General features: G+C 72.7%; 58 protein-coding genes (1 of these 58 only partly in view). 27 read left to right on the top strand and 31 right to left on the bottom strand.

The genetic code is table 11. From position 1 onward, the window contains the following. Positions 1–89: 89 nt before the first annotated feature. Together ABL310_RS03320 and ABL310_RS03315 are read left to right on the top strand one after the other, a co-directional pair. Complete coding sequence (locus tag ABL310_RS03320) at positions 90–635, top strand: biotin transporter BioY (RefSeq protein WP_349370296.1); 546 nt, start codon at positions 90–92, stop codon at positions 633–635. A gap of 100 nt (positions 636–735) precedes the next feature. Beyond that, a complete protein-coding gene (locus tag ABL310_RS03315) occupies positions 736–933 on the top strand; it encodes a hypothetical protein (protein ID WP_349370295.1) in 198 nt (65 codons plus the stop codon). A 17-nt stretch (positions 934–950) separates the two neighbouring features. Here ABL310_RS03315 and ABL310_RS03310 read toward each other — a convergent pair whose 3' ends face one another. After that, positions 951–1,859: a LysR family transcriptional regulator gene (locus tag ABL310_RS03310; protein WP_349370294.1), complete on the bottom strand. Its 909-nt coding sequence runs from the start codon at positions 1,857–1,859 to the stop codon at positions 951–953. Between the two features lie 139 nt (positions 1,860–1,998). Between ABL310_RS03310 and ABL310_RS03305 the strand changes: the two genes are divergently transcribed. Then, on the top strand, positions 1,999–2,616 hold the full coding sequence (locus tag ABL310_RS03305; RefSeq protein ID WP_349370293.1) for a LysE family translocator: 618 nt from the start codon (positions 1,999–2,001) through the stop codon (positions 2,614–2,616). A gap of 99 nt (positions 2,617–2,715) precedes the next feature. On the opposite strand, the gene ABL310_RS03300 is transcribed toward ABL310_RS03305, so the two are convergent. Genes ABL310_RS03300 through ABL310_RS03290 form a run of 3 tightly spaced genes read right to left on the bottom strand, consistent with a single transcriptional unit; the run spans position 2,716 to position 3,970 of the window. Continuing rightward, complete coding sequence (locus ABL310_RS03300; protein ID WP_349370292.1) at positions 2,716–3,423, bottom strand: LrgB family protein; 708 nt, start codon at positions 3,421–3,423, stop codon at positions 2,716–2,718. 27 nt (positions 3,424–3,450) lie between these two features. Further along, positions 3,451–3,606, bottom strand: coding sequence for a hypothetical protein (locus ABL310_RS03295; protein WP_349370291.1), 156 nt, complete (start codon positions 3,604–3,606; stop codon positions 3,451–3,453). A 16-nt stretch (positions 3,607–3,622) separates the two neighbouring features. Beyond that, the gene (locus ABL310_RS03290) at positions 3,623–3,970 is read right to left on the bottom strand and encodes a DUF1294 domain-containing protein (protein ID WP_349370290.1); all 348 of its coding nucleotides are present in this window, start codon (positions 3,968–3,970) and stop codon (positions 3,623–3,625) included. A gap of 296 nt (positions 3,971–4,266) precedes the next feature. On the opposite strand from ABL310_RS03290, the gene ABL310_RS03285 reads away from it, so the two are divergent. Next, complete coding sequence (locus ABL310_RS03285; RefSeq protein ID WP_349368221.1) at positions 4,267–5,622, top strand: IS1182 family transposase; 1,356 nt, start codon at positions 4,267–4,269, stop codon at positions 5,620–5,622. 67 nt (positions 5,623–5,689) lie between these two features. On the opposite strand, the gene ABL310_RS03280 is transcribed toward ABL310_RS03285, so the two are convergent. Continuing rightward, positions 5,690–8,752, bottom strand: a complete 3,063-nt coding sequence (locus ABL310_RS03280) for an ATP-binding protein (RefSeq protein ID WP_349370289.1) — start codon at positions 8,750–8,752, stop codon at positions 5,690–5,692. A 258-nt stretch (positions 8,753–9,010) separates the two neighbouring features. On the opposite strand from ABL310_RS03280, the gene ABL310_RS03275 reads away from it, so the two are divergent. Together ABL310_RS03275 and ABL310_RS03270 are read left to right on the top strand one after the other, a co-directional pair. Then, positions 9,011–9,451 (top strand): phasin family protein, encoded by a 441-nt coding sequence (locus tag ABL310_RS03275; protein ID WP_349370288.1) that lies wholly within the window; start codon positions 9,011–9,013, stop codon positions 9,449–9,451. 79 nt (positions 9,452–9,530) lie between these two features. Then, a complete protein-coding gene (locus ABL310_RS03270) occupies positions 9,531–10,415 on the top strand; it encodes a phasin family protein (protein ID WP_349370287.1) in 885 nt (294 codons plus the stop codon). Between the two features lie 50 nt (positions 10,416–10,465). Here the strand turns inward: ABL310_RS03270 and ABL310_RS03265 are convergent, their stop codons facing one another. Beyond that, positions 10,466–11,632 (bottom strand): acetyl-CoA acetyltransferase, encoded by a 1,167-nt coding sequence (locus tag ABL310_RS03265; RefSeq protein ID WP_349370286.1) that lies wholly within the window; start codon positions 11,630–11,632, stop codon positions 10,466–10,468. A 162-nt stretch (positions 11,633–11,794) separates the two neighbouring features. Here ABL310_RS03265 and ABL310_RS03260 point away from each other — a divergent pair, with 162 nt between their 5' ends. The 4 genes from ABL310_RS03260 (at position 11,795) to ABL310_RS03245 (ending at position 13,931) form a co-directional block, all read left to right on the top strand. After that, positions 11,795–12,718 carry a DMT family transporter gene (locus ABL310_RS03260; RefSeq protein WP_349370285.1) on the top strand — a complete coding sequence of 308 codons (924 nt, stop codon included), beginning with the start codon at positions 11,795–11,797 and terminating at the stop codon, positions 12,716–12,718. Between the two features lie 279 nt (positions 12,719–12,997). Continuing rightward, positions 12,998–13,243 (top strand): hypothetical protein, encoded by a 246-nt coding sequence (locus ABL310_RS03255; protein ID WP_349370284.1) that lies wholly within the window; start codon positions 12,998–13,000, stop codon positions 13,241–13,243. An 11-nt stretch (positions 13,244–13,254) separates the two neighbouring features. Beyond that, a complete protein-coding gene (locus ABL310_RS03250; RefSeq protein ID WP_349370283.1) occupies positions 13,255–13,749 on the top strand; it encodes a hypothetical protein in 495 nt (164 codons plus the stop codon). A 41-nt stretch (positions 13,750–13,790) separates the two neighbouring features. Further along, entirely contained in the window at positions 13,791–13,931 is a 141-nt protein-coding gene (locus ABL310_RS03245; RefSeq protein WP_349370282.1) for a hypothetical protein, read from the top strand. 12 nt (positions 13,932–13,943) lie between these two features. Here the strand turns inward: ABL310_RS03245 and ABL310_RS03240 are convergent, their stop codons facing one another. Further along, positions 13,944–14,366, bottom strand: a complete 423-nt coding sequence (locus ABL310_RS03240; RefSeq protein WP_349370281.1) for a hypothetical protein — start codon at positions 14,364–14,366, stop codon at positions 13,944–13,946. 181 nt (positions 14,367–14,547) lie between these two features. Here ABL310_RS03240 and ABL310_RS03235 point away from each other — a divergent pair, with 181 nt between their 5' ends. From ABL310_RS03235 to ABL310_RS03225, 3 genes are all read left to right on the top strand, one after another. After that, entirely contained in the window at positions 14,548–15,732 is a 1,185-nt protein-coding gene (locus ABL310_RS03235; RefSeq protein ID WP_349370280.1) for a homoserine O-acetyltransferase, read from the top strand. A gap of 1 nt (position 15,733) precedes the next feature. Then, positions 15,734–16,381, top strand: a complete 648-nt coding sequence (metW, locus tag ABL310_RS03230) for a methionine biosynthesis protein MetW (RefSeq protein ID WP_349370279.1) — start codon at positions 15,734–15,736, stop codon at positions 16,379–16,381. 82 nt (positions 16,382–16,463) lie between these two features. Continuing rightward, positions 16,464–17,201: a hypothetical protein gene (locus ABL310_RS03225; RefSeq protein WP_349370278.1), complete on the top strand. Its 738-nt coding sequence runs from the start codon at positions 16,464–16,466 to the stop codon at positions 17,199–17,201. 25 nt (positions 17,202–17,226) lie between these two features. Here ABL310_RS03225 and ABL310_RS03220 read toward each other — a convergent pair whose 3' ends face one another. Next, positions 17,227–17,955, bottom strand: a complete 729-nt coding sequence (locus ABL310_RS03220; RefSeq protein WP_349370277.1) for a ribonuclease HII — start codon at positions 17,953–17,955, stop codon at positions 17,227–17,229. Between the two features lie 236 nt (positions 17,956–18,191). On the opposite strand from ABL310_RS03220, the gene ABL310_RS03215 reads away from it, so the two are divergent. From ABL310_RS03215 to recN, 7 genes are all read left to right on the top strand, one after another. Then, complete coding sequence (locus ABL310_RS03215; protein WP_349371985.1) at positions 18,192–19,115, top strand: D-alanine--D-alanine ligase; 924 nt, start codon at positions 18,192–18,194, stop codon at positions 19,113–19,115. Further along, positions 19,082–20,053: a cell division protein FtsQ/DivIB gene (locus tag ABL310_RS03210; protein WP_374730362.1), complete on the top strand. Its 972-nt coding sequence runs from the start codon at positions 19,082–19,084 to the stop codon at positions 20,051–20,053. The genes ABL310_RS03215 and ABL310_RS03210 overlap by 34 nt, the downstream gene beginning before the upstream one ends. After that, on the top strand, positions 20,050–21,366 hold the full coding sequence (gene ftsA / locus ABL310_RS03205; RefSeq protein ID WP_349370275.1) for a cell division protein FtsA: 1,317 nt from the start codon (positions 20,050–20,052) through the stop codon (positions 21,364–21,366). Before ABL310_RS03210 ends, ftsA begins: the two co-directional genes overlap by 4 nt. A 105-nt stretch (positions 21,367–21,471) precedes the next feature. Continuing rightward, on the top strand, positions 21,472–23,319 hold the full coding sequence (ftsZ, locus tag ABL310_RS03200; protein WP_349370274.1) for a cell division protein FtsZ: 1,848 nt from the start codon (positions 21,472–21,474) through the stop codon (positions 23,317–23,319). Between the two features lie 318 nt (positions 23,320–23,637). Then, on the top strand, positions 23,638–24,579 hold the full coding sequence (gene lpxC, locus ABL310_RS03195) for a UDP-3-O-acyl-N-acetylglucosamine deacetylase (RefSeq protein WP_349370273.1): 942 nt from the start codon (positions 23,638–23,640) through the stop codon (positions 24,577–24,579). Positions 24,580–24,728: 149 nt separating this feature from the next. Further along, positions 24,729–25,628, top strand: a complete 900-nt coding sequence (locus ABL310_RS03190) for an outer membrane protein assembly factor BamD (protein WP_349370272.1) — start codon at positions 24,729–24,731, stop codon at positions 25,626–25,628. Positions 25,629–25,641: 13 nt separating this feature from the next. Then, positions 25,642–27,315 carry a DNA repair protein RecN gene (gene recN / locus ABL310_RS03185; protein ID WP_349370271.1) on the top strand — a complete coding sequence of 558 codons (1,674 nt, stop codon included), beginning with the start codon at positions 25,642–25,644 and terminating at the stop codon, positions 27,313–27,315. Between the two features lie 44 nt (positions 27,316–27,359). Here recN and ABL310_RS03180 read toward each other — a convergent pair whose 3' ends face one another. The 11 genes from ABL310_RS03180 to phnG all read right to left on the bottom strand — a co-directional run bounded on the left by ABL310_RS03180 (position 27,360) and on the right by phnG (position 35,916). Then, the gene (locus ABL310_RS03180) at positions 27,360–28,037 is read right to left on the bottom strand and encodes a hypothetical protein (RefSeq protein ID WP_349370270.1); all 678 of its coding nucleotides are present in this window, start codon (positions 28,035–28,037) and stop codon (positions 27,360–27,362) included. An 89-nt stretch (positions 28,038–28,126) separates the two neighbouring features. Beyond that, on the bottom strand, positions 28,127–28,867 hold the full coding sequence (locus tag ABL310_RS03175) for a LuxR family transcriptional regulator (protein ID WP_349370269.1): 741 nt from the start codon (positions 28,865–28,867) through the stop codon (positions 28,127–28,129). Between the two features lie 66 nt (positions 28,868–28,933). Then, positions 28,934–29,497 carry a phosphonate metabolism protein/1,5-bisphosphokinase (PRPP-forming) PhnN gene (gene phnN, locus ABL310_RS03170; RefSeq protein ID WP_349370268.1) on the bottom strand — a complete coding sequence of 188 codons (564 nt, stop codon included), beginning with the start codon at positions 29,495–29,497 and terminating at the stop codon, positions 28,934–28,936. Next, positions 29,494–30,669, bottom strand: coding sequence for an alpha-D-ribose 1-methylphosphonate 5-triphosphate diphosphatase (locus tag ABL310_RS03165; RefSeq protein WP_349370267.1), 1,176 nt, complete (start codon positions 30,667–30,669; stop codon positions 29,494–29,496). The genes phnN and ABL310_RS03165 overlap by 4 nt, the downstream gene beginning before the upstream one ends. A 23-nt stretch (positions 30,670–30,692) precedes the next feature. Further along, positions 30,693–31,403, bottom strand: a complete 711-nt coding sequence (phnL, locus tag ABL310_RS03160; RefSeq protein ID WP_349370266.1) for a phosphonate C-P lyase system protein PhnL — start codon at positions 31,401–31,403, stop codon at positions 30,693–30,695. A gap of 231 nt (positions 31,404–31,634) precedes the next feature. Beyond that, positions 31,635–32,411: a phosphonate C-P lyase system protein PhnK gene (gene phnK / locus ABL310_RS03155; protein WP_349370265.1), complete on the bottom strand. Its 777-nt coding sequence runs from the start codon at positions 32,409–32,411 to the stop codon at positions 31,635–31,637. Continuing rightward, positions 32,404–33,306 carry an alpha-D-ribose 1-methylphosphonate 5-phosphate C-P-lyase PhnJ gene (locus ABL310_RS03150; RefSeq protein WP_349370264.1) on the bottom strand — a complete coding sequence of 301 codons (903 nt, stop codon included), beginning with the start codon at positions 33,304–33,306 and terminating at the stop codon, positions 32,404–32,406. Before ABL310_RS03150 ends, phnK begins: the two co-directional genes overlap by 8 nt. Continuing rightward, positions 33,303–33,725 carry a FosX/FosE/FosI family fosfomycin resistance hydrolase gene (fosX, locus tag ABL310_RS03145; protein ID WP_349370263.1) on the bottom strand — a complete coding sequence of 141 codons (423 nt, stop codon included), beginning with the start codon at positions 33,723–33,725 and terminating at the stop codon, positions 33,303–33,305. The genes ABL310_RS03150 and fosX overlap by 4 nt, the downstream gene beginning before the upstream one ends. Beyond that, positions 33,722–34,843: a carbon-phosphorus lyase complex subunit PhnI gene (locus ABL310_RS03140; protein ID WP_349370262.1), complete on the bottom strand. Its 1,122-nt coding sequence runs from the start codon at positions 34,841–34,843 to the stop codon at positions 33,722–33,724. The genes fosX and ABL310_RS03140 overlap by 4 nt, the downstream gene beginning before the upstream one ends. 4 nt (positions 34,844–34,847) lie before the next feature. Then, positions 34,848–35,456, bottom strand: coding sequence for a phosphonate C-P lyase system protein PhnH (phnH, locus tag ABL310_RS03135; RefSeq protein WP_349370261.1), 609 nt, complete (start codon positions 35,454–35,456; stop codon positions 34,848–34,850). Between the two features lies 1 nt (position 35,457). Further along, the gene (phnG, locus tag ABL310_RS03130; RefSeq protein WP_349370260.1) at positions 35,458–35,916 is read right to left on the bottom strand and encodes a phosphonate C-P lyase system protein PhnG; all 459 of its coding nucleotides are present in this window, start codon (positions 35,914–35,916) and stop codon (positions 35,458–35,460) included. A gap of 82 nt (positions 35,917–35,998) precedes the next feature. Between phnG and phnF the strand changes: the two genes are divergently transcribed. Beyond that, entirely contained in the window at positions 35,999–36,772 is a 774-nt protein-coding gene (phnF, locus tag ABL310_RS03125) for a phosphonate metabolism transcriptional regulator PhnF (RefSeq protein WP_349370259.1), read from the top strand. 7 nt (positions 36,773–36,779) lie between these two features. On the opposite strand, the gene ABL310_RS03120 is transcribed toward phnF, so the two are convergent. Further along, positions 36,780–37,397, bottom strand: a complete 618-nt coding sequence (locus ABL310_RS03120) for a chloramphenicol acetyltransferase (protein ID WP_349370258.1) — start codon at positions 37,395–37,397, stop codon at positions 36,780–36,782. A gap of 134 nt (positions 37,398–37,531) precedes the next feature. On the opposite strand from ABL310_RS03120, the gene ABL310_RS03115 reads away from it, so the two are divergent. Both ABL310_RS03115 and ABL310_RS03110 read left to right on the top strand, forming a co-directional pair. After that, complete coding sequence (locus tag ABL310_RS03115) at positions 37,532–37,975, top strand: NUDIX hydrolase (protein WP_349370257.1); 444 nt, start codon at positions 37,532–37,534, stop codon at positions 37,973–37,975. Beyond that, positions 37,972–38,370, top strand: coding sequence for a TIGR02301 family protein (locus ABL310_RS03110; RefSeq protein ID WP_349370256.1), 399 nt, complete (start codon positions 37,972–37,974; stop codon positions 38,368–38,370). Before ABL310_RS03115 ends, ABL310_RS03110 begins: the two co-directional genes overlap by 4 nt. 7 nt (positions 38,371–38,377) lie before the next feature. Here ABL310_RS03110 and ABL310_RS03105 read toward each other — a convergent pair whose 3' ends face one another. Next, the gene (locus ABL310_RS03105; protein WP_349370255.1) at positions 38,378–38,959 is read right to left on the bottom strand and encodes a hypothetical protein; all 582 of its coding nucleotides are present in this window, start codon (positions 38,957–38,959) and stop codon (positions 38,378–38,380) included. A gap of 247 nt (positions 38,960–39,206) precedes the next feature. Between ABL310_RS03105 and ABL310_RS03100 the strand changes: the two genes are divergently transcribed. Continuing rightward, positions 39,207–39,881, top strand: coding sequence for a hypothetical protein (locus tag ABL310_RS03100; protein WP_349370254.1), 675 nt, complete (start codon positions 39,207–39,209; stop codon positions 39,879–39,881). Positions 39,882–39,951: 70 nt separating this feature from the next. Here ABL310_RS03100 and rpsD read toward each other — a convergent pair whose 3' ends face one another. Continuing rightward, positions 39,952–40,569: a 30S ribosomal protein S4 gene (gene rpsD, locus ABL310_RS03095; RefSeq protein WP_349370253.1), complete on the bottom strand. Its 618-nt coding sequence runs from the start codon at positions 40,567–40,569 to the stop codon at positions 39,952–39,954. 270 nt (positions 40,570–40,839) lie between these two features. Between rpsD and ABL310_RS03090 the strand changes: the two genes are divergently transcribed. Then, positions 40,840–41,292 (top strand): DUF1489 domain-containing protein, encoded by a 453-nt coding sequence (locus ABL310_RS03090; protein WP_349371984.1) that lies wholly within the window; start codon positions 40,840–40,842, stop codon positions 41,290–41,292. Between the two features lie 6 nt (positions 41,293–41,298). On the opposite strand, the gene ABL310_RS03085 is transcribed toward ABL310_RS03090, so the two are convergent. The 9 genes from ABL310_RS03085 to mutM form a co-directional block, all read right to left on the bottom strand. Beyond that, on the bottom strand, positions 41,299–41,745 hold the full coding sequence (locus ABL310_RS03085) for a PPC domain-containing DNA-binding protein (protein WP_349370252.1): 447 nt from the start codon (positions 41,743–41,745) through the stop codon (positions 41,299–41,301). Between the two features lie 90 nt (positions 41,746–41,835). Next, on the bottom strand, positions 41,836–42,615 hold the full coding sequence (locus ABL310_RS03080) for a type II CAAX prenyl endopeptidase Rce1 family protein (RefSeq protein ID WP_349370251.1): 780 nt from the start codon (positions 42,613–42,615) through the stop codon (positions 41,836–41,838). Between the two features lie 43 nt (positions 42,616–42,658). After that, positions 42,659–43,807, bottom strand: coding sequence for a DNA replication/repair protein RecF (recF, locus tag ABL310_RS03075; RefSeq protein WP_349370250.1), 1,149 nt, complete (start codon positions 43,805–43,807; stop codon positions 42,659–42,661). A 52-nt stretch (positions 43,808–43,859) separates the two neighbouring features. Next, entirely contained in the window at positions 43,860–44,978 is a 1,119-nt protein-coding gene (gene dnaN, locus ABL310_RS03070) for a DNA polymerase III subunit beta (protein WP_349370249.1), read from the bottom strand. Positions 44,979–45,132: 154 nt separating this feature from the next. Further along, on the bottom strand, positions 45,133–46,641 hold the full coding sequence (gene dnaA, locus ABL310_RS03065) for a chromosomal replication initiator protein DnaA (RefSeq protein WP_349370248.1): 1,509 nt from the start codon (positions 46,639–46,641) through the stop codon (positions 45,133–45,135). An 868-nt stretch (positions 46,642–47,509) separates the two neighbouring features. Beyond that, entirely contained in the window at positions 47,510–47,785 is a 276-nt protein-coding gene (gene rpsT / locus ABL310_RS03060; RefSeq protein ID WP_349370247.1) for a 30S ribosomal protein S20, read from the bottom strand. Between the two features lie 179 nt (positions 47,786–47,964). After that, the gene (locus ABL310_RS03055) at positions 47,965–48,948 is read right to left on the bottom strand and encodes a threo-3-hydroxy-L-aspartate ammonia-lyase (RefSeq protein ID WP_349370246.1); all 984 of its coding nucleotides are present in this window, start codon (positions 48,946–48,948) and stop codon (positions 47,965–47,967) included. An 8-nt stretch (positions 48,949–48,956) separates the two neighbouring features. Next, on the bottom strand, positions 48,957–49,730 hold the full coding sequence (locus ABL310_RS03050) for an enoyl-CoA hydratase (RefSeq protein WP_349370245.1): 774 nt from the start codon (positions 49,728–49,730) through the stop codon (positions 48,957–48,959). A 305-nt stretch (positions 49,731–50,035) separates the two neighbouring features. Next, complete coding sequence (mutM, locus tag ABL310_RS03045; RefSeq protein ID WP_349370244.1) at positions 50,036–50,920, bottom strand: bifunctional DNA-formamidopyrimidine glycosylase/DNA-(apurinic or apyrimidinic site) lyase; 885 nt, start codon at positions 50,918–50,920, stop codon at positions 50,036–50,038. A gap of 142 nt (positions 50,921–51,062) precedes the next feature. On the opposite strand from mutM, the gene ubiE reads away from it, so the two are divergent. Together ubiE and ubiB are read left to right on the top strand one after the other, a co-directional pair. Continuing rightward, positions 51,063–51,824 (top strand): bifunctional demethylmenaquinone methyltransferase/2-methoxy-6-polyprenyl-1,4-benzoquinol methylase UbiE, encoded by a 762-nt coding sequence (gene ubiE / locus ABL310_RS03040; protein WP_349370243.1) that lies wholly within the window; start codon positions 51,063–51,065, stop codon positions 51,822–51,824. A 13-nt stretch (positions 51,825–51,837) separates the two neighbouring features. Beyond that, a protein-coding gene (ubiB, locus tag ABL310_RS03035) for a 2-polyprenylphenol 6-hydroxylase (protein ID WP_349370242.1) crosses the window boundary here: on the top strand, positions 51,838–52,921 show its 5' portion. Its footprint extends 482 nt past the window's final position; only the first 1,084 of its 1,566 coding nucleotides appear in the window; its start codon is at positions 51,838–51,840; the stop codon falls past the right edge of the window.

The raw sequence follows: 52,921 nt of genomic DNA, 5'->3' as shown, positions 1-52,921 counted from the left end.
ACGCACGGGACCCCTCCGGCTACGCGACCGGCCTTGCGCCGAGAGCGGCCGCGCTCGGCGGCCGGAGGCGCCACGCGTCGAGGACCCGCATGGCCACCAAGGACATCGCCTACATCGCCCTGTTCGCCGCGTTGACGGCGGCGCTCGCCCTGTTCCCCCCGATCACCGTACCCCTCATCAACGTGCCGATCACCGCCCAGACTCTGGGCGTCATGCTGGCGGGCTCGATCCTCGGCGCCCGGCGCGGCGGGCTGGCGCTCGTGCTCTTCCTCGGCCTCGTGGCGATCGGGCTTCCCGTTCTCGCCGGCGGGCGCGGCGGGCTCTCGGTCTTCGCCGGCCCCACCGCCGGTTTCCTCGTCGCCTGGCCGCTCGGCGCCTTCGTCGTCGGCCTCCTCGTCGAGCGCGTCTGGCCGCGGCTCAACCTCGCCACCGCCTTCGTCGCCAATCTCGTGGGCGGCATCGGCGTGATCTACGTGTTCGGCATCGCCTGGCTGGTCGTCGGCTTCGGCGTCGACCCGGTGGCGGCGGTCACGGGCTCCGCCGCCTTCGTGCCGGGCGACCTGATCAAGGCCGGCATCGCAGCCACCGTGGCGGTGACGGTGAAGCGCGCCTATCCGCTGATCGCGCGGGCGTGACGCGCGGGCCGGCGCCGGAGGTCCCGACGATCGGGACCTTTGCGCCGGCTCACGGCATTACCTCCCGCTGGATTTCGCGAGGCGGGAGGAGGGCCGAGCCATGCCGCGCTTTCGGGTGATCTTCTACAAGACCGTGTCCGACGACACCGGCCACGAGCACCGCTCCGCGCAGAAGGAGTTCACCGTGCTCGCCGAGGACGAGGCGGCCGCGCGCGCCGAGGCCGCGCGGCTCTACGCGCTCGCCGAGGGCTGCGACTGGCGGCTGCGCGCCGACGCCATGGAGGCGGAGGAGGCGTGAGGGCGGGGCCGACCGGGTCAGCCGGTCACGCGGGCTCGACCGGGAGCGGCATGGTCGCAGGCGATCGCCCTCAAGCGCGCATGCACGCGCCCGACGAGCGCCTCCAGCGCCGGATCGGCGTTCAGCGGAACGCGTGACAGGGCGAGGTAGCGCGATCCGTCGGGCGTGAACCCGAAGGGCGCGGCGAGCCGCCCGTCCGCGAGCTCGTCCGCGATCATGAAGGGCGAGAGCATCGCGACGCCCTGGCCGGCGCAGGCGGCCTGGATGGCGAGCAGATGATTGTCGTAGACCGCGTCCCGTCGTGCGGGGTTCGGAAGGCCCGTTCGATGCAGCCACGACGACCACGCGTCCGGCCGGGTGCGGGCGTGGACGGCCGTCGGAGCACGGGCCCACCGCGAGCCGTCCTCGGCCAGGAGCGCGGGGCTCGCGACCGGGCCCGTCAGCTCGTCGACGAGGACTCTCGCGGGGACGTCCGCGTCGATCGGGAAGTCGTCACGCCGGAACGCGACGTCGACGCCGTGCCGGACGAAGTCGACGGGCCCGCCGGCGGCGAGGATCTGGACCTGCCGATCGTCGTCCGTCAGCGGCATGAGCGGGATCAGGAGCTTCGCGCACAAGGTCGGCTCGCAGGAAATGGTCAGGCAGCGCGGCGCGGTTCCGCTGAACCGGCCCAGGGCCACGTCGAGATCCGCGAAGACCGATTCCAGCCGCCTGTGCAGCTCCCGCCCCTCGGCGGTCAGGCGCACCGCGCGCGGACTGCGCTCGAACAGCCGCGCTCCGAGGTCCTGCTCGAGCCCGCTGATCTGCTTGCTGACGGCGGCATGCGTCAGGGCGAGCCGATCGGCCGCCGCCGCGAAGCCGCCCTCGCGGGCTGCGACGAGGAAGGTGCGAAGCGGATTGAGCGTGCGCAGGCGGCGGGAATCCACGGAGCGAGTTCCGAGCGTGAATGATAGTCAAGCTCAGCATGAGCAACTTTCAATTGTCACACCGATGATGCGCTGTCAAGCTCCGTCATCTTCATACGGAAATACGACTGCTTTTCCGGCTATCCGACGGTGCATTCCCATGTCCCAACTCATTCTGGTCGCGAGCATCACCTGGCTCGCGGTCGTCAGTCCTGGGCCGGACTTCGTCATGATCGCGCGCAGCAGCGCGCTTCACGGCCGCCTCGCCGGAATCGCCGCATCTCTCGGGATCGCGACCGGCGTGCTCTTCCATGTCGCCTTCGCGATCTTCGGGCTCGAGCTCGTCGAGACGCACGCCCCCCGGTTCCTCGACGTCCTCCAGGTCGCAGGGGCCGCGTTCCTCGTCTATGTCGGCGTGCGCACGATGCGCTCGGGCTCTCTCGTGGACGCCGTCGCGGGGCCGGACAGGACCATGCGGCTGGCGGCGAGCTTCGGTACGGGCTTTGCGACCAACGCGCTGAACTATAAGACCTTTCTCTTCGTCGTCGCCCTCTTCAGCCAGGTTCTCGGCGGCGAGACGTCGCTCGGCGACCAGCTGCTCGTCGGCGGCTTCGTCTCGGCCTCGCACTTCGTCTGGTTCGCCTTCGTCTCGGTCTTCCTCACCAGCGCGCTGGCGCGCGCCTTCGTGGTGCGACACGCGCGCGTGATCAACCGGGTCCTCGGCACGGCCCTCACCATGCTCGGGCTGATCGTCGCCGCGCGATGGCTTCTGGGCTGACGGCCATGGGCCTGCGTGTGCGAAAGCCTGCCGTCTCACGTGCCGGCTGGTGAAGACGGCGGACTGCGTCACCAGCCCGTCGTCCTCGCTTCCTCGCGCTCATGTCGCCAGAGCGTACAAGACCGGCACCGCGATCGCCGTCGCGCAGCCCATCAGCCCCATGCCCAGCGTGGCGAAGGCGGCGGCCTGGGAGCTGATCTCGAGGGAGCGGGCGATGCCGAAGGCGTGCGAGGTGAGGCCGAGGGTGAAGCCGCGCACGGCCTCGTCCTCGACCCGGAGCAGCCGCAGGATCGTCGGCGTGGCGATCACGCCGAAGATGCCGGTGGTGAAGACGGAGAGGATCGTGAGGGAGGCGTCCCCGCCGATCGCCTCGGCGACGCCGAGCGCGATCGGAGCCGAGACGGTTTTCGTGGCCAGCGACAGCAGCATCGCGCCGTCGAGCCCGGCGAGCCGGCCGATGAGGAGCGCGGACAGCGTGACACCCGCCCCGCCGAGGGCGAGGGTGACGAGGACGGGGCCGAGCGCCGAGCGCGCCTTGCGCAGGTTCTCGGCGAGCGGGACCGCCAGCGCGACGATCGCCGGCCCGAGCAGCAGGTGCAGCATCCTCGTGCCCTCGTGGTAGGTCTCGTAGGGGACGTCGGAGATCAGCAGGAACACGACCATGCAGGCGATCGCGACGAGAACGGGCTGGAGCACCGGGAGCTTGCCGGAGCGCTCGTAGAGCAGCTGTCCGAGCTGGAAGGCGCCCAAAGTGGTTCCGACGAGGAACAGCGGATTGGCGAGGATGGAGGCGAGGGGCAGGGCCATGGCGGGTCTCCGTTCGAAGGGGTCGGCTCAGGCGCGGCGGAGGACGAGACGCATCACCGTCGAGACGATCAGGACGCCCACGACGAGGGCGGCGACGAGCGTTCCGACGAGGCGGGCGAGGTCGGCGCCCGCGCCGTGAGCCGCGACGCGGAGGGCTGAACGGGCGCGGACGCCCGTGGTCACGACGGCGCGATCCCCCTCAGAGCCCCAGCGCCCGCAGCGCCGGCTCGCGCAAAGCGGGGATCGCGAGCACGGCCCCCACCGCGACCTGGAGCGCGACGATCCCGAGGAGCCGCGTGCGGAACGGCTCCTTGCGCGTCTTGTGCCGCAGGAGGTGCCGCGCGAGCAGCGCCGCCGGCGAGCCGCCGAGCGCCGCGAGCCACAGCAGCGTCCGTTCCGCCACCCGCCACTCCCGACGCCGCGCGGCGGCCTTGTCGACAGCGAAGGCGGCGTAGCAGGCGAGGTTCACGCCCGCGAGCCAGGCCGCGGCGTAGACCGGCGAGACGGCGGGAGGCAGGATCGCGGGTTCGACGACGATGATCTGCACGGCGCAAGGCTCCGATCGGCGGCGGCGCGGGCGCGCACCGGCCGCGAGAATGGGCTGCCGCACCCCGATGCGACACGCTCCGGCCATGGATGGCGTGGCGGTTGACGCTACCCGCGTCCTCGTGAAGAAAGAACGTCCGGTTCGTGTCCAGATGAGCGGACCGGGACGCAACCGCCGGCGCATTCGCGGGAGGAGGCGCTCCGGCCGGGGGACGGCAGCATCGAGCCCCCCGCCCCCTAGGAGGCTGTCCGAGTAATTTTCTGGACGTGGGAATCCGGTCGTGATTCTCTTGTTTCATGAGCACGAGCAAGACGTTTCGCCCCTGGGATGTCGAGCAGAGCTGGCTTCTGCCGCCGTCCATTCACGACTTCGTCCCGCCTGGGCACGCGGCGCACTTCGTGCGCGAGACGGTGCGTGAGGGGCTGGATCTGCGGGATATCCTGAGCGCCTACATCGAGCTGCGAGGCTATCCGCCGTATCATCCGGCGATGATGGTGGCGCTTCTGCTGTACGGCTACAGCCGCGGGGTCTACTCCTCGCGCCAGCTGGCGCGAGCCTGCGAGGAGCGGGTCGACTTCATGGCGGTGACGGGCCTGCAGCGGCCGGACTTCCGCACGATCGCGGACTTCCGCAAGCGCCATCTCAAGGCGCTGGGGCGCCTGTTCGAGCAGGTGCTGCGCCTGTGCCGGGCGGCGGGACTGGTGCAGCTCGGGCACGTCGCTCTGGACGGCACGAAGATCAAGGCGAACGCCTCGCGGCACAAGGCGATGAGCTATGGCCGCATGAAGAGCGCGGAGCCGGCGCTGGCCGATGCGGTGGCGGGCTGGCTCGACCGGGCCGAGACGGCGGACCGCGAGGAGGATGCCGCGCACGGCGAGCGGCGCGGGGACGAGATGCCGGACTGGGCGGCGGACAAGCTGCGCCGGCTGGAGCGGATCCGGGCGGCCAAGGCCGCGCTGGAGGCCGAGGCGGCGGCGCCGGCGGGCGGCGAGGACGAGGACGGCCCCGGTCCCTCCAGCGGCATGCAGGATCGCGGGCGGCCCAAGCGCGCGCCCGACGGCGGCCCGCCGGACAAGGCGCAGCGCAACTTCACCGACCCCGACAGCCGCATCCAGCCGACCCGCGACGGCTTCATCCAGGGCTACAACGCCCAGATCGCCGTCGACGCCGCCCACCAGGTGATCGTCGCCCACCGCCTCCAGAGCAATCCGGGCGACGTCGACGCCCTCGTCCCCCTGGTGGACGCCGTGCGCCGCAATCTCGGAGCCAAGCCCCGCGAGATCTCGGCGGACGCCGGCTTCTGCTCGGAGGCGAACCTCGGCGCCCTGAAGGCGCGCCGCATCCGCGCCTACGTCGCCGTCGGCCGCGCCAAGCACGCCACCGGGGTCCCGGCGACCGAGCGGCGCCTCTCGAAATCACCCCTGACCCGGGCCATGGCCGAGACGCTCGCCCGCGCCGGGCGGCGCAGCCGCTACAGGCTGCGCAAGCAGGTCGTCGAGCCCGTCTTCGGGCAGATCAAGCAGGATCGCGGGATGCGCCAGCTCCTCTTGCGCGGCCTCGGCGCCGTCAGGGCCGAATGGGCGCTCGTCTGCACCGCTCACAACATCGCGAAGCTCGTCGCCGCTCACAACCGACCGAGGCCGGCCGGATGAGACGGGGCGAACGCGTCCCGCGAACGAAACGCACTCGCGTCGCAGAACGAATTAGCTGGACAGCCTCCTAGACCCCCGCCCCCACCGTCACCGGGAACGTCACCTCCACCAGCGTCCCCTCGCCCTTCTTCGAGGCGATGGTCATCGCGCCGCGGTTGGCCTCGACGAGCGCCTTGGTCAGCGGCAGGCCGAGCCCGGTGCCGCCGGGGCGGCGGGAGGTGGCGAGCTGGCGGAAGGGCTCGAGGGCGGCCTCGACCTCGCGCTCGTCCATGCCGATGCCGGTGTCGCGGACGCGGAAGGCGACCTCGCCGCGGTCGGTGAGCGCGGTGGAGACGATGACCTGGCCGCCGGCGTCGGTGAACTTCACCGCGTTGGACAGGAGGTTGAGCACGATCTGGCGCACCGATCGCTCGTCGGCGACGACGGCGGGGAGCTTCGTCAGGAAGCTCGTGCGCACCACGATGCGGTCGCGCGCGGCCTGCGGCTGGATCAGCGCCACGCAGGCGGTGACCAGCTCGTTGAGCGAGACCGAGCGGAAGGACAGGTCCATGCGCCCGGCCTCGATCTTGGCGAGGTCGAGCAGGTCGTTGATCAGGCTCAGCACGTGCTGGCCGGAGGAATGGATGTCCGCGAGGTAGTCCTTGTAGCGCTCGTTGCCGACGGGGCCGAAGCGCTCCTCGCGCATCACCTCGGCGAAGCCGATGATGGCGTTGAGCGGGGTGCGGACCTCGTGGGAGATCCGGGCGAGGAAGTCCGACTTCTGCGCGCTCGCGTCCTCGGCGGCGCGCTTGGCGGCGAGGAGCTCGGCCTCGGCCTGCTTGAAGGCCGTCACGTCGCGCAGCACCGCGCAGAACTTGGGCGCGCCCTCCTCCTCGCCGACGCGGCCCAGCGTCATGAAGAGGGGGATCGCGCCGCCCTGGCGCACGCGGCCCAGCACCTCGCGCCCGCCGTCGAGCAGGCCCGCGACGCCCTCGCGGCCGAGCGCGGCGAGATAGTCGAGGGCGGCGGAATGGCTCTCGGCCTCGAACAGGGCGGTGAAGGGCTCGCCCGCGATCTCGTTCTCCTCGTGGCCGAACAGCGCCTCCGCCGAGCGGTTCATGGAGAGGATGCGCCCCTGCGCGTCGAGGACGACGACGCCGTCGGTCGCGGTGTCGAGGATGGCGTCCTGCTCGGAGAGACGCGCGGAGAGCCGCGCCGTCTCGAGCTCGAGCGCGCCGAGGCGCTGCGCCGGGTCCTCCGCCGGGAGGCGGCGGATGGCGAGGAGGCTCGCGGGCCCGTCCTCGAGCTCGACCGTGGTGAGCCGCACCTCGGCGTCGACGCTGCGGCCTCCGGCGCCGGCGAGGACGAGGGGCGCGGGCTCCACGGCCTCGACCCGGGCGAGCGCGCCGGGCCGGCCCTTGACCAGACCCGCGACGCCGCCGGCGTCGCGAAAGGCGTCGAGATCGGCATGGCCGAGCATGTCGAGCAGCGGCCGGTTGGCGTGCAGCACCGCCTCGCCGCGATGGACCAGGATACCGACCGGCAGGCGCTCCAGCGCCGCCGCCGCGATCGCGCCCGTTCCGCCGCCGGGCCGGTGATCATCCCCCGCGCGCGGGGGATGCAGGGGGACGGCCGGCGCGGGCGCGGGCGCGGGCTCGGGCGAGGACGCGGCCGGCTCCTCCTCGTCGCCGGCGTAGCGCGCGCCGAGCGCGCGGGCGATCTCGCGGAAGGCGGAATGCTCGGCCGGCGAGAGCCGCAGCGGCGTCGGCGCCGCCGGCTCGCCGGCCCGGGCCGAGGCTGGGGCGGCGTCGTTGGCCGGCGAGGTCGGGGCGAAGGCGTCCGCGGCCGCGCGGGTCTCGGCCGTGAACGCGTGACGCGCCTCGCCGAGGCGGGCGACCACGGCGGCGGAGAGCGAGGCGATGGTCAGGGGCGCGGCGGCGGCCTGCGCCACGGTCTCGGGCAGGGCGTGCGGCTCCGGCTCTTCGGGTTCGGGCTCTTCGGATTCGGGCTCGGGCGCCAGCGGTTCCGGCTCGGGCTCCGGTTCCGGCGCGATCGCGGCCCTCTCCGGCGTCGGCTCCGCGGCCGGATCGTGCTCCTCGGCCGCAGGCGCGGCCTCCTCCGGCAGGCCGAACGGCTCGTCGGCCAAGTCGTCGGCGAGCGCGTCGGCGAGCGCGTCGGCGCCGGCCTCGACGGACGGCGCCTCGTCGTGGAGCTGCTCCGGCGCGTCCGTCTCGGCCGCGGCGGCCGCCGGCTCCGGCGCGCGCGCCGGAAAGGGCGCGAGCGCGTCGGTGCGGATCAGGCCGAAGCCGCGGGTCTCGCGGACCCGACGGTCGCGGTCGAGGAGCGGCAGGCCGGCGAGATCGACCTCAACGCCCTGCTCCGTCCCGTCGATGCGCCACAGCACGGTGCGCCCGCTGAAGGTCTCGCCGCGCGCCACGTGCTCGACGACGAGGCCGCGGGGGTCGTGGGCGACGTCGGCCAGCACGTCCGCCAGCGGCCGGCCGACGATCGCGGCCGCCTGCGGGCCGACGGTCTCGGCGAGCGTCGGGGAGACCTCCAGCACCCGCGCCTCCGCGTCGGCGCGCCAGACGAAGCGGACGACGCCGCGGCCCGCGAGGCGGGCCAGCGGATCGGGTGCGGCGCTTTCCCAGGCGGGCTCGGGCGCCCCTGGCTCGGGCGCCTCTGGCGCGGGCGCCGGCGGGGACCCGTCGGACAGGATCGGCCGGTCCGCCGCGGGCGCCGGCGAGCGCGGGAGCGGCGGCACGGCGGGCAGCGGGCCGAGAAAGGCGGTGAGCAGCGCCTCCTCCCCGGTGTCGAGCGTCACGCTGCGGCAGGCGAGGGTCGCCGGCGCGACGAGCGCGGAGCGGGCGAAGCGCAGCTTCTCGAGCCGCTGCCCCGCTTCCGGCGCGAGCCCGCCGGCAAGCGCCGAAAGCCGCGGGCCCGCCTGGAGATCCTCGCGGACCGCGCCGGTCTCGTCGGCCAGGTTGGCCGCCAGCGGACGCGCCGCCGGCGAGGCGGCGAGGAGACGGCGCGCGTCCGCGCTCCAGACGAGGGTCGGGCGCGCGTCGAAGGGCGCGCCGGCACGCGCGATCGCCCGCTCGGCGGCCTGCGCCGTCGTGAGCTCCGCGCTCCCCTCTCCGCTCGTCTCCATGCGCCCTCGCCGCTTTGCGAAACTCGCCCGCTCGTTCATGCTTAACCATCGTTTAACACGGCGGCGGCGCGCTGCGCATCCCCGCTGCCACGGGCAAGGTTTCGTCAACCTTAACGCCGATCCCCGGCCCGTGGGACGCCCTGTTGATTTTGCGGCGCACAAGGATTATGTTGCGGCGCACAATAGCCGAGCGGCAGGTACGGTCCACCAGCTGCGTCCCGCCTGCGGCTCGGCCCCGGAGCAGAAGGAGGATTCCCCATGGCGAACGAGACCCCCCGTTTCGAGATCCCCGCCGAGATGCGCGAGATGGCCGAGCGCAGCGTCGAGCAGGCCCGCATGGCGATGGAAGGTTTCGTCACCGCGGCCAGCCGCGCGATGGAGACGTTCGACGCCCCCGCCGAGCGCATGGGCATGAACCCCAAGGACATGCGCGAGAAGACTTTCGGCATGGCCGAGGCGAACCTGAAGGCGAGCTTCGAGCACGCCCAGAAGATGATCCGCGCCAAGGATCCCGCCGAGGCGATGAAGCTGCAGATGGAGTTCATGCAGTCCCAGTTCGCGCTGATGCAGGAGCAGATGCGCCAGCTCGGCGCGGACGCGAGCCAGGCCATGCGCCAGGCGGGCGACGCCGCGGCGGACGCCGCCAAGGGCGCGACCGGCGCGACCGGCGGCGCGCCGACGGGCGGCAAGAAGTCCTGATCCCGCGCTCCGGCCCGGCGCGGCCCGTCCGCGCCGGCCCACCCCGCGGCATCGGTGAGACGAGACGAGGAGCGAGCTCATGAGCGACGAGACCAGCGTGAAGGGCAAGGACGCCCCGGTGCGCAAGACGACTCCCCGCGGCGGAGCGACGAAGGGGCGGGTTGCGCCCAAGCCGGCCGCTGCGAAGCCGGCAGTTGCGAAGCCGGCCGCTGCGACGCCCGCTGCCGCGAAGGCGCCGACGCCGGCCGCGGCTGCGCCCGCGAAGCCCGATCCCGCGCCGGCGAAGCCCGCCGCGCGCAAGGCGAGCGCTCCGAAGACCACCGCGCTGAAGTCCGCCGCCCTCAAGGCCGCCGCCGCGCCACGCCCGGACGCGCCCGTGCCGGAAGCGCCGGCCGAGCCGGTGGCCGCCGCGCCCGCCGAGATCCCCGCTCCCACCGTCGCGCCGACGCCCGCCGACATTCCGGCGCCGACCATCGCGGCCGCGCCCGCCGCGCCCGAGCCGGCCGCGTCGTCCCCTGCCCCTGCGGCGGCGTCGCTGCAGGAAGAGGCCTTCTCCCTCGTCGGGCTGACGCGGCTGCCCAGCGCCGAGGGGCTCGTGCAGCCCTATGCGCGGATGATGGAGACCACGGCCGACGGCGCCCGCACCGCCTACGCCCAGGCGCGCGAGACCAACGAGAGCCTGACCCAGGCCTGCTTCGAGAGCGCCAACGCCACCTCCCGCGGCATGGCCGCGCTGAACGCGCAGATGCTCGACCTGATGCGCGCCAACACCGACCTGACGCTCTCGCTGATGCGCTCGACGCTCACCGCGGGCTCCCTGTCGGAGGCGATCCGCCTGCAGACGTCCGGCGCCCGCGAGGCTTACGAGGCCAACGCCGCCCACATGAAGGCGCTCGCCGAGGCAACGACGAAGCTCGTCGGCGAGGCGACCCAGCCGCTGGCGCAGGCGATGACGCGGCGCTGAGCTCGCCGATCGCTCCCGGGCCGTCGCGGCCCGGGGGGCCTATCCACGGATCACCGCACCCGTTCCAGCACCGACACGTAGTTCGCCACCGCCGCGCCGCCCATGTTGAAGACGCCGCCGAGGCGGGCGTCCTTCACCTGGATGCCGCCGGCTTCGCCCGTGAGCTGCATGGCGGAGAGCGCGTGCATGGAGACGCCCGTCGCGCCGATCGGGTGGCCCTTGGCCTTGAGCCCGCCCGACGGGTTGACCGGCAGCTTGCCGTCCTTGCGCGTCCAGCCCTCGGCGATGGCGCGGAAGCCCTGCCCCTCGGGCGCGAGCCCCATGGCCTCGTACTCGATCAGCTCGGCGATGGTGAAGCAGTCGTGGGTCTCGACGAAGGAGAGGTCGTCGAGCGTGATCCCCGCGTCCGCCAGCGCCCGCTTCCAGGCCACCGCGCAGCCCTCGAACTTCAGGATGTCGCGCTTCGACATCGGCAGGAAGTCCTGCGCGTGGGCCCGGGCGCGGAAGGCGACGGCGCGCGGCATGGTCGCGGCCGTCTCGCCGTCGGCGATGACGAGGGCCGCCGCGCCGTCGGAGACGAGCGAGCAGTCGGTGCGCTTCAACGGGCCGGCGACGAAGGGGTTCTTCTCGCTCTCGGCGCGGCAGAAGTCGAAGCCCAGATCCTTGCGCATCTGCGCATAGGGGTTCTCGACGCCGTTGGCGTGATTCTTCGCGGCGATCATGGCGAGCGCGTCGGACTGGTCGCCGTGGCGCTGGAAATAGGCGGCGGCGATCTTGCCGAAGACGCCGGCGAAGCCCGCGGGCGTCTCCCCGTCCTCGGGCAGGTAGGAGGCCTTGAGCAGGGTCTTGCCGATCTCGGGGCCCGGCGTCCGCGTCATCTGCTCGACGCCCACCACGAGGACGACGCGGGCCTGCTTCGCCTCGATGGCGCGGATCGCCTGATGCACGGCGGCGGAGCCGGTGGCGCAGGCGTTCTCGACGCGCGTCGCGGGCTTGAAGCGCAGGTCGTCGGAGGCCTGCAGCACGAGGCCGGCGGTGAAGTCCTGGGCGGAGAAGCCGCCGTTGAAGTGCCCGAGCACGATCTCGTCCACGTCGGCGGCCTCGACGCCCGCATGCTCGAGCGCCTCGCGCGCCACGCGCACGATCAGGCTCTCGACGGTCTCCTCGTCCCATTTGCCGAAGGGCGTATGCGCCCAGCCCACGATGGCGGCGGTCATGACGGTCTCTCCACAGCGTAACCCGTTGCGGCGCAATGTGCTATCGGAGGGGCGCGGGAGCAAGAGGGAGGCGCGCCGCGCGGGGCTGGAATGCGGGAACGGGCATTTGCGCGCGCCCTCGGCCGCGCTAGCGTCTTCTCCTCCGCCGCTCACCGCTTCGCCATGACCGAACTGCGCGCCCGCACGCTCTCCGCCCTCTCGACGCCCGGCGCCCGCGCCGGCATCGCGGTGATGCTGTTCGCGATGTTCCTGTTCGCGGTCAACGACACGCTCGGCAAGTGGCTGGTGGCGACCTACTCGGCCGGGCAGGTGCTGCTGGTGCGCAGCGTCGCGGCCCTCGTCGTGCTCGCGCCCTTCCTGCGCGGCGCGACGGCGCGGGCGCTGCTGCGCCCCGAGCGGCCGGGCCTGCAGGCGCTGCGCGTCGCGGTCTCGACGCTGGAGGTGTTCTGCTTCTACGTCGCCGTCGCCTATCTCCCGCTGGCCGACGTGATGACCTACTGGATGGCCGCGCCGATCTACGTCGCCGCCCTCTCGCCGCTGGTGCTCGGCGAGCGCGTCGGCTGGCGGCGCTGGAGCGCCATCGCCGTGGGCTTCCTCGGCGTGGTGATCGCGCTCGAGCCCTCGCGGGCCTCGCTCTCGCCGGCGGCGGCGGTGTCGATCGTCGGCAGCCTCGCCTTCGCCGGCATGATGCTGCTCTCGCGCGTCCTGCGCGGCACGCCCGACACGACGCTCGTCTTCTGGCAGACCGCGGGCGCCGGCGCCGCCGGGCTCGCGCTCGCGCCCTTCGCCTGGGTGACGCCGAGCGGGCTCGATCTGGGCCTCCTCGCGCTCTTGGGCGTCCTCTCGATGATCGGCCACGTGGCGGTGAACCGCGCCTTCAAGCTCGCCGACGCGGCAACCATCGTGCCCTACCAGTACACGCTGCTCTTCTTCGTCGCCGTGCTCGGCTATTTCGTCTTCGGCGACGTGCCGCGCCCGGCGCTGGTCGTGGGCGCGGCGATCATCGTGGGGGCGGGCGTGTACATCTTCCTGCGCGAGCGGGCGGTGGCGCGGCGCGATGCGGCGGCGACCCCCGCTCCACCGTAAGGAGCGGGCGTCGCGGCCGCCGCGTGCGGATACCGTCTCGGCCGAAGTCGTCGGCGGCGATTTTTCTTGTATTCGCTCCACGACCCGCTAAGAAAAACTTCGAGAGGTCAGACGGCCGGCCTGATCGTGGCGGATTTCCGCTCCCGTCGGCGTCGTATTCCTCTCTCCAGGAGAGTTCATGTACGGATCTCACGGCGGCGGAAGCCCCGAGACCGTCGCGTGCGAGCGCGCCGACATCGTCGCGACCCGTGCCGCTCCGCGGGCGGCGAGGAGGACGGCATGACGCCGACGCACAAATACGCCGTCGACCAGCACGTGCGGCTCCACGCCTCGCGCTTCTCCCACGTCCGCGCCAGCGAGAGCGGCATCTACCGGGTCACGCGGCTGATGCCGTTCGACGAGCGCGGGGAGGTCTCCTACCGCGTGGCGGGTACGGGCTCGGGGGAGCGGGCGGTCCGCGAGAGCGAGATCGAGATGCGCGTCCCCGCGCCCGGGGCATCGCCCGCGACCGCGCTCGGCGCCTGAGGGGCCCCGCCTTGGACGACGATCCCACCGAGCTCGACGACAGGCGCGGCGCCGCCGGGCGCAGGGCCACCGAGCTGCGCCGGCTCCACGCCCGGATCGCGGCGGACCAGGCCGCGGTTCGCGCGAGCCAGTCGGAGCTCGAGGCGCTGCTCGCCTCGACGCCCGCCGCCTCGCTGTGGGACGCCGTCGAGACGGCCCGCTACCTGCTCGAGGTCTTCGCCGACGGCGCGCAGGGGGCCGACCCGAGCCGCCGCCGACTGATCGCGCAGACGCTGGCCGACTTCGACCGGCTCGCAGGCGACGACGGCGCGCCGGCGACACAGACGCGCGAGAAGCGCGCGGTCGGCAAGTCCGGCCGCGGAGGATCCGGACGCGGGAGATCCGGGCGGGGGCCGTCCGCCTCCCCGGCACGCACGCGATCACCGAGCGGAACCGTCACCGCGATGGAGGCGCATCGCAAGCCGCCGGTCGCGACCGAGCCGCCCGGCGACGACGACCATTCATAGCCGGCCGCGATCAGCGCGGACCGGCCTCACAGGAGAGACCGATGGCCAAGGGACAAATGCGCGGCAACAAGGAAGCGCGAAAGCCCAAGACGAAGAAGCAGCCCGCGGCGTCGCCGACCGGCTTCGCCAAGGGCGTGCTCGCGTCCCCCGCTCCCGCGAGCCCGCCCAAGAAGAAGGGCTGAGCGGGGCCGAAATCAGCGGGCGGGATCCATCGTGAACGACCACTCCCCGCCGCCGTGCTGGTACATGGTCACCGTCGGCACCGGCCCGGACCCGACGCGGACGCCGGCGCCGAGCAGCTCCTCCCGCAGCGCCAGACCGCGCGGCCCACGGAGGTAGACGTTCACCGAGCAGACCTGCATGCCGCAGAACAGGCTGCGGCCCATCATGCCCCCGCTGCACGTGATGTACTCGTGCGAGACGATCAGGTCCTCGAGCCCGTCGCCGTCGAGATCGCGCGCGATGGCGCCCTCCCGCGCGACCTTGCCGGGGGCGCCGTCGCAGGCGTCCGCGATCTCCTGCCGGAGCACCTCCTGCACGTCCGCGGCGGCGGCGGGGCCGCCCGCGAGCGCGAGGAACGGGAGCGCGAGCAGGGTGGCGGGCACGAACCGTTTCATGAGCTCTCCTCCGTCCTCCGGGGATGGTAGCGGGTGGGAGCGCCCCCGCGCAACCGCAGGATCGAGCATCGCCCATTGCTCCCGATCCCCCGGCGGATTATGCTCGGCAGCCCGTTCGCATTAACGAACAGGTTCGCCGGTTCGCCCGCAAATTCCCGCGACAGGAACGCACCACCAGCCCATGACCGCCGCCGCCCCGATCCCGGATTCCGCACTCGCCCGCGAGGCCCGCTCCCAGGCCGACGAGCCGCAGAGCCTCGTCATGCGCTTCGCCCGGGACGAGCCGCTGATGATGGATTGCGGCGCCGCGCTCGCGCCCTGGCAGCTCGCCTACCAGACCTACGGGACCTTGAACGAGGCGCGCTCCAACGCCGTCCTGATCTGCCACGCGCTGACCGGCGACCAGCACGCCGCGAACGCCCATCCGGTCACCGGCAAGCCGGGCTGGTGGTCGAGCTTCGTCGGTCCCGGCCGGCCGATCGACACCGATCGGTTCTTCGTGATCTGCGCCAACGTGATCGGCGGGTGCATGGGCTCGACGGGGCCGGCCTCCACCGATCCGGAGACCGGCCGGCCCTACGGGCTCGATTTCCCGCTCGTGACGATCCGCGACATGGTGCGCGCCCAGGCGATGCTGGTGACGAAGCTCGGGATCGACAGCCTGTTCTGCGTCGCCGGCGGCTCCATGGGCGGCATGCAGGTGCTGGAATGGGCGGCGCTCTACCCGCACCGGGTGTTCGCCGCGATGCCGATCGCCGCCTCCGCCCGGCACTCGGCGCAGAACATCGCCTTTCACGAGGTCGGCCGCCAGGCGGTGATGGCCGATCCGGACTGGCGCAACGGCCGCTATCTCGAGGAGGACGCGCGACCGCGCAAAGGCCTCGCCGTGGCGCGCATGGGCGCGCACGTGACCTACCTGTCCGAGAGCGCGCTCCACCGCAAGTTCGGCCGCCGCCTGCAGGAGCGCACGGCGCCGACCTTCTCCTTCGACGCCGATTTCCAGATCGAGAGCTACCTGCGCCACCAGGGCATCACCTTCGTCGAGCGCTTCGACGCCAACTCGTATCTCTACGTGACGCGGGCGATGGACTATTTCGACCTCGCCGACGAGCACGGCGGCAAGCTCGCCGACGCCTTCCGAGGCTCGCCGACGCGCTTCTTCGTGATGAGCTTCACCTCCGACTGGCTGTTCCCCACCGAGGAGAGCCGCGCGGTGGTGCGCGCGCTCAATGCGGCGGGGGCGTCCGTCTCCTTCGTCGAGATCGAGAGCGACAAGGGCCACGACGCCTTCCTGCTCGACGAGCCGGACATGTTCGCCGCGGCGCGCGGCTTCATCGACGGCGCCGCCGCCGCGCGGGGGCTGTGAGATGACCGCGCATCAGCCCCCTCCCCTCGGGTCCGCCGGCGCGGCGGCGCCGCGCAAGGACCACCTGCTTCTCGCCGGCATCGTCGAGCCGGGCTCGCGCGTGCTCGACGTCGGCTGCGGCGACGGCGCGCTGCTCGCGCTCCTGCGCGACCGCAACGGCGTCGACGGCCGCGGCATCGAGCTCGAGCGCGACAACGTCGCATCGGCCCTGGCCAGGGGCCTCTCCGTGATCCAGGGCGACGCCGACACCGACCTGTTCGACTATCCGGACGACGCCTTCGACTACGTGGTGCTCTCGCAGACGATCCAGGCGACGCGCCGGCCGCGGGCGGTGCTGGAGGAGATGCTGCGCATCGGCCGGCACGCCATCGTCTCGTTCCCGAATTTCGGCCATTGGCGGGTGCGCGTCGATCTCGCCGTGCGCGGGCGGATGCCGGTGAACGAGAACATGCCCTTCTCCTGGTACGACACGCCCAACATCCACTTCTGCACCATTCGCGACTTCGTCGGGCTGGTGGAGGTGGTCGGCGCCAGGATGGAGCGCGCCTGGGCGCTCGACGGGCAGGGAGAGCCGGTGCGGCTGCCTCTGCCCTGGTGGGCGTGGAATCTTCTCGGCGAGCAGGGCGTCTTTCTCCTGCGCCGGAGTTGATACCCATCGTCACCTTTCGTGATTGAACGCGACGCCGCCTCGTTCGTTGTCAGCCCGATTTTCACGAACGAGAGGTGACGCTATGCGCTTCGCTAAAATCACGCCCATCGTGGCGATACTCGCCCTCGCGGCCTGCGACAACCAGCCCGAGACCACGGCCGAGGCCCCCGTCGTCGAGGAAGAGACGGCGGTGATCGAGCAGGAGACCGCCGAGATCGGCGCCGAGATCGAGCAGGGCGCCGAGGCCGTCGGGACCGAGGTCGCCGAGGGCGCCGCCGCCCTCGAGCAGGAGACCGCCGAGGCCGTCGAGCCCATCGAGACCGAGGTCGAGGAGGAGGTCGCCGTGATCACGCCGGAGGCCGGCGGCACGACCGCCGAGCCCACGACGTCGACCCAGATGACCGAGGTCGAGCCGATCGTCGAGGGCGGCGGCGAGCCCGAGGTGACGGTGATCACGCCGGAGGCCGGCGACACCGAGACCGCCCTCGCCACGCCGACGGAGGGCGCCGAAGCCACGGGCGCCATCAGCGCCACCACGGCCGCCATGGTCGACCCGGGCTCCTACGCCTCCGACCAGCTGTCGCTCGAGCTCTCGGATGCGGGCACCTTCACGCTGACCGGCCCGGGCGGCGACGAGGTGACCGGCGATTGGCGCGTCTTCGGCGATACGATGACGCTCTCGAACGCGTCCGGCGCCACGGGCGAGGCCGAATTCCCGATGACCTGCACGGTCGAGGAGGAGGGCGAGGGCTTCCGCATCTCCGCCGAGACCGGCTCGTGCGAGATGCTCGACGGCCAGGTCTTCACGCCGCAGGGCTGAGGACCGGCCCGCGGACCATCGCGACCTAGAGAAGGAGGAGGTCGGCCTGCGCGCCGGCCTTTTCCATGCGCGCGCGCTCGAGCCGCGCCTCCACGGCGAGGCGTTCGGCCTCCGGCAACGCGGCGCGCACCGGCGCGAAGCTGCGGCGATGGGCCGGGCACGGCCCGTGCGCGGCGAGGGCCGCCATGTGCTCGGGCGTCGAATAGCCCATGTGGCGCGCGAAGCCGTAGGCCGGATGCGCCGCGTCGAGGCGCGTCATGATCCGGTCGCGCATGACCTTGGCGACGATGGAGGCGGCGGCGATGGCGGCGATGGAGGCGTCGCCGCCGACGATCGCCCTCCCCTCGCAGGTCAAGCCGGGCGGAACGTCGCGCCCGTCCACGAGGGCGAGGCTCGGCGCGCAGGGCAGCGCGAGCAGCGCCCGGCACATGGCGCGCAGGGTCGCGCCGCGGATGTTGTGCCGATCGATCTCGTCCGGGCCGGCGCTCGCCACCGCGACATGGGCGCGCTCCAGCACGAGGCCGTAGAGCTCCTCGCGGCGCGCGGGCTCGAGCAGCTTCGAATCGGCGAGACCGCGCGGGACGGGGCCGTGGAAGACCACCGCCGCGCAGACCACGGGCCCGGCGAGCGGCCCGCGGCCGGCCTCGTCGATGCCCGCGACGATCCCGCCGGGCGCGAGCGCGCGCTCGCGCCGGCCGTCGAGGCGCGGCAGAGACGTCTTGGCCTTCGCGGCGGTCTTGTCGCGCGGGGGCATGGGGTCTCCGTGGGCCGAGCGAATCGCCGCCCTCGGCTCGGACTTTAGCCGCCGAGGCGTCGTGCGCGAACCGCCTGCCGAGACGATTTGCGCGCCGCGGCGTCGCACGCTACCCCCTCCTCTCGGAGCGGCGCGCGTTTACCGCGCGTTCAGCATGACGCACCAAGCTCGGCCGACGCCGCGCCGGGGGGCACGATCCGGGCGCCGCCGCGCGCCCGGCCAGGACGAGGAACAGCATCATGAAGCACGTCGCGGTCCTGATGGGCGGCTGGTCGGCCGAGCGGCCGGTGAGCCTGAATTCGGGGCGGGCCTGCGCCGCCGCGCTGGAGAGCGGGGGCTACCGGGTGACGCGCGTCGACGTCACGCCCGACGTGGCGCGCACCCTCGCCGACCTCGCCCCCGACGTCGCCTTCAACGCCCTGCACGGGCCGATGGGCGAGGACGGGCGCATCCAGGGCCTGCTCGAATACCTGCGTATTCCCTACACCCATTCGGGCGTGCTGGCCTCCGCGCTCGCCATGAACAAGGACAAGGCCAAGACCATTCTCGCCGCCGCCGGCGTGCCGCTCGCGCGCGGCGTGGTCTGCACCCGTTTCGAGGCCGCGCGCGCGCACGTGCTGCCGGCGCCCTACGTGCTCAAGCCCGTGTCCGAGGGCTCCTCCTTCGGGGTGGTGATCGTGCGCGAGGGCCGCAGCCACCCACCGCAGGAGGTCGCGCGCGACGACTGGCCCTACGGGGACGTGCTTCTGGCGGAGGAATACATCCCCGGGCGCGAGCTCACCTGCGCCGTGATGGGCGACAAAGCCTTGGACGTCATCGACATTCGGCCCGCCGTGGGGGCCTTCTACGACTACGATTCCAAGTACGCCCCGGGCGGCTCGATCCACGTCCTGCCGGCAGATCTTAAACCGAATATTTACCATCAGGTTCAACAGTCGGCGTTAACGGCGCATCAAGCACTCGGCTGCCGGGGGGTGACCAGGACAGACTTCCGCTACGACGACGGGCCGGACGGAACCGGCAGGCTCGTCGCCTTGGAGGTCAACACCCAGCCCGGCATGACCGAGACCAGCTTGGTCCCGGAGATCGCGGCCCATGCAGGCTACAGTTTCGGTGAGCTCGTACGATGGATGGTGGAGGACGCCTCTTTGAATCGCTGACCGCCGGATCGCCCGGCGGCGCGCCCCCGCGCGCCGATGCCGGGACCCGCAGCCACGCCCGGTTCGCGAGCATGGCCTCCGCGCTCCCCGCCGCCTTCCGCCGCCGCGGGCCGATCGCCCGCCTCGAACGCCGCCTGCCGCGCTTCGCCGGCACTCTCCTGCTCACCGCCTTCTTCGCCGGCGTGACGCTCTCGGGTCTCTCCGCCGGCGGCCGGCTCGACGCCTTCTTCGCCGAGCACGGCGCCCCGCGGGACGTCGCCGCGCGCATGCTGGGCTTCGGCGTCGACGCCGTCACCATTTCCGGCATCGCCCGCCTGCGCGAGAGCGAGGTGCTCGACGCCGCGGGCATCGACCCCACCGTCTCGCTGCCCTTCCTCGACGCCGAGGTGGCCCGCGAAGGGCTGGAAGCCCTGCCGCTCGTGCGCTCGGCCTCCGTGCGCAAGCTGTTTCCCGACCAGGTCACGATCGGCCTCGTCGAGCGCGAGCCCTACGCGCTCTGGCAGGTCGACGGCCAGGTCTACGTCATTTCCGCCGACGGCGAGGTGATCGACCTGTTCAGCGAGGATCCGCGCTACGCCGCCCTGCCGCACGTCGTCGGCGAGGGCGCCAACGGACGGCTGGAGGATTATTTCGCCATCGTCGACGCCGCCGGGCCGCTGCGCGCGCGCATTCGCGCCGGCACCCTCGTCGCCGAGCGGCGCTGGACGCTCAAGCTCGACACCGGCCTCGACGTGCGCCTGCCCGAACGCGACCCGATGGCCGCGCTCGAGCGCCTCGTCGCGCTCGAGGCCGCGCACGGGCTGCTCGAGAAGGACATCATCGCCGTCGACCTGCGACTGCCCGACCGGGTGGTCGTGCGCCTCACCGAGGACGCCGCGCAGGCTCGCGCCGAGGAGATGAAGGATCGTCCGCTGCGCGGGCGGGGAGTGAACACGTGACCGCGAACGTCGTCCTGCCCCGCCTCAAGCCGCTGTCGGCCCGCAAGAGCGCACTTCTCTCGGTGCTCGACGTGGGCACGGCCAACGTCGTGTGCCTCGTCGCGCAGCTGCAGCCCTGGGACGGGGCCGAGGGGCTCTCCGGCCGCACGCATCTGGCGCGCATCCTCGGCATCGGTCACCATCGCTCGATGGGGCTCAAGGGCGGCGCCATCGTCGATCTCGACGCCGTCGAGAGCGCGATCCGCCACGCCGTCCACGCCGCCGAGCGGATGGCGAAGGTCGAGATCCAGTCCGTCATCGTGAACCTCACCGGCGGGCGCATCGCCTCGCAGCGGATGTCGTCGTCGGTGACGGCCCGCGGGCTGGTCGGCGAGGCCGAGATCCAGCGCGCGCTGCGGCTCGCCTATGCCGGGGGCGTCGGCCAGGGTCGGGTGCCGCTGCACTCGATCCCGCTCTCCTACACGCTCGACGCCCAGGGAGGCATCGCCGACCCGACGGGCATGCTCGGCGAGAAGCTCTCGGTCGATCTCCACGTCGTCGGCGCCCAGGCGGCGGCCGCGCGCAACCTGATGGTCGCGGTCGAGCGCTGCCATCTCGACGTCGAGGCGATCGTCGCGACGCCCTACGCCGCGGGCCTCTCGGCCTTGTCGGACGACGAGGCGGAGATGGGCGTGGTCGTCATCGATTGCGGCTGCGGCACCACCTCCGTCGGCGTGTTCGAGGCGGGGCATCTGGTCCACGCCGACGCGCTCGCGGTCGGCGGGCACCACGTCACGATGGACGTGGCGCGCGGCCTCTCGACCCGCCTCGCCGCCGCGGAGCGCCTGAAGACGCTGCACGGAGCGTGCATCGCCTCGGCGGCCGACGAGCGGGACCTGATCAGCGTCCCGCAGGTCGACGACGACGAGCGCGACGTCGCCAACCATCTGCCGAAATCGCACCTCGTGCGGATCATCAAGCCGCGGGTCGAGGAGATCCTCGAGCTCGTGCGCGATCGCCTCGCCGAGGCGGGCCACCCGGCCCGTCCCGGGCGGCGGATCGTGCTCACCGGCGGCGCGAGCCAGCTCGCGGGGCTGCCGGAGACGGCGCGACGCATTCTCGAAGGGCAGGTCCGCATCGGCCGCCCGCTCGGGATCAAGGGGCTGCCCGAGGCGGCCAAGGGCCCGGCCTTCTCGGCCGCGGTCGGGCTGCTCGTCTACCCGCAGGTCGCCCATGCCGAGCGCTTCGACGCGCGCGGCGGCGGCCAGGCGGGCGGGGGCGAGGCGCAGGGGTACTTCTCTCGGGTGGGCCGCTGGCTGCGCGAGAGCTTCTGAGGAGCGCGCGACCGCACCGGCGTAACGGGGGCGGCGCGTACGGGACGACAGGGGCGGCGCGAAGACGCGCCGCGGGACACGGGACAGGGCACGAGAGGGCAAGCCATGGCTCAGATCAATCTGCAGGCTCCGGACATCCGCGAGCTCAAGCCGCACATCACGGTCTTCGGCGTCGGCGGCGCCGGCGGCAACGCCGTCAACAACATGATCGACTCGGGGCTCCAGGGCGTCGAGTTCGTGGTCGCGAACACCGACGCGCAGGCGCTCGCCTCCTCGCGGGCGAGCCGCATCGTCCAGATGGGCGTGGCGGTTACCGAGGGCCTGGGCGCGGGCTCGCAGCCGGACGTCGGCCGCGCCGCCGCCGAGGAGGTGATCGACGAGATCCGCGATCAGCTCTCGGGCGCGCACATGGTGTTCATCACCGCCGGCATGGGCGGCGGCACCGGCACCGGCGCCGCCCCGGTCGTGGCCCGCGCGGCCCGCGAGATGGGCATCCTCACGGTGGGCGTCGTCACCAAGCCCTTCCAGTTCGAGGGCTCGCGCCGCATGCGCCTCGCCGAATCGGGCATCGAGGAGCTGCAGGCGAACGTCGACACGCTCATCGTCATCCCCAACCAGAACCTCTTCCGCGTCGCCAACGAGCGCACCACCTTCGCCGACGCCTTCGCGATGGCGGACCAGGTGCTCTATTCCGGCGTCGCCTGCATCACCGACCTGATGGTGAAGGAGGGCCTCATCAACCTCGACTTCGCCGACGTGCGCGCGATCATGCGCGGCATGGGCAAGGCGATGATGGGCACGGGCGAGGCCTCCGGCGACGGCCGCGCCCAGCAGGCGGCCGAGGCGGCGATCGCCAACCCGCTCCTCGACGACGTCTCGATGAAGGGCGCCCGCGGGCTGCTCATCTCCATCACCGGCGGCCCGGACCTCACCCTCTACGAGGTGGACGAGGCGGCGACCCGCATCCGCGAGGAGGTCGATTCGGAGGCGAACATCATCCTGGGCGCCACCTTCGACCACACGCTCGAGGGCGTGATCCGCGTGTCGGTGGTCGCCACCGGCATCGACCAGGAGCTCGCCGCGGCGGCGATGGAGGTCTCCGCCACCGAGCAGCGCATCGCCGAGGTCGCCGAGCGCCTGCGCGCCGAGGCCCGCGCCCGCGCCGCGGCGGCGCAGCAGCAGGCCGCCGCGCCGACGACCACCACGGTCCCGCAGGTCCCGGCCCAGCGTCCCGCCGCCGAGGCGCCCGCGAAGCCCGCGGCCGAGCCGGTCGCGCAGGCGCCGGCCGCGCAGGTCGAAGCGCCGGCCGAGGCCGCGCCGGTCGAGCCCGAGCCCGCCCCGGCCACCGTCGCGTCGCAGCAGCCGAACGCCGCCGCGACCGCCGCCGCCGAGCGCGCCGTCGCCGAGGCGATGGCCGGCCTCTCCGTCGACGCCCCGCGCGCCGCGCGCCAGGCCGAGCCGGAGCCCGAGGCCTCGCACGAGGACATCTTCGTGCCGCCGCAGGCCGAGCGCGTGCCCCGCGCCCCGCGCATGCCGCGCGTCGACGAGCTGCCGCTGCCGGCGCAGAACCAGCTGCGCGCCCGCGAGGCCCAGCCGGAGGCCGAGCAGAAGCGTGGCCTGCTGCACCGCCTCGCCACCGTCGGCTTCGGCCGCCGGGAGGAGCAGCCGGCGCCCGCGCCGCGCCAGCAGCCCCAGGCGCCGGCTCCGCGCCAGCAGCAGGCGGCGCAGCCGCAGGCCCCGCGCCAGCCGGCTCCCCAGGCTCCCGTCGCGCCCGCGGCGCCGGCGGCCGCCTCCTCGGTGCACGCCGAATACGCCAAGCGCCCGGCGGCGCCGCAGGGCTACCGCCCGGCCCAGGGCAATCTCGACCCGCACGGCCGCGCGCCCGCCCAGCCGCGCTCGCTCGACGACGACCAGCTGGAGATCCCGGCCTTCCTGCGCCGCCAGGCCAACTGACCGCACGCCCTCTCCCCGGTCCTGTCCCCGCGCCCCGGACGCCGCCAGCGTCCGGGGCGTTCGCGTTTTCAGAGGCCGCGGCGAAAAGCCCAAGGAAATCAACGCCGCCGCGGTTTGGGCCAAATCGTGGCGATTTGTAACAGAGCGTTAGACAACGTGATTTGGCTGAACCCCGCAGCGCCGACTATGGTGCGCCGCATACAGGAAGAGGCGGCCGCGAATCGCGCGAGTCGCTCGGGGCTGAAGACACGGACAGGAACCGCTCGGTCGGAAGGCGTCGTCTTTCCGGACCAGGTCTCTTGTGCGGAAAAGAGAACGATGAGCAAGATGTACCAAGTCACGCTTCGCGCTCCCGTCGAGATCGCCGGCATCGGCGTCCATTCCGGCGAGCCGGTTTCCGTGACCCTGCATCCTGCGGACCCCCACCACGGCATCGTCTTCCTGCGCACCGGGCTTCCCAACGGCATCGACCGCCTGATCGCGGCCCGCCATCTCAACGTCTCCGCCACCGAGCTGTGCACCGTCGTCGGCGCCCGCGAGAGCGGCTGCGTCGCCACGATCGAGCATCTGATGGCGGCGCTCGCCGGGATGGGTGTCGACAACGTGCTCGTCGAGATCGACGGCGCCGAGATGCCGATCCTCGACGGCTCCGCCGGCCCCTTCGTCGCAGCGATCGAGAGCGTCGGCGTCGTCACCCAGGCCGCGGCGCGCCGGTTCGTCAAGGTCCGTCGCCCCGTTCGGGTCGAGAAGGGCGCGTCCTTCGTCGAGCTGCTGCCGGCGGAGAAGGGCCTGCGGCTCGACGTCGAGATCGACTTCCCCCACGCGGCGATCGGCCGCCAGCGCCGCGTCTGCGAGCTGACGCCGTCGAGCTTCCGCCGCGAGATCGCCCCGGCGCGCACCTTCGGCTTCATGCGCGACGTCGAGGCTCTGTGGAAGGCGGGCTTCGCGCTCGGCGCCTCGCTCGAGAACACCGTCGCCGTCGGCGAGGACGGGGTCGTCAACCCCGAAGGCCTGCGCTTCGCGGACGAGTTCGCCCGCCACAAGCTCCTCGACGCGGTCGGGGACCTCGCGCTCGCCGGCCATCCGCTCGTCGGCGCCTACCGCGCCTTCCGGGGCGGCCACCGCCTCAATTTCGCCGTCCTCGAAGCCTTGTTCGCCGATCGTGCGAACTACGAGATCGTCGAGCTGGGCGGTCGTCGGGAGCCGGCCGAGACCGCCATGCCGCTGCCGATCGCGGCCTTCGGCGCCCAGACGCGCTGATCTCGCCGGCCTCGTCGATCGCGTCTCGTGAGCACACAGGCGCGAAGCCGCTTTGCGGATCGCGACGGCTGAGGTAAACAGCGCGACGACGACGACGCCGGCCACGGGCTCCGGGTGCGGCGCAAATCCTTCCGGAGGTTGATCGGGGCATGTCTTTCGCGAATGCGTATCGAGGCGCGAAAGCGGGCGCCGTCCGCTCTCTCGTCATCCTCGGGCTCGGCCTGACCGTCGCCGGCTGCGAGACGGTCGCGTCCCTCAACCCGTTCGACCGGGCCGAGAAGTACGAGCCCGAAATCGTCGAGACGCGCCCGGCGGAGGAGCTCTACAACGAGGGTCTCTCGCTGATCGATCGCGGCCAGTGGCAGACCGCGGCAGAGCGCTTCGAGGAGATCGAGGAGGCCTATCCCTACAGCGAGTTCGCGCGCCGCGCCCTGATCATGCAGGCCTACGCGCAGTTCGCCGGCGGCGCCTACGACGACAGCTCCAACACCGCCGAGCGCTACCTCCAGCTCTACCCGGCCCAGGAGGACGCCGACTACGCCCAGTACATCCTGGCGATGTCGAACTTCAACCAGATCCCGGACGTGACGCGCGACCAGACGCGCACCGCCGAGGCGCTGCGCGCCTTCCAGGAGCTGATCGATCGTTATCCGCAGTCGGATTACGTCGAGGACGCCCGCGCCAAGATGCAGTTCGCCCTCGACCAGCTCGCCGGCAAGGAGATGGAGGTCGGGCGCTACTATCTCGAGCAGCGCAACTATCCGGGCGCCATCAATCGCTTCCGCACCGTCGTCGCCCAGTACCAGACCACGCGCCACTCCGAGGAGGCGCTCGCACGGCTCACCGAGGCCTACATGGCCATGGGCATCACCGACGAGGCGCAGACCGCGGCCGCGGTGCTCGGGCACAATTTCCCCGAATCGCAATGGTATCAGGACAGCTACGCGCTCCTGCAATCCGGCGGCCTGGAGCCGCGCGAGAACCGGGATTCGTGGATCAGCCGCGCCTTCCGCGGGTTCACGCGGACGGTGATCGGCATCGGCGGCTGATCCGCTCAGACCCATGCTCGTCCAGCTCTCGATCCGCGACATCGTCCTGATCGACCGGCTCGAGCTTTCGTTCGGCGACGGCCTCGCCGTGCTCACCGGCGAGACCGGCGCCGGCAAGTCGATCCTGCTCGATTCGGTCTCGCTCGCCCTCGGCGGGCGCGGCGACGGCGCGCTGGTGCGCCACGGCGAGAGGCAGGGCGTCGTCACGGCGGTGTTCGACGTGCCCCTCGACCATCCCGGCCGCGCGATCGCGGCCGAGGCCGAGATCGACACCGAAGGCGACCTGATCCTGCGCCGCGTGCAGATGGCCGACGGGCGCACCCGCGCCTGGGTCAACGACCAGGCCGTCTCCGTGCAGGTGCTGCGCGCCATCGGCGCGACGCTCGTCGAGATCCACGCCCAGAACGCCGACCGCGCGCTGGTCGACCCCGCCTCCCACCGCGCCATCCTCGACGCCTTCGGCGGATTGCAGCCGCAGGCCGCCGCGGTCGCCTCCGCGGCGCGTGCGGTGCGCGAGGCGCGCCAGGCGCTGGAGCGCCACCGCGCCCGAATCGAGGCGGCGCGGCGCGAGGCGGACTACCTGCGCCACGCGGTCGAGGAGCTCGCGGCGCTCGCGCCCAAGCCCGGCGAGGAGGCCGCGCTCGCCGAGCGCCGCGCGGCGATGATGCAAGCCGAGAAGGTCGCTTCCGACCTCTCCGAGGCCTACGATTCGGTCGCGGGCAACGCCTCCCCCGTGGCGGCGCTGTCGGCCGCGGTGCGCAAGCTGGAGCGACGCGGGGCGCAGGCGCCGGCCCTGGTCGACCCGCCGGTGAAGGCGCTCGACGCCGCCCTCGTCGCCCTCGACGAGGCCCGCGCCGCGCTCGAGGAGGCGATGCGCGCCGCCGAGTTCGACCCGCACGAGCTCGAGGCCGCGGAGGAGCGGCTCTTCGCGCTGCGCGCCGCCGGCCGCAAGTACGACGTCGCGCCCGACGACCTCGCGGCCCTGGCCGAGCGTCATGCCGGCGACCTCGCCGAGATCGACGCGGGCGAGGAGAAGCTGCACGGGCTCGAGGCGGCGCTGGCCGAGGCGGACACGGCCTACATGGCCGCGGCCCTGGCGCTCAGCGAGGCCCGTCGCGCCGCCGCGCACGCCCTCGACGAGGCCGTCTGCGCCGAGCTGCCGCCGCTCAAGCTCGAGCGGGCGAAGTTCATCACGCAGGTCGAGGTGGACGAGGCGAGCCGCGACGCGGCCGGCTTCGACCGCGTCGAGTTCTGGGCGCAGACCAATCCCGGCACGCGGCCCGGCCCGATGATGAAGGTGGCGTCCGGCGGCGAGCTCTCGCGCTTCATGCTGGCGCTCAAGGTCGTGCTCGCCGACAAGGGCTCCGCCCCGACCCTCGTCTTCGACGAGATCGACACCGGCGTCGGCGGCGCGGTGGCGGACGCCATCGGCCAGCGGCTCGCGCGCCTCGCCGAGCGGGTGCAGGTCATGGCCGTGACCCACGCGCCGCAGGTCGCGGCGCGCGCGGGGGCGCACTACCTAATCTCGAAGGAGCCGGTCGACGGCTCGGATCGCGTCGCCACCCGGGTCGCGCCGCTCCGCGAGGCGCCACGTCGCGACGAGATCGCCCGCATGCTGGCGGGCGCCACCATCACCGACGAGGCCCGCGCGGCGGCGAAGAAGCTGCTCGAGGCGGCGGTGCGCTGAGGGCGCGCGGCGACGTCCTCGCGGAGAGCGACGCGGGTCCCGCCTCAGTCCTCCAGCTCGTACATCTCCAGCCCCGCCTCCATCGCGATCATCGCGGCGCGCTCGAGCGCGCGGCCGTCGCCGCGGGAGACGGCCTGGGCGATCAGCGAGGCCGCGCGCAGGCGGGCGTCGGCCTGCGAGGCGGGGCGCGTCTCTTCCAGCCGCTCTGCCGCCGCGGCGGCGAGCGCGTGCCCGAAGCGGCCGAGCAGGCCGGCGCTGAAGGCGGCGTCCGGGTCCTCGAGCGGCGGGCCGCCGCGCAAGGTGCAGCTTTCGGCGAGACCGAGGGCGAGAGCGTGGATCGCGGCGAGACCGTCGACCGTCTCGATCGTCGCGACGAGGGCGCCCGCGTCCACCGCGGCGAGGGAGCCGCCGACCGGCCCCGGGCCGGAGGCCGCCGCGCGCGACCCGGCGCGCGGGCGCGCCAGCCACAGGCGCGCTTCGTGACGGGCGGCGGGATCGGCGAGGCTCGGTGGAGCGGCGAGGATGGCGCGTGCGGCGGCGTCGGCGCTCCGCCGAGCCTCCTCCAGCGCGCCGGCGGCCTCCGCAGGCGAGAGAGTGGGCACCCCTCCCTCGCCCGATCGCGCGATGCGGATCGCCCGCTCGAAGCCCGCCGCTGCTTCGGCGGCGGCGCGAAGGTCGTCGAGCCGGGTAGCGCCGTGCGAGGTGCTCGGATCGTCGCGCATGACGTGCTTGTTGCCCCTTCGTCCGTCTGTCGTCTTTAGACGCAGCGTATGGTCGCACGATAGTACGCGATCCCGTACCGGGGGGGGCGTCAGCGGACGAGGCCGAGCCTGATCGCCTCGGCGACGGCATGCGTTCGGTTGCGCGTGCCGAGCTTGCGGCGCGCGACTCGCATGTGCTTGTCGACGCCGTGCTCGGAAATGCCCATGGCCTCCGCGATCTCGCCCTCGGTCCGACCTTCGGCGGCCCATTGCAGAGCCTCGGTCTCGCGCGGCGAGAGCCTCGGCGGCCGGCGGCGCGCCGCGTCGACGGGGCTCGCGAGCTGTACGCAGCGGGCCACGGCGTAGGAGCCGATCAGCGTGAGCGCCCCCCGCATGGCGGGCGGAAGCTCGACGCGCTCCCCGGCGAGGGAGAAGCCGGCCACGGCGCCGTCGAGCATGGCCAGGGGCACGGTGAAGCCGGCGCGCAGGCCGAACTCCCCCGCCTCGTTCATGACGCGGCGCGCCGCGGCGTCCTCGGCGCAATCGAGCTCCAGCTCGCTCCAGAGGAACGGCCCGCCGACCGCGCGCACCCGCCGGATCGCCGGGTCGGCGAAAAGGTAGCCGTGGCTGAAGTAGCGCCGGGCCCATTCGTCGGGCCAGTCCGCGAGGAGGACGTGCGCGAGCTGCTGGCTCCGGGTCGACCCCGGAGCCGGCATCGTCCCCGCGAGCACGCGCTCGAAGCCGAAGCGCGCGCCGGTGAAGAGCAGCGCCTCGGCGATATCGGCAGGGCTGCGTGCGCGATCGATGGATCGCGTGATCTCGAGCGTCTGATCGAGCGAGCGGCGGGACATGCGAACGACTCCGTCCCCCATCGTGTCGTAGTGCAACCGCGTGCGCAAGCGCAGGATGCGCAGCGCTCAGGCTCGTTCGTGAGCCGACGCGAGCGTCCGCAGGGCCGACACCAGCGCCGCGACGCCCTCCGCGGGCGTGCGATCGTTGACGATGGTGACGTCGGCGTCGATGGGCGCGAGCGCGTCGGCACGGGCGAGGCGCGCCGCGGCCTCGCCCGCGCCGTCGCGGCCGCGGGCGGCGATGCGCGCGGCGACCACGTCGCGCGGGGCCGTGATCTCGACGACGGTGACGATGTCGGCCAGGCGCGCCCGGGCCTCCGCGACGGACGCCCGCGAGCCGTTGACGACGCACAGGGCGCCGCGCGCGGCCTCCTCGGCGACCGCGCGCGGGATCGCGTATCCGAGCCCGTGCGCGCGCCACCACAGCGCGAAGCGCCCCTCTGCGATCCCCGCCTCGAAGGCCGCCTCGTCGATCGTGTCGTGCGCCTCGTGCGGGGAGACGGGGCGCGTCACCAGCCGATGTGGAAAGCGGATGCGCGGATCGTCCGCCAGCGCCGCGCGCGCGCCGGCGATCAGCGTATCCTTGCCCACCCCGCTCGGGCCGACGACGAGGACCAGCGCGCCCCTCACGCCACCCGCTCCCCCGCCCGCCAGACCTGGCGCACGACGGGCGTCTCGCCCGAGATCCGCACCCGCACGAGATCCGCGCGCAGGCCGGGCGCGATCGCGCCGCGGTCGCCGAGCCCGGTGGCGCGGGCGGGGTTGAGCGTGACGGTCCGGATCGCGGCGGGCAGGTCGATCGCGGGCACGCGATCCGGCAGGCGGAAGGCCGCCATCAGCAGGCTCGCGGGCACGTAGTCCGACGAGAGGATGTCGAGCAGCCCCTCCTGGGCGAGCGTCTCGGCGGCGACGTTGCCGGAATGCGAGCCGCCGCGGATCAGGTTCGGCGCCCCCATCACGACGGTGATGCCGCGCTCGCGGCAGGCGCGCGCCGCCTCCACGGTCGTCGGGAACTCCGCGAGCGAGATCCCGGCCCGGTAGGAGGCCTCGACCTCCTCGCGCGTCGTGTCGTCGTGGCTCGCGAGGGGAATGCCGCGCGCCTTGGCGAGCGCGATCAGCGCCGGCCGGTTCTCGGCGACGAGGGGGCCGCTGCGGGCGATCCGCGCCTCCACCGCCCGTTCCGCCTCCGCCCGGCCGCCATGCGTCTTGTCGCCGTAATAGACGAAATACTTCTCCAGGTCGCGGAACTGGCGCTGGCCGGGCGTGTGGTCCATGAGCGAGATCAGCCCGACCGGGAACATCGCGGCGAAGTTGTCGACCGCGTCCACCACGTCCGGCGAGGGGATCTCGCAGCGCAGATGGGTGTGGTGGTCGGCCCGGAAGAGGTGGTGCCGGCGCGCCTCGTCGAGCGCCTCCGCCAGCGTGAGCAGCTCCGCCCCGAGACCGTAGCCGTCGACGTCGATGCCCGCGCGCAGCGAATCGAACACCGTGGTGATGCCCGCCGTCGCGATCTGGGCGTCGTAGGCGAGCACGGCGCCGAGCGGGTGCCAGCGCACCTTCGGACGCGGCGCGTAATGGCTTTCCAGATGGTCGGTGTGGAGCTCCACCAGGCCCGGGATCAGCGTCTCGCCGCCCAGGTCGATCCCGCGTTCCGGCGCGCGCCCCTCCCCCACCTCGACGATGCGGCCGTCCGCCACCGCGACGAAGCCGCGGATCACGGCCTCGGGCAGCACGATCTCGGCGTTCTCGAAGACGACGCTCTCGGGGCTGTTCGGCGTGGCGGTCTCGGGCGGAGAACTCATCGATGCGTCCCTCTCGGGCGGGCTCAGGCGGCGGGTCTAGCGGCGAAGCGTGTCACGTCCACGACGCGCGTGGCGACGGCCTCGCGGACGTCGGCGTCGTGGAAGATGCCGATCAGCGCGCATCCGGCGGCGCGCTTCTCGCGGATCAGCTCTATCACGACCGCGCGATTCGCGGCGTCGAGGGACGCGGTGGGCTCGTCGAGGAGCAGAACGCGGCGGGGCGCGATCAGGCCCCGGGCGATGTTGACGCGCTGCTGCTCGCCGCCGGAGAAGGTCGCCGGCGGCAGTTCCCAGAGCCGCTCCGGCAGGTTCAGGAGCGCGAGCAGCGCGCGGGCGCGCGCGTCGGCGGCGTCCGCGGCGAGGCCGCCCTCGCGCCCCTCCGCGGCGATCACCTCGCGCGCGCCGATGCGCGGGATCACGCGCAGGAACTGGCTGACATAGCCCATCGTCGAGCGCCGCAGCCGCATCACCTCACGCGGCGCGGCCGTGGCGACGTCGACGACGCACCCGTCCTCGTCCCGCACGCGGATCGCGCCGGCGTCGCAGCGGTAGTTGCCGTAGATCATCTTCAGGAGCGAGGACTTGCCCGCGCCCGAGGGCCCGCCGAGGACGACGCATTCGCCGGGCGCGACGGCGAAGGAGACGGTCTCGACGACCTCGAGCCGCGTGCCTTCGCGCAGGTGCAGCGTGAAGGTCTTGGAGACGTTCTCGAGGGTGACGAGGGATTGGGTCATCGGGTCGTCCTCATCGCGTCATCCCCGGCCGAAATGAGCGAAGCGAATGCAGGGGAAGGGGACCCAGCGCAGAGACTCTTCGCGCCGAAGGCGCGCGGTCGCGGCGACCAGCCGCCTCGTCGGGGGCGAGTGAGCGCCTTCGGCGCAGCATCTTTTCGCTGGGTCCCCTTCCCCTGCGCGCCTTCGGCGCTCCGGCCGGGGATGACGGGTGTGGCCTTCAACATCCCCTCCTCACGCCGCCAGCACGGACGAGACGAGCAATTGCGTGTAGGGCTCGCGCGGATCGTCGAGCACCTGGTCGGTGAGCCCCGTCTCGATCACGCGTCCGTGGCGCATCACCATGATCCGATGAGAGAGGAGCCGCGCCACGGCGAGGTCGTGCGTGACGATGATCACGGCGAGACCGAGCTCGGCGACGAGTCCGCGGATCAGGTCGAGGAGGCGCGCCTGGACCGAGACGTCGAGGCCGGACGTCGGCTCGTCCATCAGCACGAGGCGGGGATGGGTCACGAGGTTGCGGGCGATCTGCAGGCGTTGGCGCATGCCGCCGGAGAACGTCGTCGGCTTGTCGTCCATGCGCGAGACGTCGATCTCGACCCGCCGCAGCCAGTCCTCCGCCGTCGCCCGGATGGCCCCGTAATGGCGCTGGCCCACCGCCATCAGCCGCTCGCCGACGTTCCCGCCGGCGGAGACGCGCATGCGCAGGCCCCGGGTCGCGTCCTGGCGGATGAAGCCCCAATCGGTGCGCATCAGCACGCGCCGGCGCGCCTCGTCGAGATCGAAGAGGCTCTCCACCGCGCCGTCGCGCATGCGGTAGCGCACGCGGCCCGCATTCGGCTCGAGCTCGGTCGAGAGCAGCGACAGCAGCGTCGACTTGCCCGATCCCGATTCGCCGACGATCGCGAGCACCTCGCCCGGGTAGAGGTCGAAGGAGACGTCCTCGCAGCCGACGTGCCGGCCGTAATGCCTGGTGAGGCCCTCGGCCTCGATGAGCGCGCCCTCACGCATCGGCCGCCTCCCCGGTCGCCGTCGCCCCGCGATGCCCCGCCGCGCGGCGCTCCTCGCAGAAATCGCTGTCGGAGCACACGAACATGCGCCCGCCCCGGTCGTCGAGGATCACCTCGTCGAGATAGACCCCCTCGGCCCCGCACAGCGCGCACGGCTCGGAGAAGCGCTGGACCGTGAACGGATGGTCCTCGAAATCGAGGGAGCGCACGCGCGTATGGGGCGGGATGGCGTAGATCCGCTTCTCGCGCCCGGCGCCGAAGAGCTGCAGCGCCGCCGACATCTCCATCTTCGGGTTGTCGAACTTCGGCGTCGGCGAGGGGTCCATGACGTAGCGGCCGTTCACCTCCACGGGATAGGCGTAGGTCTTGGCGATACGGCCGTGCGTGGCGATGTCCTCGTAGAGCTTCACGTGCATGAGGCCGTACTCGGCGAGCGCGTGCAGCGTCCGCGTCTCGGTCTCGCGCGGCTCGAGCAGGCGCAGGGGCTCGGGGATCGGCACCTGGTAGACGAGGACCTGCCGCTCCGACAGCGGCTCCTCCGGGATGCGATGGCGCGTCTGGACGATCGTCGCCTCGCGGGTGCGGGTCGTCGTCGCGACGCCGGCGGTGCGGGCGAAGAACTTGCGGATCGAGACGGCGTTCGTCGTGTCGTCGGAGCCCTGGTCGATCACCTTGAGCACGTCGCAGGGCCCGATGATCGAGGCCGTGACCTGCACGCCGCCGGTGCCCCAGCCGTAGGGCATCGGCATCTCGCGCGAGGCGAACGGCACCTGGTATCCGGGAATGGCGATCCCCTTGAGGATCGCGCGGCGGATCATGCGCTTCGTCTGCTCGTCGAGATAGGCGAAGTTGTAGCCGGTCGCGGCGGGGGCCGGGGCGTTATCGGCGTCGGTCATGATGGAGCCCCTCCGCGCCCGCGCGCATAGGCCGCGAGGCGCGCATCGAGCGTGCCCGTGTGCAGCTCGAACAGGTGGTCGTCGTCGTCGTAGAAATAGAGGGAACGCCCCTCGCCCGGCACGCGCGGACGCGGCGGGCGGATCTCGACGCCGAGCGCCCGCAGGCGCTCGGCGTAGGCGTCGAGATCGGCGTCCGCGACCTTGAAGGCCACGTGATCGTAGCCGCGGGGCGCGGCGCGCGCGCCCTCCATCGCCGCGATCCAGACCCCGCCGAGCAGGAAGAACTTCTCCCGCGCGATCGAGAAGGTCTCCTCGCCGCTCGCATAGACCTCCTCGGCGCCGAGCCCGTCGACGAGGAGGCGGGTCGTCCGTGCGAGGTCGCGCACCACGAAGGTGATGTGAGAGAGGCCCTCGATCATTCCGCGGCCTCCCTGCGCGCGGCCTCGGCGGCCCGGGCGGCCTGCTCGGCGCGCATCCGCCGCACCAGCTCGAGCTCGGCCTGGAAATCGACGTAATGCGGCAGCTTGAGGTGCTCGACGAAGCCCGTCGCCATCACGTTGTCGCAGTGGGAGAGGACGAACTCCTCGTCCTGGGCCGGCGCCTTGCGCTCCTCCTCGAGCTCGCCCGCGCGCAGCGCCCGGTCGACGAGGGACATGGCCATCGCCTTGCGCTCGCTCTGCCCGAAGGCGAAGCCGTAGCCCCGGGTGAATTGCGGCGGCACCTGCGAGGAGCCCTTGAACTGGTTCACCATCTGGCACTCGGTGACCAGGATCTCGCCGAGCGGGACCTCGAAGCCGAGCTCCTCGGGGATGAAGCCCACCTCGACCTCGCCGATGCGGATCTCGCCGACGAACGGGTGGTTGCCGCCGTAGCCGCGTTGGGTCGAATAGCCGAGCGCGAGCAGGAAGCCCTCGTCGCCGCGGGCGAGCGCCTGGAGGCGCAAGTCCCGGCCGGCGGGAAAGGCGAGCGGCTCGCGGGTGAGGTCCGCGGCGGGCGCGTCGTCGGCGCCAGGACCCTCGCGCTCGATCAGGTCCTCGTGCGCGAGGAGGTCGGTGACGCGCGCCATGCCTCCCGGCTCTCCGGCGGCCGCGAGCGCCGTGGCGGCCTGCGGCGGCGCGGGCGGCTCGACGCCGGCGGCGAGCGCGAAGTCGATCAGCCGGTGGGTGTAGTCGAAGGTCGGGCCCAGCACCTGCCCGCCGGGCAGGTGCTTGTACGTCGCCGAGATCCGTCGGCGCACGCGCATCGCCCCCGTGTCGACGGGCTCGGACAGGCCGAAGCGCGGCAGCGTCGTGCGGAAGGCGCGCACCAGGAAGATCGCCTCGATCAGGTCCCCGCGCGCCTGCTTGATGGCGAGCGCGGCGAGCTCCCGGTCGTAGAGCGAGCCCTCCGTCATCACCCGGTCGACGGCGAGGGACAGCTGCTCGGCGATCTGGTCGACGCCGATCTGCGGCAGGTCGCGGTCCCCGCGGCGCGCGTCGGCGAGAAGCGCATGAGCGTTGTCGATGGCGGCCTCGCCGCCCTTCACGGCGACATACATGCGCTCACTCCCGGATCTCGGTGGCGCGGGGCAGGCCGGCGACGCGGCCGCCCTGCGTGAGGAGGATGTCGACGCCGCGCGGGAACAGCGCGTGGTTCGCCCGCCAGCGGGCGAGGAAGTCCGGCGGCAGCGGGGCGGCGGAGAGCCGCGCCGTCTCCCGGATGCCGGGTCCCGCGAGGGTGAACCCGCCCGTCACGTCCAGCCGCTCGCAGGCGAGAACGAGCGTGGTCGAGCGGTCCGGATAGGCCTGATCGCCGAGCGCGAAGGCGTCGAAGGCCGGCAGGTCCGCCGGGTCGGCGATCAAGGCGAAGGCGGCGGCGCGCGCGTCGGCGACGATGCGCGCGCCGGTGTGGAAGCGCAGCCACGCGGCCGCCGCGGGGGCCTCGGCGAGACGGGCGTCGAGCCAGAGCGGCGCCTCGTGATCGGCGAGCGTCAGCGCGACCGCCGCGAGGCCCGGCGTCAGCGGCGCGGGCGGGGCGAGCGTGACGGGGAGCGCCTGCAGCGTGCCCGGACGCGCCAACGCCTCCATCACCGCGCGGAAGACGCCCTGCGCATCGAGCACCGGATCGGCGAAGCCGGGGGCGAGGGCGGCGGGGGATGCGGGCGCGGCCATCTCAATCCTCCCCGCGGACCATGGTGAAGAAGTCGACCTTGGTGGCCGCCACGCGCCGCGCCTCGCGCTCCCGCTCCGCGGCGATTCGCTCGGCGACGGGGGCGAGGGCCCCCTCGACCGCGTCGGGGCGCGCCTGGAACAGCGCGTCGAGGACGGCCGCCTTGCGGGCGCGGTCCGCGTCGCGGCCGAGATGATAGGCGAAGCCGGTCTCGCCGCCGGGCAGACGGACCGCGGCGCGGGTGACCGTCGCCTCGCCGGCTTTGAACGCGCGCCCGTCGCCGCCGATGCGGCCGCGCAGCATGACGAGGCCCGTCTCCGGCCGGCGCAGGTCGCGGACGTCCCGCGGCGCCTCGAGCCGCGCGAGCGCGGCGTCGAGCTCCTCCGCGCGGGCCAGCGCGCACAGCTTCATCACCGCCTGGCGGGCGACGATTTCCGGTGGATTTTCACCTGTGGATGGCATGCGCCGCTCCGTGAGGGTTGGCGTCCGTGTCGTCTAGTGTTATAGACAACTCGACAGCAGGGTCAAATGAAAGTTCCGTGACATGCGTGAGTCCCGCCCGCAGCGCCTTCCGGACCAGCCGCCGGCCGACCCGCCGGAGCTCGTCCGCGGCGGAGGCGTCGCGGCATGGCGCCAGATCGTCGACGGGCTCGAGGCGGACATCGCCGCCGGGCGGCTGGAGCCGGGAGACCGGCTCCCCGCCGAGACGCAGCTCGCCGAGCGCTTCGGCGTGAACCGCCATACCGTCCGGCGCGCGCTCGGCGTGCTGGCCTCGCGGGGTCTCGTGCGCGCCACGCAGGGGCGCGGCACCTTCGTCGAGGCGCGGCCCCTGCCCTATCCGATCGGCCCGCGCACGCGCTTCACCGAGATCGTCTCGGCGGCGGGCCGCCAGGCCTCGGGCGAGCTGATCGCCTCCGGCCCCGTGCCCGCCGATGCCTGGGCGGCGGACCGGCTCGGGATCGCCGCGGGCGACCCCGTGCTGCGGCTTCTCACCCTGCGCGCGGCCGACGGCACGCCGATCGCGCTCGCGACCAACGTCTTTCCCCTTCCCCGCTTCGAGCGCCTCGAGGCGCTCTATCGCGAGACGCAGTCGCTGACGCCGGCCTATGCGGCGCTGGGCATCCGCGACTATCGCCGGCTCGCCACGGCGATCTCGGCGCGCGCGGTCTCGCCCGAGGAAGCCGCGATGCTCGATCTCGTCCCCGGCCGCACCGCGCTCGTCGTCGACAACGTCAACGTCGACGAGGCTGGCGTGCGCATCCAGGCGACCCGCGCCTTGTTCCCGGCCGATCGGGTGGAGCTGAAGGTGGAGGGGTGATCGGCCCTCACCCGCCGTGCCTCTCCAGGAACGCCTCCACGGACAGAGCGCGGATGTCCGGCAGCGCCAGGCGCAGGCGCTCGTGGTCCCAGTCCCACCAGGCCAGCGCCTGCAGCCGTTCGGCGATCGCCTCCGGGAAGCGACGGCGCAGCGGACGGGCGGGATTGCCGACGGCGATCGTATAGGGCGCGACGTCCCTGGTGACGACCGCGCCGGCGCCGATCACGGCGCCCGTGCCGATAGTCCGTCCGGGCAGGACGATCGCCCCGTGGCCGATCCAGACGTCGTGGCCGATGCCGACGGGAGAGGCGCGACGCCGTTCGAAGAACGCCTCCTCGTCCGCCTCGAGCCCGGGCCAGTAGGCCGCCGCGCGATAGGTGAAGTGCGCCTGGCTCGCCCGCTCCATCGGATGGTTGCCGGGATTGATGCGCACGGCGCTGGCGATGGAGGTGAACTTGCCGACCGTCGTGTAGGTCATCTCCGCGCCCTCGACGATGTAGGAATAGTCGTCGAGCACGCTCTCCACGATCCGGGTTCGGGCCCCGACCTCGGTATAGCGCCCGAGGCGGGACTGGAGGACGTGCGCTTCGGGGTGAACGAGCGGCGTTTCGGACAGGCGCTTCATCGGGCGGCTCCGGCAGGACGTGGAGCCGGCTCCCTAGCGCGGCCGTCCGACAGTCTCGTGACGGAGGGCCGACGGAGGCCGCGACCGACCGGCGCTCTTGCGCGACGGCGTCGAATTCGCGACAAGCTCACCCCGTGACAGACGACCGCCTCTACCCCTCCCGCCCCTTCCTCGCCGCGAGCGTCGCCGTCGTGCGCGAGGGCCGCGTGCTCGTCGCCGCGCGCGGCAAGCCGCCGATGCGGGGCGTGTTCACGCTTCCGGGCGGGCTGGTCGAGACCGGCGAGGCGCTGGCGGAGACGGCGATCCGGGAGCTCGCCGAGGAGGTCGGCGTCGCGGCCGAGATGATCGGGCCGATCCGGCCGGTGGAGATTCTCGAGCGCGATCCGGACGGGCGCGTGCGCAGCCACTTCGTGATCCAGGCCCATGCGGCGCGCTGGCTCTCGGGCGAGGGCACGGTCGGGCCGGAGGCCGCTGCGATCCGCTGGGTCGACGGGCGCGAGGTCGAGACGCTCGAGACGACGCCGGGCCTGCCGGACATCGTGCGGACCGCGATCGCCATGGCGGAGGCGCCGCGATGAGGGCGCGCCTGCGTATCCTGGCGCTGTGCACGGCCCTCGCCGCCGCGCCCGCGCTCGCTCAGCAGGAGGCGCCTGCCGCCGATCCCACGACGCTGCCGCCGCCGGCCTACGAAACGGATCTCCTGCGGCTCGCGGAGGTGATGGGCGCCCTCGCCTTCCTGCGCGACCTCTGCGGCGCCGGGGACGCGCGCGAGTGGCCGGCGCGGATGCAGCGGCTGATCGAGGCCGAGGGCGAGGCGCGCTCGGAGCGGCTCGCGGGGTCCTACAACCGCGGCTTCCGCGCCTTCGCCCTCACCTACCGCGTCTGCACGCCGGCGGCGGAGCGCGCGATCGCCGGCTATCTCGTCGAAGGCGAGCGCCTGTCGCGCTCCGTGGCGCGGCGCTTCGGCGGATGAGGCCGCCTCAGCGGCAGACGCGCTCCTCCACCAGGACCGGCTCGCCCCAGCGTCCGAACCCGTCGCGCGCGACGGTCTGGCAGCGCGGCCCGCGCGGATCGTAGCGGCCATCGGCCAGAGGGCCCGTCGAGCGGCCGACCGGCCGCGCGCCGCCCGTGCGGTCGAACCGCTCGAATGGGATGATGTCCGGATCGCCGGCATAGGGGTCGGCATACGGCGTCGCGTACGGATCCCGGTAGGGCGACGCGTAGGGGTCGGCGACGACCGGCTCGACGGGGCGGGCCAGCACCGAGCCGAGCACGGCGCCGAGCGCGACGCCGCCGACGATACCGAGGGCCAGCGCCGCGCCATCGTCGTCGAAGCCGCGCTCGCGGGGCGCGACGTGCGCGGGCGCATACGCGCCGTACTGGGCGCCGTACCGGGCGCCGTATGGGTCGACGCGATGCGCGACCCGGCGCTCGGTGCGGTGCTCGATCACCTCCTCGCGCCAGTACTCGCCCGCCTGCGCGGCCGGCGCGAAGGCCGGCAGCGCGATCGCGGCGGCGAGGGCGAGGGAGAGCGGCGTGCGGGTGCGGGCGGAGCGGGGCATGGCGGGGCGTCCTGTCTCGGGTGCGGCGGGCGCGCGGGCTGGGCCGCGTCGGCGATCGAGGTAGCGCGCCGCGCTTGAACCGCGGCTGAACGCGCGCGTTCGCGCGCCCCGCACCGAGCCCGCCTTCATGCGTTCATGACGAAATGGTCACGCACCGGCCATGCGCGCCCAAGGTGCGCGGTGCGACATTTTCGTCCGACGCTCCGACCGGACGCCGCTTCGAGACCATGCAGCCGAGGTGATTGTCATGAAACGCCAGATCGTTCTCGCCGTCGCCGCCATCGCCCTCCTCGCGGGCGCGCCGGCGCTCGCGCAGCAGCAGGGGCCCGGGATGGGCCAAGGACCCGGGCAGGGGACGGGTCCCGGCACGGGCCCGCGCGCCGAGCGCCTCGCTCTCGACCGCACCGCGCTGATCGAGGCGCGCCTCGCCGCGATCCGCGCCGGGCTCTCCCTCTCGCCCGAGCAGGAGGACCTGTTCGCGCCCCTCGCGGACACCTGGCGGGAGGTCTCCGAGACCCGCGTCGAGCGCCGCGAGGCCATGCGCGCCGAACGCCGGGGACGCTTCGGGCCAGACGACGGCCGCGGCTTCGGGCCCGGCCGGGGCATGGGCCCCGGCATGATGATGTCGCACGAGGAGATGCGCGGCAGGATGGGCCGCGGCTCCGGGCCGGGCCCCGGCGCGGACGGCGGTTACGACTTCATGGAGAGCCTGGAGCGCCGGGCCGCCGTGACGGCCGCCCGCTCGGACGAGCTCGCCCGCCTCGCCGAGGCGATGCGCCCGTTCTGGAACAGCCTCGACGAGGGCCAGCGGGCGCTCCTCCCCGTCCTCGTGCGCGAGACCGGCGGCCTCGTCGGCGCGGGCCGGGACGGCCGGCGCGGCGGAGGCTACCACCACGGCATGCGCGGGCGCGGCTGGAACTGAGCCGGCGCACGAAAAAGCCGCCCGGGTCGCCCCGGGCGGCTTTCTCCGTATCGGCTCCCGCGCGGAAGGATCAGCGCGAGTAGAACTCGATGACGAGGTTCGGCTCCATCTGCACCGGATAGGGCACCTCGGAGAGGGTGGGGATCCGGGCGTAGGTGGCGACCATCTTGGAATGGTCGACGTCGATGTAGTCCGGCACGTCGCGCTCGGCGAGCTGCGAGGCCTCGAGCACCACGACGAGCTGCTTGGAGGCGTCCTTCACCTCGATCACGTCGCCCGGCTTCACGAGGAAGCTCGGGATGTTGACCCGGCGCCCGTTGACCTTGACGTGGCCGTGATTGACGAACTGGCGCGCGGCGAAGGGCGTCGCGACGAACTTCGCGCGGTACACCACCGCGTCGAGACGGCGCTCGAGCAGGCCGATGAGGTTCTCGCCGGAATCGCCCTTCTGGCGGATCGCCTCGGCGTAATAGCGGCGGAACTGCTTCTCGGTGATGTTCGCGTAGTAGCCCTTGAGCTTCTGCTTGGCGCGCAGCTGCGTGCCGAAGTCGGAGAGCTTGCCCTTGCGGCGCTGGCCGTGCTGGCCCGGGCCGTATTCGCGGCGGTTGACGGGGCTCTTCGGGCGGCCCCAGATGTTCTGACCGAGGCGGCGGTCGATCTTGTACTTCGCCTCAATGCGCTTGGACATCGCGGTTCCTCTGTGCGTGTCTGGTCTCTTCGAGGAACGCGCCCTCCTCTTCCCCCTCGGCGGACCGATCGGGACGACAGGCCCGGCCTGCCGGCCGGATCCACGGGTGCGTGAACGAGAACGCGGGCCTCGTGGCGAGACCCGCGCGTCGGAGGCGGGCATAGACGAGGCGGGGGCGGGTGTCAACGGAAACGTGACATGGCAACTTTACCGTGGAAATCGGCGCCCCGCCGGCTTCCACGCCTGGCGGTCGGGCGCTACATCTCCCGCATGCACGCACGCGCACCCCTCCATCTCCTGAAGCTCTGCGTCGGCGCGGAGTCCATCGCCGATCTCGAGGCGTGGATCGAGGAGAACCGGCTCTACGCCCGGCGCGCCGGCCGCGCCTACGAGCAGCGGCACACGACGCGGATGGTGCCCAAGCGCATGGACGAGATCGCCGGGCGCGGGTCGCTCTACTGGGTGATCAAGGGCCAGCTCGGCGCCCGTCAGCGGCTCCTCGAGATCCGCCCCTTCACGGACGAGGCCGGGATCGGGCGCTGCCATCTGGTGCTCGAGCCCGTCGTCGTCCCGGTCCAGCCGCGCCCGTGCCGCCCGTTCCAGGGCTGGCGCTACCTCGAGGACAAGGACGCGCCGGCGGACCTGTCGGGCGAGGCCGCCGCCGGCCTCGCCGAGATGCCCGAGGGCCTGCGGCGGGAGCTCGCCGAGCTCGGGCTGCTCTGAGCCGCCTCAGCGCGCCCGCAGGTCGATCAGGGCGAGCCCGGTCTTCGGGTCGTGGCGCCGGTGCAGGTGGGCCGGGGTCTCGGTGACGGTGAGCTCCAGCGTCGGGCGCACGAGCCCCTCCTTGAGATGCCCGCCGATCGCCGCGCCGTCGCGCCGGCCGAGCACGGCATGGACGTGGAGCTTGGGCGCGCCGTCCTCGTCGAGGGCGATGTCGCCGGTGAGGTTGAGCACCTCCACCTGCTCGGTGACGGGGATGTCCTGGTACGCCTTCGTCTCCCAGTCCCAGAACGTCACGGTGGCGCGCTCGAAGGCGCCGAGGCCGGTGACGGTCGCGGCCGAGAGCCCCTCCTCCTCGGCGAGCCATTGCAGGGCGGCCATGGCCTCGTCGCCATGGTCGAGAACGGCGACGATGGTGCGCAGTCCGTCGGTTTCGTCGAGCAGGCGATAGAGCATGGCGGGCGGCTCCGGAACGGGAACGGGACCGGTGAACGGCGAAGCCGGGCCGTGCGTTCCCGCCTCTCCGTCGTCCTCGGGCGACCCGCCTCAGCCGAGGCCGGCGATGCGGGCCATCAGCGGTCCCGCGAGCCAGAACACGCCGTGGGTGAAGGCGTGGGCGATCACCGCGTGCTCGAGGGCGTAGCGCCAGTAGAGCCAGCCGTAGAGAGCGCCGAGCAGGGCGTTGATGCCGATCGTGCGCAGGACGAGGATCGCGTTCGGCTCCACCGCCGCGGAGAGCGCCGGCAGGTGGCCCGCGCCGAAGACCACCGCCACGACCAGGATCACGCCCCACATCACCGCCGTTCGGTTCGCCGCCGCGCGCTCCCGCAAAGCCGCGAAGACCGCCCAGGCGAGCGCGGTCATCAGCCCGTAGCGCAGCATCAGCTCCTCGGTGATGCCCCCGTAGAGCACCGCGGACAGGCGCGGGATCAGCGCGAGGTCCGGCCCCGGCAACCCGACGAAGGCGTCGGGGGCGGCGAGGCGCAAGGCGAGATCGATCAGGAGCGCCAGGAGCGCGGCGGCGACGGTGAGCGCCAGCGTGCCCACCACGGTCGGGAAGGAGACGAGCGCCGGCGTCTCGCCGCGCAGACGGTCGGTGAGCCACGAGCGCAGGCCGACCTTGCCGGAGAGCCCGACCCCGACCGCGACGGCGATCACGAGCAGCACGCTCGGCTGGACGATCAGCAGGAGGACGAGGGCCCGGTCTCCGATCTGGGGGGCGCCCTCGACCGCGCGCAGCTCGTCGAGCCCGATCCGCGCCGCCATGGAGACGATGCCGAGAAAACCGAGCAGGAACCAGACGAAGAAAGGCAGGGCGAAGCGCATGGGATCGGGATGCCGGGACGAGGACGCGGGGTCGGGATCGGTATCAGGCGTCGAGCCGCTCGGCCCGCCCGTCGCCAACGGCGAACACGTCCGCCCGGTTCGAGAGCTCCGCGAAAAGCCCGCGATCGGCGCCCGTGAGCCAGATCTGGCCGCCCAGCGCGAAGAGGTCGGCGTAGAGCGCGGCGCGCCGGCGCGGATCGAGATGGGCGGCGACCTCGTCGAGGAGGACGAGGGGGGCGAGCCCGGTCATGCTGGTCACGAGCCGCGCATGGGCGAGCACGAGGCCGATGAGGAGCGCCTTCTGCTCGCCGGTGGAGGCGAGGTTGGCGGGGATGTCCTTCGGCCCGTGGCGCACGGCGAGATCGCTCGCCTGCGGGCCGACGAGGGTGCGCCCCGCGGCGCGGTCGCGCCCGCGGCTCTCGCGCAGGATCGCGCGGTAGCGGTCCTCGGCGTCGACGGCCGGGAGGGAGGCGATCAGGTCGTCGATCTCGCCCTCGAGGGCGAGCCGCGCGAAGGGGAAGGGCGAGGCGGGGTCGTGCGTCTCGGCGACGAGCCCGTCGAGGCGCCCCACCGTCTCGCGCCGGGCGGCGGCGACGGCGACGCCGAGCTCCGCCGCCTCGCGCTCGACGGCGTCGAGCCAGAGCGCATCGCCGTTCTCCTCGAGCAGGCGGTTGCGAGTGCGCAGCGCCCGTTCCAGCGACGAGACCCGCGCGCCGTGCTCGCCGTCGACGGCGAGCACCAGCCGGTCGAGGAAGCGCCGCCGGTCGCCGGCGGGCCCCCTGAAGAGCGCGTCGAGATCGGGCGTGAGCCAGACGAGGCGCACGTACTCGCCGAAGGCGGCCGGGGACGAGACCGGCGCCCCGTCGATGCGGCACACGCGCGAGCGCCCCTCCGCCGCGGCCGCCGCCGTGCCGGTGCCGAGCCGGTGCTCGCCGTAATCCCCCGCTAGCGTCAGGGACACGGTGAAGCCCGCCGCGCCCTGGCGGGTCATCGCCGCGAACTCGGCGCGTCGCAGCCCGCGGCCGGGAGCGAACAGCGAGATCGCCTCGATCAGGTTGGTCTTGCCGGCGCCGTTCTCGCCCACCAGCGCGACGACGGGCGCGCTCGGCGCGAGGTCGAGCGCGGCGTAGGAGCGGAAATCCTGGAGAAGGAGCCGCGTCACGCGCGGGCCCGGGCCGGTCTCGTCCGTCATCGCATCGCGCCCCTGGCGGCGCACCCTGGCGGCCGGCGCGCGCGCCCCCGGATCACACGCGCATCGGCATCAGGACGTAGAGCGCCGGCGCGCCCTCGCGGTCCTGGATCAGGGTCGGCGAGCCGGGATCGGCGAGCTTGAAGAGCGCCGTGTCGCCGTCGAGCTGGCCGGTGATGTCGAGGAGATAGCGGGCGTTGAAGCCGATATCGAGCGGATCGGCCTCGTACTCGACCTCGATCTCCTCCGTCGCCGAGCCGGAATCCGGGTTGTTGACGGACAGCGTCACCCGCCCGTCGGCGATGGCGAGCTTCACCGCGCGGCCGCGCTCGGAGGAGATGGTCGACACGCGGTCCACCGCCTTGGCGAACATGTCGCGATCGACGACGAGCGCCTTGTCGTTTCCGGCCGGGATCACGCGCTGATAGTCGGGGAAGGTGCCGTCGATCAGCTTCGACGTGAGGATCACCGAGTCGAAGGTGACGCGGACCTTCGCGGGCGAGAGCTCGACGCGGATCTGCTCGCCGCCCTCCTCCACGAGCTTGAGGATCTCCGCCACGGCCTTGCGGGGCACGATGACGCCCGGCATCCCGGCCGCGCCGTCGGGCGCGGCCATCTGGGCGCGGGCGAGGCGATGACCGTCGGTCGCGACCGCGCGCAGCACGGTCTCGCCCTCGCTCTCGATCGTGTGGAAGTAGATGCCGTTGAGGTAGTAGCGCGTCTCCTCGGTGGAGATCGCGAACTGCGTCTTCTCGACGAGCTTGCGCAGGTCGCCCGGGGCGATGGCGAAGGAGACGCTCATCTCGCCCGCCGCGAGATCGGGGAAGTCCGTTTCCGGCAGGGTCTGCAGGGTGAACTTCGAGCGGCCCGAGCGCAGCACCATCTGCCCGGTCTCGCCGGTGGCCTCGAGCGAGACCTGCGCGCCGTCGGGCAGCTTGCGCACGATGTCGTAGATGACGTGCGCGGGCACCGTGGTGGAGCCCGGCTGCGCGACGTCGGCGCGGACGGTCTCGGTGACCTCCATGTCGAGGTCGGTCGCCTTCAGGCCGAGCCCGTCGGCTTCCGCGCGAACGAGCACGTTCGACAGGATCGGGATCGTCGAGCGCCGCTCGACGACGCGGTGGACGTGACCCAGCGCCTTCAGGAGAGAGGCGCGCTCGACGGTGACTTTCATGGCGAACCCGGTGCTCGAAATTGTGGGCGCGGGCGTCGCCGAGGCGACGCCGGGCGCGAGTAAGCAGGGAGCGCAGATTGGCGAAGCCGCGCGCCGAAGGCAAGGGCGGCCGTGTCGCAATGCACAGAAGGGCGCGGGCGCGTCCGCGCCGCCCTCACTCCTGCAGCATGCGCTTGAGGAGCTCGACCTCCTCGTTGAGCCCGGTATCCTCGCCGATGCACTTCTCGATCTTGCGCACCGCGTGCAGCACGGTGGTGTGATCGCGCCCGCCGAAGCGCCGGCCGATCTCCGGCAGCGAGCGCAGGGTCAGCGTCTTGGAGAGATACATCGCGATCTGGCGCGGACGCACCACCGCGGCCGTGCGCCGCTCGGAGAGGATGTCCGAGCGCGAGACGTTGTAGCGCGAAGCGACGAGCTTCTGGATCTCCTCGATCTTCACCCGCTTGGGCTCGCGGTTCTTGACGAGGTCGCGGATGGCCGTCTCGGCGGTCTCCAGCGTCACGGCGGCGCCGGTGAGCGTCGCGTGGGCGAGGAGCCGGTTGACGGCGCCTTCGAGGTCGCGGCCGTTCGTCGTGATCTGGCGGGCCACGTAGGCGACGACGTCCGCCGCGACGGCGAAGGTCGGGTGGGCGGCCTTCACGGCCGAGATCCGGGCGGTGAGGATCGAGTGGCGCAGGTCCTCGTCGAGCGCGCCGACCTCCACCACGAGCCCGCCGGCGAGGCGCGAGCGGGCGCGCTCGTCGAGGCTCTCGAGATCCGCCGGCGGCCGGTCCGCGGCGATGACGACCTGGCGGCCGGCGTCGATGAGGGCGTTCAGCGTGTGGCCGAATTCCTGCTGGATCGAGCGGCCCTGGATGAACTGAACGTCGTCGATGATCAGCAGGTCGATCCCGCGCAGCCGCTCCTTGAAGGCGAGCGAGGTCTGCGCCTTCAGGGCCGAGACGAAGCCGTACATGAACCGGTCGGCGGTGAGGTAGATCACGCGCTTGCCGTGGGCGCGCGCGGCGTGGCCGATCGCGTGCAGCAGGTGCGTCTTGCCGAGCCCCACGCCGGCATGGACGTAGAGCGGGTTGTAGAGCGCCGGGCCCTCGTGGCGGGCCACGCGGTCTCCGGCGGCGTGCGCGAGGGCGTTCGAGCGCCCGACCACGAAGCTGTCGAAGGTGAGGCGCGGGTCGAGCGGCGCGCCGACGATGTCCGTGTCGGAAGCGGCGGCCGGCTGCGGCGCCGGCGCGGCGGGCGCCGGGGTCGCGGACGGCTCGCGACGCGAGCCGGCGTCCGCGCGGGCCGCGTGGGTCGGCTCGGGACGCTTGCCCGCCTCGCGAACGGACGCGCCGCGCACCGCGAGCGCGAGACGGGAGACCGCGCCGTCCTCGGCGCGATACACGTCGAGCACGCGGTCGAGATAATGCGCCTCGATCCAGCTCTTGAGGAAGCGGGTCGGCACGGTCAGCCGCGCGCAGCCGTCGGCCACCGCCTCCAGCTCGAGACGGGCGAACCACGAGGTGAAGACGTCCTCGCCGAGCTCGGCGCGCAGCCGGCGCCGCACGCGCCCCCAGGCTTCCGCCGCATCGGCGCTCGAGCCGCCCTGCCGGGGCCCGTCCGCCCCTGCGCACTCGACCGCCGCCGCGAGCGCCTTCCCGCGCTCCTCGCCCCCGTGGAACATCTCGCCCTCCTTCACGTCGCGCGCCGATCGCCGCCGCGATCGACCTCGCTTGCCCCGCATCCGCACGTCCGGACAGCGCGCAGGCGCACAGGCGCCGCGCCGCCTCCAAGCACTCGGAGACGCCGAACTCGTTCTTGATTGTGTCGATTACGACTAGGACTAGACTACAGGATGGTGATCGGGCCGTCGTCGTGCGTCATCATCTGCCGGTCTTCGTGTTGCGTGGCGATGACAGACACGTCGGTACCCCCCGCTCCTGAGGCCAAACCTTTGAATTGAGAAGAGTTACTTCAGACAGCTGCTGAAGTCCCGTGACCTTACACAGCCCCCCCGGGGCGCGCAACAGGAAGGAATCGCCGCGTGCGATTTCCGCGGCCCCGCCCGTCCACAGCTTCGTCCGGGCCCCGGATTAAGTCGCTGTGGTTTTTAACGTTTTATCCACGTGTACGGCGACGGGCAGGTCGATTCGGAGCCTGCGCTCGGCGCCGGCGGGAACCCGAAAACGCCGCCCGCCGCGGCCCCGATTCCGAGCCGCGCCTTCCTTTGCCCCCTAACCTGTTGATGCTTAAAGATTTTATCTGCGCGTTTCGAGCGACGTATCGGAAAGATTTCCACCCCGAAATCGCCGACGAGAGTCAAGCAGAACGTTGTCGGAACCGGCACGATCCGGACGTTAAAGCACGGAGCGTGTCGCTGCGTATCCACTCGACTATGAAGCCCTGCTAATTTCTACGATCTGCCCGCATGGATGCGCAGAAGCGGGGTGAAGCGACCCTTGCGCGTACCCGCAAAAACGAAGAAGCCCGGCAGAGCCGGGCCTCGAATGCTGTCGCTATTCTTAGCGCGAGCGCCGGCCGGCGTCCGCCGGTCAGGCCGAGGCGCGCGCGAGCGCGTTCACGCGCTTGGCGAGGCGAGACACCTTCCGGGACGCGGTATTGTGGTGCGTCACGCCCTTCTGCGCGGAGCGCATGATGATCGGCTCCGCCACGGAGAGCGCCTCCTTGGCGCGCGAGGCGTCGCCGGAGCCGATGGCTTCCTCGACCTTGCGGATGAAGGTGCGCATGCGCGAGCGGCGCATACGATTGACCGCCGTGCGCTTGGCGATCTTGCGCGTCATCTTCTTGGCCGAGGGCGTATTGGCCATGGCTGGTGCAACCCCGTTCGAAAACGCCGACCGGCGAGCCCGGGACGGGCCGCGCAGCGGGATCGGCTGATGTCTGCTGAACCCATGGGTCGCCCGCCGCGAAACCGGCGCGCGCCCGCGAAGCCGGGTGTATAGTCGCGGCGCGCTCCCGCGTCAACGGGAATCCGCGCGCGCGCCCGTCACCCGGCGATCAGCCCGGCGAAGCGGGCGAGATCGACGTTGCCGCCGGAGACGATCACGCCCACCCGCTGCCCGGCGAGCGCCCCCGCCTCGCCGTCTGCGAAGGCGGCGGCGGCCGCGAGGCAGCCGGTCGGCTCGACGACCTGCTTCATCCGCTCGGCGAAGAAGCGCATCGCGTCGACCAGCGCGTCGTCGGAGGCGGTGACCACGCCCGCCGCCGTCTCGCGGACGATCGGGAGCGTGTAGGCGCCGGGCGTCGTCGTCTGCGCGCCGTCGGCGATGGTCTTCGGGACCGGGATCGTCACGGGGCGCCCCTCGGCGAGCGAGCGCACGAAATCGTCGCCCGCCTCCGGCTCGACGCCGTAGACGGCGCAGCCCGGCGAGAGCGCCGCCGCCGCGAGGCAGCCGCCCGAGGTGAGCCCCCCGCCGCCGAGACATATGTAAAGACGGTCGAGGCGGCCGACCTCCTCGATCAGCTCCTTCGTCGCCGTGCCCTGCCCGGCGATGACGTGCGGGTGGTCGAAGGGCGGGACCAGCGTCAGCCCCCGCTCCGCGGCGAGCCGCCGGCCGATGGCCTCGCGGTCCTCGGTGAAGCGGTCGTAGAGCACGACCTCGCCGCCATAGCCCTTCGTCGCCGCGATCTTGATGGCCGGCGCGTCCGTCGGCATCACCACGATCACCGGCGCGCCGAGGAGCGCGCCCGCATGGGCGATGGCCTGCGCGTGGTTGCCCGACGAGAAGGCGACGACGCCGCGGGACCGCGCCGCCGGGTCGAGCGCCGCGATGGCGTTGTAGGCGCCGCGGAACTTGAAGGCGCCGGTGCGCTGGAGGCTCTCCATCTTGAAGAAGAGCTCCGCGCCCGTGCGCGCGTTCGCGGTGCGCGACGTCATCACCGGCGTGCGGTGGGCGACGCCCTCGAGCCGGCGCGCGGCCGCCTCGACGTCGGCATAGGTGGGCGGGGAGAGCGCGATCGGCTGGTCCACGCAATGCCTCACTTGTTCTGGAAGTTCGCCGGCCGCTTCTCGACGAAGGCCTGCATGCCTTCCTTCTGGTCGGCGGTGGCGAAGAGCGAATGGAACACGCGCCGCTCGAAGCGCACACCCTCCGAGAGGGTGAGCTCGTAGGAGCGGTTGACGCTCTCCTTCACCAGCATGGCGACGGGCAGCGACATGGAGGCGATGGTCTCCGCCGTCTTCAGCGCGTCCTCGAGCAGCTGGTCGGCGGGCACGATGCGCGAGACGAGGCCCGCACGCTCCGCCTCCTCGGCGCCCATCATCCGCCCGGTGAGGCACATCTCCATGGCCTTCGCCTTGCCGACGAGGCGGGTGAGGCGCTGGGTGCCGCCGGCGCCCGGCATCACGCCGAGCTTGATCTCCGGCTGGCCGAACTTCGCCGTGTCGGCGGCGATGATGATGTCGCACATCATGGCGAGCTCGCAGCCGCCGCCGAGGGCGAATCCCGCGACCGCCGCGATGATCGGCTTGCGCCGCTCCGCCACCTGGTCCCAGGAGGTGATGAAGTCGTCGAGATAGGTCTGCGGGAAGGAGAGCCCCGCCATCTCCTTGATGTCCGCGCCCGCCGCGAAGGCCTTCTCCGAGCCGGTGATCACGACGCAGCCGATCTCCGGATCGCGATCGTAGGCGATGAGCGCCTCGTTCAGCTCGGCGACCACGGTGGAGTTCAGCGCGTTCAGCGCCTGCGGGCGGTTGAGCGTGACGAGCCCGACCTTGCCGCGGGTCTCGGTGAGGATCGTCTCGTAGGCCATCGGGGGCTCCTCCTGGTGCGACGGTCGCTTACGCGTAGCGGGGAGGGAGGAGCGCGGCAAGGGCGAACTCGGGGGGACGTGCGGGCGAAACGAGGTCATCCCGGGCGCCGAACGGCGACCCGGGACCCATACCCGCCGACGCTCGTTTCGCGGCCTTCAGGCCGCGTCGCGCGACATCGCCGTCACCAGCCGCAGCGCGACGAGCGCGGCACGCGCGCTCGAGCCGAGGTCGAGGTTCCGGGTCCCGGATCGCCTTCGGCGTCCGGGATGGCATCTCTCCTCCGCATCCGATCGCTTCACGGATGTCACCGCCTCTGGCAGCGCGGGCAGTAGAAGGTCGAGCGGCCCAACTGGACGATGCGCTCCACCGTCCCGCCGCAGCCGGGCGTCGCGCAGGGCTCGCCCTCGCGGTCGTAGACCTTGAACGCGTGCTGGAAATAGCCGAGCGAGCCGTCGGCGTGGGCGAAGTCGCGCAGGGTCGAGCCGCCGGCGGCGACGGCCTCGTTCAGGACGGCGCGGATCTCCTCCGCCAGCCGGTGCGCGCTCTCCCGCGGCCGGCCGGTCTTCGTCGCGACGATCCCCGCCGGCGCCTCCGGATGGAGCCGCGCGCGGAAGAGCGCCTCGCAGACGTAGATGTTGCCCAGGCCCGCGATCAGGCGCTGGTCGAGGAGCGCCGCCTTGAGCGGGGCGATCTTGCCGTGGAACAGCTCCGCCAGCGTCGCGCCGGAGAGCGCGTTGCCGAGCGGCTCGATGCCCAGCCCCGCGAAATGCTTGCAGGTCGCGAGCTCGGCTGAGGGCGCGAGGTCCATGTAGCCGAAGCGGCGCACGTCGTTGTAGGTGATCCGCGCCCCCGTATCGAAGCGGAAGACGACGTGATCGTGGATCGGCATCGTGCCGGGCTCGTAATGGAACTCCCCCGGCGTGATCACGGCGTCGGCCAGCTCCACGGTGAAGCGGCCGGTCATGCCCAGATGCATGATCAGGCTCTCGCCCGTCGAGAGATCCGCGATCAGGTACTTCGCCCGGCGCGAGAGGGCGCGCACCGTCGCGCCCTCCAGCCGCTGGACGAAGCGCGCGGGAAACGGGAAGCGCAGGTCGGGCCGGCGCTGCTCGACCTTCGTGAACCGCGCGCCCACCATGGCGGGCTCCAGCCCGCGGCGGACGGTCTCGACTTCGGGAAGCTCTGGCATGTGCGATGGGACTCGGCGTCGCGGGCGGGGCGTGCGGGTGGGAAAAGCGGCCTCTCGGCCTAGTTCAGATAGCCTCGCGCCGCCTCTTTCGCTATGTCTCCCGGCGGACGCGGCGCGCGGCGCGCGAGGAACGGACGAGAGCATGGCGGACGACACCGATTCGAGCACCACGCATTTCGGATACGAGACGGTTCCTCTCGAAGAGAAGCAGGGGCTCGTCGACGACGTCTTCCGCTCGGTGGCGCGCCGCTACGACCTGATGAACGACCTGATGTCGGCGGGCCTGCATCGCTCCTGGAAGGACGCGATGGTCTCGGCCCTGCGCCCGACGCGGACGCGGCCCTTCGCCCATCTCGACGTCGCCGGCGGCACGGGGGACGTCGCCTTCCGCGTCCTCGACGAGGCGGGCCCGGCGGCCCACGTCACGGTCTTCGACATCAACCCCGACATGCTGGCGGTCGGCCGCGAGCGGGCGGGCGCGCGCTACGGCTCGCGCTGCACGTTCGTCGAGGGCAACGCCGAGGTCCTGCCGTTCCCGGACAAGAGCTTCGACGCCTACACCATCGCCTTCGGCATCAGGAACGTGCCGCGCATCGAGGCGGCGCTCGCCGAGGCGCATCGCGTGCTCAAGACCGGTGGGCGCTTCCTGTGCCTCGAGTTCTCCCAGCCCGACATCCCCGGCTTCGACCGGATCTACGACGCCTATTCCTTCAACGTCATCCCGCGCATCGGCAAGGCGGTGACCGGGGATGCGGAGAGCTACCGCTACCTCGTCGAATCGATCCGGCGCTTCCCCACGCCCGGCGTCTTCGCCGACATGATCGAGGAGGCGGGCTTCCGCCGGGTGACGCATCGGCCGATGACCGGCGGGATCGTGCGCCTGCATTCGGGCTGGAAGATCTGATGGGCGTCCTCTCGTGATCGGTAGCCTCGTCCATATCCTGCGTGCGGCGCGCGCCGGCTACGTCCTCGCCCGCGAGGGCGCGCTGGCCCTCGTCGACCCCTCCGTGCTGCCGCCGCTCCCGCGGCTCGGGCTCAGGCTCGCCCGCGTCATCGAGCGGCGCGATGCAGGCTCCTCCGAGAGCCGGCTCTCGGCGGCGCTCACCCGGCTCGGGCCGTCCTACGTCAAGTTCGGCCAGTTCCTGGCGACGCGCCCCGACATCGTCGGCTTCCAGGCGGCGCGCGACCTCGAGAGCCTGCAGGACCGCCTGCCGCCCTTCCCGCGCGAGGAGGCGGTGCGCGTCGTCGAGGAGGCGCTCGGACGCCCGCTCGAGGCGATCTTCTCGCATTTCGGCGAGCCCGTCGCCGCGGCCTCGATCGCGCAGGTCCACCGCGCGGTGATGAAGACGCCCGAGGGCGGCGAGCAGGTGGTGGCGGTGAAGGTGGTGCGCCCGGGCGTGCGCCAGCGCTTCTCCCAGGACCTGCAGGACATGCGCTTCGCCGCGCGCGTCTTCGAGGGCTACGCCCCCGAAGCCCGCCGCCTCAGGATGGTCGAGGTGGTCGAGACGCTCGCCCGCTCGGTCGTGATCGAGATGGACCTGCGGCTCGAGGCCGCCGCCCTCTCCGAGCTCGCCGACAACACCAAGGACGATTTCGAATTCCGGGTGCCCAAGCCCGAATGGGACCTCACCGACCGGGAGGTGCTCACGCTCGAGTGGATCGACGGCATCAAGCTCAACAAGCTCGACGACATCGAGGCCGCCGGCCACGACCGGGTGGCGCTGGCGCGCATCGTCATCCAGAGCTTCCTGCGCCAGGCGATCCGCGACGGCTTCTTCCACGCCGACATGCACCCGGGCAACCTCTTCGTCGACAAGCGCGGGCGCCTCACCGCGGTGGACACCGGCATCATGGGCCGGCTCGGCCACCGGGAGCGGCGCTTCCTCGCCGAGATCCTGCTCGGCTTCATCCAGCGCGACTACGTCAAGGTCGCGGAGGTGCATTTCGAGGCGGGCTACGTGCCCCCGCGCCATTCCGTGCTCGACTTCGCCCAGGCCATCC

The organism is Salinarimonas sp. (assembly GCF_040111675.1).
In the GTDB taxonomy this organism is placed as follows: Bacteria; Pseudomonadota; Alphaproteobacteria; order Rhizobiales; family Beijerinckiaceae; genus Salinarimonas.
This window is presented reverse-complemented; position numbering and strand designations above follow the sequence as displayed.

Bases quoted from the DNA above. Each gene is read 5' to 3' on its own strand.
- ABL310_RS03320 (WP_349370296.1), top strand. From the start codon at position 90: ATGGCCACCAAGGACATCGCCTACATCGCCCTGTTCGCCGCGTTGACG.
- ABL310_RS03315 (WP_349370295.1), top strand. From the start codon at position 736: ATGCCGCGCTTTCGGGTGATCTTCTACAAGACCGTGTCCGACGACACC.
- ABL310_RS03305 (WP_349370293.1), top strand. From the start codon at position 1,999: ATGTCCCAACTCATTCTGGTCGCGAGCATCACCTGGCTCGCGGTCGTC.
- ABL310_RS03300 (WP_349370292.1), bottom strand. From the start codon at position 3,423: ATGGCCCTGCCCCTCGCCTCCATCCTCGCCAATCCGCTGTTCCTCGTC.
- ABL310_RS03285 (WP_349368221.1), top strand. From the start codon at position 4,267: ATGAGCACGAGCAAGACGTTTCGCCCCTGGGATGTCGAGCAGAGCTGG.
- ABL310_RS03280 (WP_349370289.1), bottom strand. From the start codon at position 8,752: ATGGAGACGAGCGGAGAGGGGAGCGCGGAGCTCACGACGGCGCAGGCC.
- ABL310_RS03275 (WP_349370288.1), top strand. From the start codon at position 9,011: ATGGCGAACGAGACCCCCCGTTTCGAGATCCCCGCCGAGATGCGCGAG.
- ABL310_RS03270 (WP_349370287.1), top strand. From the start codon at position 9,531: ATGAGCGACGAGACCAGCGTGAAGGGCAAGGACGCCCCGGTGCGCAAG.
- ABL310_RS03265 (WP_349370286.1), bottom strand. From the start codon at position 11,632: ATGACCGCCGCCATCGTGGGCTGGGCGCATACGCCCTTCGGCAAATGG.
- ABL310_RS03260 (WP_349370285.1), top strand. From the start codon at position 11,795: ATGACCGAACTGCGCGCCCGCACGCTCTCCGCCCTCTCGACGCCCGGC.
- ABL310_RS03255 (WP_349370284.1), top strand. From the start codon at position 12,998: ATGACGCCGACGCACAAATACGCCGTCGACCAGCACGTGCGGCTCCAC.
- ABL310_RS03245 (WP_349370282.1), top strand. From the start codon at position 13,791: ATGGCCAAGGGACAAATGCGCGGCAACAAGGAAGCGCGAAAGCCCAAG.
- ABL310_RS03240 (WP_349370281.1), bottom strand. From the start codon at position 14,366: ATGAAACGGTTCGTGCCCGCCACCCTGCTCGCGCTCCCGTTCCTCGCG.
- ABL310_RS03235 (WP_349370280.1), top strand. From the start codon at position 14,548: ATGACCGCCGCCGCCCCGATCCCGGATTCCGCACTCGCCCGCGAGGCC.
- metW (WP_349370279.1), top strand. From the start codon at position 15,734: ATGACCGCGCATCAGCCCCCTCCCCTCGGGTCCGCCGGCGCGGCGGCG.
- ABL310_RS03225 (WP_349370278.1), top strand. From the start codon at position 16,464: ATGCGCTTCGCTAAAATCACGCCCATCGTGGCGATACTCGCCCTCGCG.
- ABL310_RS03220 (WP_349370277.1), bottom strand. From the start codon at position 17,955: ATGCCCCCGCGCGACAAGACCGCCGCGAAGGCCAAGACGTCTCTGCCG.
- ABL310_RS03210 (WP_374730362.1), top strand. From the start codon at position 19,082: ATGGATGGTGGAGGACGCCTCTTTGAATCGCTGACCGCCGGATCGCCC.
- ftsZ (WP_349370274.1), top strand. From the start codon at position 21,472: ATGGCTCAGATCAATCTGCAGGCTCCGGACATCCGCGAGCTCAAGCCG.
- lpxC (WP_349370273.1), top strand. From the start codon at position 23,638: ATGAGCAAGATGTACCAAGTCACGCTTCGCGCTCCCGTCGAGATCGCC.
- ABL310_RS03190 (WP_349370272.1), top strand. From the start codon at position 24,729: ATGTCTTTCGCGAATGCGTATCGAGGCGCGAAAGCGGGCGCCGTCCGC.
- recN (WP_349370271.1), top strand. From the start codon at position 25,642: ATGCTCGTCCAGCTCTCGATCCGCGACATCGTCCTGATCGACCGGCTC.
- ABL310_RS03180 (WP_349370270.1), bottom strand. From the start codon at position 28,037: ATGCGCGACGATCCGAGCACCTCGCACGGCGCTACCCGGCTCGACGAC.
- ABL310_RS03175 (WP_349370269.1), bottom strand. From the start codon at position 28,867: ATGTCCCGCCGCTCGCTCGATCAGACGCTCGAGATCACGCGATCCATC.
- ABL310_RS03165 (WP_349370267.1), bottom strand. From the start codon at position 30,669: ATGAGTTCTCCGCCCGAGACCGCCACGCCGAACAGCCCCGAGAGCGTC.
- phnL (WP_349370266.1), bottom strand. From the start codon at position 31,403: ATGACCCAATCCCTCGTCACCCTCGAGAACGTCTCCAAGACCTTCACG.
- phnK (WP_349370265.1), bottom strand. From the start codon at position 32,411: ATGCGTGAGGGCGCGCTCATCGAGGCCGAGGGCCTCACCAGGCATTAC.
- ABL310_RS03150 (WP_349370264.1), bottom strand. From the start codon at position 33,306: ATGACCGACGCCGATAACGCCCCGGCCCCCGCCGCGACCGGCTACAAC.
- fosX (WP_349370263.1), bottom strand. From the start codon at position 33,725: ATGATCGAGGGCCTCTCTCACATCACCTTCGTGGTGCGCGACCTCGCA.
- ABL310_RS03140 (WP_349370262.1), bottom strand. From the start codon at position 34,843: ATGTATGTCGCCGTGAAGGGCGGCGAGGCCGCCATCGACAACGCTCAT.
- phnH (WP_349370261.1), bottom strand. From the start codon at position 35,456: ATGGCCGCGCCCGCATCCCCCGCCGCCCTCGCCCCCGGCTTCGCCGAT.
- phnG (WP_349370260.1), bottom strand. From the start codon at position 35,916: ATGCCATCCACAGGTGAAAATCCACCGGAAATCGTCGCCCGCCAGGCG.
- phnF (WP_349370259.1), top strand. From the start codon at position 35,999: ATGCGTGAGTCCCGCCCGCAGCGCCTTCCGGACCAGCCGCCGGCCGAC.
- ABL310_RS03120 (WP_349370258.1), bottom strand. From the start codon at position 37,397: ATGAAGCGCCTGTCCGAAACGCCGCTCGTTCACCCCGAAGCGCACGTC.
- ABL310_RS03110 (WP_349370256.1), top strand. From the start codon at position 37,972: ATGAGGGCGCGCCTGCGTATCCTGGCGCTGTGCACGGCCCTCGCCGCC.
- ABL310_RS03105 (WP_349370255.1), bottom strand. From the start codon at position 38,959: ATGCCCCGCTCCGCCCGCACCCGCACGCCGCTCTCCCTCGCCCTCGCC.
- ABL310_RS03100 (WP_349370254.1), top strand. From the start codon at position 39,207: ATGAAACGCCAGATCGTTCTCGCCGTCGCCGCCATCGCCCTCCTCGCG.
- rpsD (WP_349370253.1), bottom strand. From the start codon at position 40,569: ATGTCCAAGCGCATTGAGGCGAAGTACAAGATCGACCGCCGCCTCGGT.
- ABL310_RS03090 (WP_349371984.1), top strand. From the start codon at position 40,840: ATGCACGCACGCGCACCCCTCCATCTCCTGAAGCTCTGCGTCGGCGCG.
- ABL310_RS03085 (WP_349370252.1), bottom strand. From the start codon at position 41,745: ATGCTCTATCGCCTGCTCGACGAAACCGACGGACTGCGCACCATCGTC.
- ABL310_RS03080 (WP_349370251.1), bottom strand. From the start codon at position 42,615: ATGCGCTTCGCCCTGCCTTTCTTCGTCTGGTTCCTGCTCGGTTTTCTC.
- recF (WP_349370250.1), bottom strand. From the start codon at position 43,807: ATGACGGACGAGACCGGCCCGGGCCCGCGCGTGACGCGGCTCCTTCTC.
- dnaN (WP_349370249.1), bottom strand. From the start codon at position 44,978: ATGAAAGTCACCGTCGAGCGCGCCTCTCTCCTGAAGGCGCTGGGTCAC.
- dnaA (WP_349370248.1), bottom strand. From the start codon at position 46,641: ATGTTCCACGGGGGCGAGGAGCGCGGGAAGGCGCTCGCGGCGGCGGTC.
- rpsT (WP_349370247.1), bottom strand. From the start codon at position 47,785: ATGGCCAATACGCCCTCGGCCAAGAAGATGACGCGCAAGATCGCCAAG.
- ABL310_RS03050 (WP_349370245.1), bottom strand. From the start codon at position 49,730: ATGGCCTACGAGACGATCCTCACCGAGACCCGCGGCAAGGTCGGGCTC.
- mutM (WP_349370244.1), bottom strand. From the start codon at position 50,920: ATGCCAGAGCTTCCCGAAGTCGAGACCGTCCGCCGCGGGCTGGAGCCC.
- ubiE (WP_349370243.1), top strand. From the start codon at position 51,063: ATGGCGGACGACACCGATTCGAGCACCACGCATTTCGGATACGAGACG.